Source organism: Acidobacterium sp. FHG110202_01, from assembly GCF_059115305.1.
This window is the reverse complement of the sequence record NZ_JBZYWJ010000005.1, coordinates 403,700-461,370: the sequence shown is the minus strand read 5'-3', so window position 1 is coordinate 461,370 and position 57,671 is coordinate 403,700. Positions and strand designations below refer to the sequence as shown.

Here is a 57,671-nt window from a genome sequence, read left to right as displayed (position 1 = left end):
CCAGCTTGTTTCCGGAGAAAAATCCTCCAATGTCTACCTGGGCTGTGGAAGCGTTCTCCAGCTTGTAATAGCGGTAGCTGCTCATCCAGTGCCATTTCTGCCCGAAGTCATGATCGATGCGTGCGACAAAGAAATTACTGTTTTGAGGCAATGAAACGTTCGCCTTGTATCCAACCTCATTCACGCCATCGCAGCGGGCTCCCGATATGCCGGTGCAACCAGGATCATTTCCCACCGGCTCATAGGTATTCCATAATTGCTGCACCAGCGGGTTGATGCCGATGCCGCGTGGATCCAGAGACTTGAGGTCATAGGTTGTGCCGTTGAACGCAACGATACCGTTACGCATGTTTGCTGACGGGACAGAGCGCTCATAGGTTGCAGAGTTTGGATAGCGGTATCCCTCGTAATTTGCGAATAAGTAGGTCTTCCCTCCCCATATCTCCTTGGGAAGGATAGGCCCGCCGCCTGCAGCCCCGAAGCGGTTGTAGTGAAAGCTGGGACGCGGAGTGTCGGTCAGGTTGTTGCTCCAGGTATTACCGCTGAAGCTGTTAGTAAGGTAGTACTCGTAAACCGTGCCGCGCCATTGATTGGTGCCGCGTCTGGTCACGACTTCGACCTGCATGCCCGAAGAGTTATTGAAGTCCGCTGTCTGGTTCGTCGTGTTGACCTTGAATTCTTCCACGCTGTCTGCTGGCGTAGGCATCACGCCGGAAGAAGAAGCGCCAGAAACGCCGCCCGTGGGGTCGCCGGCATAGGAATTCGTGTATACGTTCCCGCTGCCGTCCATATCGTTGCTGTTGTTGCCGCCGTCCAGCTGGAAGGTGGCCTGATCGACGACTGTTCCGGCGACGCTGCCGTCAGGGCTGACGCCCGGCTGCAGTGTGGCAAAGGTATCGACGTCGCGCCCAAGGCTCGGCAGCGAATTGATAGCAGCCGGCGGGACCGTGCTGCCCACCGTCGAGTTCAGGGTCTGCAGCTCTGCGCCTGTCGTCTGCACAATGACCGTTTGTGCTGCTGCGCCTACTGCCAGCTTGAAGTTTGCCGTAGTTTGCGTGCCTACACTCACCGTCTGCGTGGTCTTGGCAGTCGAGAAGCCGTCTTTCTCGACCGAGATCTGATAGCTTCCGGGAGGAGTGTTCACGAATACATAGTGCCCATCAGCATTCGTTGCCGTCGTTCGCGCTGCGCCTGTCGACGTGTCAGTTAAGGTAATGTTGGCTTCGGGAATAACTGCGCCATTCTGGTCAGTAATTACTCCCACTACGGTACCGGTGTTCGTGGCCTGGCCCAGCGCAGAGGTTGCTCCTGTACATAGAAATGCCAGAAGCAGCATTGCGAGCGTCGGCCACCATAATTTCATCCTTGTCATGACATCCACCCCCTTTGAAACTTGACTTCTTTTTTGTGTTCTTCCCCGGGCCGAAGCCTGGGTGTGTCTGGGAAAATAGAAATCCCGATGCCCGTTTCCAGGAGCGGAGCATAGGGACAGGAAGTCGAAAACCTGCAAAAGACAACCTTCTAAAGCCGGCTTGGGAAACAAGCGAAAAACAACGAAACTGCACTACCGCAATCCAACTCTTGCGGGATATTCACGAGAACAGGCCGTATGCCATTTTGAATACAAATCATGCGCCTGCACTGGAGAAACAGACTCGCCGGAATTGCACGTGAATACACTTCGATCGCCCGTGCCCCTTCCGGCAACTGATTCGGTGCGGAGACAGAACAACCTTGTTAAATTTGTTTCAAAGTAATATGAAGAGGAATGCAAAACTAGTCAAGAAAAAATCCGGGAGATACTACCCGAAATTAATTCTCTTTATAGGATAGTTACTAGATCAGTAACTTCTATTTAAGAAGGATTTACTCTCACGCCATCAAAGAATTATCCCGAGGAATGTAGTCATCGCTGAATGCACGCTTAATTGATCTGCAACCGCTTCCTACAAGGAAATAACTATCTGGTTATGAGAGCTGTAGTTTGTCGGATTACTATCATCCATCCGCGTCATAAAAACTGGTTATCGCCTGTCAGAGCACCTTCCATCCTGTCATTCTCGACCAGAAACCCGGCGTCATTGAAATCATCCAGCACGGCGAGCGCATCGCCACCTGGCCCTTTCTCTGGCACGAGAACGAATATGTAGTCGATGCGGGCACAAGTTTCTACCCTCGCCGAACAGGCTATGCAGAAGCATTGAGAATGCTGATGCCTGCAATTGCCTGCCCCAGCGCCAGTCCTCCATCGTTGGGCGGAACAATGTGATGGGTCAGCACCTCGAAGCCTGCGTCCATTAGGGCCTTCATCGCAAGCCTTGTTAGAAGGACGTTCTGAAAAACTCCGCCGGTCAGCCCAGCAGTATTCAATCCGGATTGCGCCTGAGCAACCTGACAGCAGCGCAAAATCAGACCAGTCACTCCATGATGAAACCTGGCGGCAATGATCGAAGCAGAAGTTCCCTGTTTCAAGTCGTCGATCATGCTCCTCCATACTGGACCGGGATCGAAGATCATTTCATCATCAAGAGCAAATTCATAGGCGTCAGCTGTATCACAGCAGGCAGCAATCGCTTCGAACTCCATCGCGCCCTGCGCCTCATAGCTCACTTCATGCCTGAGTCCGATAAGGGATGCAGCCGCATCGAAGAGCCGCCCGATGCTCGAAGTAGGAGGGCTGTTCAACCCTTGCGATACCTGGCGCAGGAGGATGCGGCGCTCGCTCACAGGGCAGGCGCGAACACAGGGCAGGTCCTCATCCCATGCAAGCCCTGCAGCGTAAAGATGCGCCAGGGCCATGCGATATGGCTTCTTGATCGAGCTGTCGCCGCCGGGCAGAGGCGCATACTTTAAATGTCCAAGGCGCGTGAACGAACTATATCCAGCCTGAAGAATCTCCCCACCCCAGATAGCGTCATCGGTTCCAAGCCCTGTACCGTCGAAGGCAACAGCAATGATCTGTCTGCCTTCAGGAATGCCGTGCTCAGCCATCAGCGCGGCAGCATGAGCATGATGGTGCTGCACCTTTACGAGCGGCAGATGATTCGTTTCCGCAAACTCGCTGGCCCATCGGCTGGAGAGATAACCGGGATGCAGATCACAGGCCACCGCCTCAGGCCCAATGCGGAAGAGGCGGCGCATCTGTGCAAGCGCGCGTTCATAAGCCTGCTGCGTTTCGAGATTTTCCATGTCGCCGATGTGCTGGCTCATGTAAGCACGCTGACCACGCGTAAGACAGAATGTCGCTTTCAATTCTGCCCCGGCGGCAAGGACCGCAGGCCCCGAAACTGATAGAGGGACAGGCAGAGGAGCGTAACCGCGCGAACGTCGAACAGGCAGCTCCTGTTGATAAAACACACGAACAACGGAGTCATCGCAAACCACATGAATATCGCGGTTGTGCAGAAGAAATGCGTCGGCAAGAGTTGCCAGCCGCTCCAGTGCTTCGTCGTTTTCGCGCACAATCGGCTCGTCTGAGCGATTGCCGGAAGTCATCACCAGCGGAGTCTCATCCAGCAACAGTGCATGCAGCGGAGAATACGGCAGAAAGAACCCAAGCTGCGTCTGCCCCGGCGCGATAAACTCAGAAAGTTTGCCGCCACCATCTTTCCGGCGATTCAGCAAAACAATCGGGCGCTCACGCCCGGTGAGAATCTGCGCTTCGCCTGGCGCAACCTCGGCATAGAGACGTACCTTCTCAAGCGTAGGAACCATCACCGCGAACGGCTTGCCCACGCGGCCTTTCCTGCGTCGCAGCTCCAGCACTGCCGCATCATTCGTAGCATCGCAGGCAAGATGAAATCCGCCGATCCCCTTGATAGCTACAATGGCCCCTTCATACAACAGGCGCTTCGCTTCGAGCAGCGCCGCTTCCCTTTCAAGATTTCCCGGATGCAGAAAAAGCCTGGGCCCGCACTCCGGACAGGCAATGGGCTGCGCGTGAAAGCGGCGGTTCAGCGGGTCATGGTATTCATGCGCGCACGCTTCGCACATGGCAAAACCAGCCATGGTGGTCAACGGCCGGTCATAAGGCAGGCCCTGAATAATGGTGAAGCGCGGGCCGCAATTGGTGCAGTTGATGAAGGGATAGCGATAGCGGCGGTCTCGAGGATCGAAAAGTTCCTCCAGGCAATCTGGACACGTGGCAATATCAGGCGGCACCGGCGTGTTTTCTCCGGCGATAGGATGGCTGTGCTGAATCGTGAAGCCCTCGTCACCCGATGCCTCAATTTCAGTCGTCTGCACTGACTCAATACGCGAAAGCGGCGGAGGATTTTCCCCAAGAGCGCGAAGAAAATCAGCAACCGTCGACACGCTACCCTCGATTTCGACCAGCACGCCGGCAGAATCATTCGCTACGAAACCCGCAAGCCCATGGCGCACCGCCGTCGCATACACATAAGGCCGAAAGCCCACACCCTGAACAACTCCGGTAATGCGAATGCGTCGGCGAACGATACCATCCATGCATACCGAGCATAGCTGCCGGCAATGGAACCCCGCCATCACAGCCAAGGAATAGCAACTTCATGCCATAGCCTCACGCCATCTCCAAGGTTCATACTTGACCCGCAGAAGAGGTGTGTCATCGTTATGGGAACCGTCTCTCTTTCTCCTCAGGAAGAATTGCAGGCGCGGCTCGCTGATCCGCGTACGGTAGATTCGCTTAACCGCCTGCTCGATCGCCTGGATATCATCTCAAGCAGCATCGACATGCTGACCGGCTTTCTGAATCGCGGCCCCGAGCTCGCCGACAATATTTCCGAAGGCGTAGAAGAGCTTCGCAGCCAGGACAGCATCCACGCCACCGACCTGATCGGCAAGCTGCCGGCACTGGCGAATGCAGGTACGAAGATGGCCGATGTCGCCAACTCGCCGTCCTTTGACCAGCTGATCAGGTCGGGCTTGCTCGATCGCCTTGCCGACCCGCGCATCATCGAAAACCTCGCGCTGCTCCTCGACAAACTGGACCTTGTCGCCTTCACTGTAAAAGCGCTCGATGAATTCCTGCGCAGAGGCGACGCAGTTGCCGATTCGATCTCGGACAGCATAGGAGATCTCCGGAATGCGGCTTCGAGCATCGATCCTGAACAGCTGAAGCTCGTCGCGTCTGAGCTGCCTCAGCTGGTACAGGCTGGCCATGAACTGGTTGCCAGCGGATTGCTCGACAAAGTATCTGAGCTTACCGAAGCCGGCATGCTGCTCTCACAATCCGGCTTCTTCGACCCCAAAACCGTCAAGCCGCTCGCCGAAATGGGCCAGCTTGCAGTCGAGAGCTACACCGCGGCCAAAGCTGCGCCGCAGCAGAAACAGTACGGCGTCTTTGACCTGATGAAGATGCTCAAAGATCCCGGCGTGCAGAAGAGCCTGCACATCCTGGTTGAAATGAGCCGCTACTTCGGGCGTAAGATGGCTTAAATGCACGAGCTGTCGATTGTGCAAAGCGTCGTAACCACTGTGACGGAAGCATTCGCCGGAAAACAGCCTGGACACATCCAGAGTGTCCGGCTGCGCGTAGGCGCATTGAGCGGAGTCGTGGAAGAGTCGCTCCAGTTTGGTTACGAAATCGTGACCCAGGGCACAATTCTTGCCGGCTCCCGCCTCGATATTCAAAAGCTGCCCGTCATAATTTACTGCGCGCCATGCGATCAGCTGGTGGAACTCGAAGGCGTGCAGCGTTTTCGCTGTCCCCAATGCGGAACACCCAGCGGCGACATCCGGCAGGGCCGCGAGCTGGAAATAGAATCGCTTGAAATCGAGGAGACCGACGCATGACCACACGCATCGTCGAATTGCGGAAGGGTATTCTCAAGAAGAATGACGAGCTGGCCACTGGACTGCGCGCGCGATTCGAGGACGCAGGCGTGCTGGTGCTGAATCTGGTTTCAAGCCCGGGAACAGGCAAGACGGCCTTCCTCGAACGCACACTGCGCGAGTTGCGCCTTACCGGAGAGCATCCCGCCGCGCTGGTCGGCGATCTCGCGACCGACAACGATGCGCGCAGGCTCGCGGCAAGTGGCGCACCTGTACGCCAGATCAACACGCACAGCTGCTGCCATCTTGAAGCAGAAATGATTGGCAATCATTTAGAAGGATGGCGGCTCTCGGACTTCGACTATCTCTTCATTGAAAACGTCGGCAACCTTGTATGCCCGTCGTCCTACGATCTGGGCGAGAAGATTCGCGTTGCCCTGCTCTCGGTAACCGAAGGCGAAGACAAGCCCCTGAAGTACCCGACCATCTTCAACTCCGCCGATGTTGCCGTCATCACCAAGATCGATCTGGCCCAGGCGTGCGATTTCAACCTTGAGCTGGCGCAAAACAACCTGCGCGAAATCCGCCCTGAAATTGCTATCCTTGAGACCTCGGCAAAGACTGGCGCAGGATTCGATGCCTGGATGAAATTCCTCACCCAGGCGCGATTCGCACAGCAACAGGCCGGCGTTGGTTCTTCATGAAGCTGGAAACCATCGACCTCGCAGAGAGCGACAGTCTTTCGTCCGCTGCCATGGCGGAGGAGATCGAGCGCCTGCGGCGCGAAGTCGCGCGGCTCACTCATGAAAACCGCGCTCAGGCCCGCACGATGGATGTCTTCCGCGCCGCAGCCCGAACCGCCGTCGAAGAGCTGGACACCGAAGCGCTGGCGCAATCGCTTGCGAGCCTTGCTATGCAGGCCACCTCGGCCGAGCGCGCAACCGTAGGCGTGCTGGAATACGGATCGATCGTCGCTCAGGCGAATGCCGCAAGCACTGATTCCGGCTCCGGCGAAAATCTGGACATCGCATACATCTATCCCGTCGAGCTGAAAACCGGCCCCGGCTGCGGACTCGCGCCGCGTGTGGTGGCAACACAGCAGTCCATGGTCTGCCACAACTCCCGGCTCGATCCCAATCTTGGAGTGGATTTTTCCACCCGGCACAAAGTACGCAATGTTGCCTGCGTTCCCGTGCTGAATCACCAATCGAATGTCCTTGCATTTATCGAAGTCACCAACCGCAAAGGCGGAGCATTCTTCACGCAGGAAGATGTGCGCGCGCTGGAGACGCTGGCGCTCGCTGCTTCATTAGGCGTGCAGCGCGCCCGGCTGCTCGACCGGCTGAGCGAGTGGTCGCGCTCGCTTGAGATGCTTCTGGGCTTCAGCGCCGCCATCAACCAGCATCTTGATCCCGTGCACCTGGTACGCAAGCTGGTCGAAAATGCCGGACTCTTTTTGAAAGCCGATGGCGGCATGGCCGGGCTCGCCGTGCAGTCCGTCGGAGGCGTCGCCGAAATGGTGTGTGACGCGCTTTGGAGCCGGAACCACTGGCACAACTGGGAAAGACGCTGGCGGCTCAACGAAGGCCTGGCCGGATTCGTCATGGAGAACGAGTTCCCCTACCTCTCGAACAACTATGCCGGTGATCCACTCGCCGACCCCGAACTGGTTCGTGATTTCTCCGTCTGCCAGGCACTGTGCGTCCCCATCAAAGACCAGGCCGATGCCGTCATCGGTTTCTTTGAGCTGCACCGTTCCATCCCGCAGTCACCGTTCACATGGCAGGAAGCTGCGTTTCTCGAGTCGCTGGCGAACGTCACCGCGGTTTCCATTCGCAACGCGCAGCTGCTCAAGGCGCTTGAAGTCAAGAACCAGGAAGTGCGCGCTCTATCGGCAAACCACGTCAACCGCCTTGAAGAAGAGCGCCAGCACATTTCGCGCGAGCTGCACGACGAAGCCGGCCAGATTCTTATCGGCATCAAGCTCGCCCTGCAGGTAGCGGCACGGCAAATTCCCGCCGCGCATACCACGCTGCGTCACGATCTCGACGACCTGCGCGATCAGGTGAACCAGGCAACCATACGACTCAAAGACCTCGCGCGCTGGCTCCGGCCTCCTACATTGGACCAGCTCGGCCTCGAAGTAGCGCTGCGTCAGCTGGTATCGGATATCAAAAACAGGGCAGGCTTCGACGTAGAGGCCACGCTCGACAGCCTCGACCCGCGTCTGCCTCAGTCCTGTGAAATCGCGCTCTATCGCATCGCGCAGGAGGCGCTCACCAATGTTCTAAGCCATGCGAACGCCCGGAATGCATCTCTCGACCTGCGTTGCGATGCAGAGAGGGTTTGCCTGAGCGTGCGCGACAACGGCTGCGGCTTCAATCCTTCTGCAACCGGACGCGGTCTCGGCCTCCTCGGCATGAAAGAGCGCGCCGGAATGCTCGGCGGCGTGCTGATGGTCGATTCCACTCCCGGCGAGGGCACGCACATCCGGGTCGAGGTTCCGCGTCAATGAAGCCCTTGCGCATCATCCTCATCGACGATCACGCCATCGTACGGCGTGGCCTGGCCGCGCTGCTCGGAGCAGATGACCGCTACCATATCGTTGCCGAGGCAAACAATGGCGAAGAGGGATTGGCCCGCCTCGAAAGCATTGAGGTAGACATTGCCATCCTCGACTTATCCATGCCGCGATTGAATGGCCTCGAAACATTACGCCGCATCGCCCGCCAGCACCCGAAAATCAAGACAATCGTGCTTTCCATGTACGACGATGACCAGTTCGTGGCCCAGTCGCTGCATGATGGAGCGCTTGGCTACGTCCTGAAGCAGGCCATGGACGACGAGCTCTTCGGCGCATTAGAGCGCGTGGCAAAAGGCGGAAAGTATGTCAGCCCCTCAATCGACCTGCAGCGCGTCGAGCACCGCCAGATGGAGCGGATCGACCTCACCGTGCGCGAGCGCGAAGTGCTGCAGCTCATTGTGGATGGCCACACCACCCAGGCCGTCGCCGATATCCTCTCCATCAGCCCGCATACCGCCACGCGGCACCGCGCCAACCTGATGCAGAAGCTCGATGTGCACACGCAGATGGAACTGGTGCGCGCCGCCTCCCAGCGCGGCCTCGTGGTCCTTCCCAAGCCCCCCATCGAAGCCTGATCTGTGTGCCCGCATCCAATTTCCGGGCTGACGTACGTTCTCAGCGGCTGTGCATCGACTGAAGTGGTCGAAGGTCTACAAGCGGCGGTCCGGGGAGCTCGTCTCCATAACGGAGGTCTTCTCGTCAGTGATGAACCTGGATCGATGCTAAATCGCCGAGGCACTCATGGAAACTGCATTAATGAGTGCATTGCCCTGAAGTCAACAGTTGAGCCAAGGGTCGCTTGTCCGGAAAGGCGACTATTCGGATGAGCGGCGAAAAGCCTGTTCTAACCAAGCCTTCGCCGCCAGCCTCAGCTGTATCTCGCGCATGACGATCGTCAAAACGTCAACTTCCTATTTCGCCTGCACCAGCTCCGCAATAACCGCGGCAACTTTATCGAGTATCTGGTTCCAGCCCTCGAGTTGGCCGCTATTTTTCGCGCTCTCCATGGGTTCATTTCCAATGAAGGTGAGTTTCGTCTGGCCGTTCCCGAGATCCTCAAAGATGGTCACGTCGTACGCACCATCTATAGCCTCATGTTCTATTCCTAATTGTGCAGGGTCGACCTTGTTTCCCTTCGAGTCCGAAAAGTACATCAGGGAAACGATCCTCTCGTACGGAACAATCTCGTGGTATTCAACCGCATTCCAGAACTCCTGCCCATCCGGCGCCTTCATGCAGCAGAGAAGTTTCCCTCCAACGCGAAAATCCATCTCACAAACCGGCGCAGTAAAGCCCTTCGGTCCCCACCACTGCATCACGTACTTCGGGTCTGTCCACGCCTTCCAAACCAACTCGCGTGGGGCATCAAAAACTCTTGTGACAACCATCCGCTCAATTTCGCTAACCGTGTTTTCTGTCATCTCTGACCTCCTCTTTCTTCATTTGATTTACGACTACATCCAGTTTGTCGAAACTCTCTTCCCAGAATCGGCGATAGCTGATCGCCCAGTCGCTGACCGTCTTAATCGCCTCCGGCCTGAGCGTGCATACACTCTCTCGTCCACGCTTCGTCTTGATCACAATCCGCGCCCGCACCAGGTAGGCAATATGTTTTGAAATCATCTGCTGCGACAGTCGAAACGGCTCCGTCAATCCATGCACCGAGGCAGGCCCATGGGAGAGTCGTTCGATCATTGCCCGGCGGGTTGGATCAGACAAAGCCGCAAATGTTGTACCCAGATTATCCACAACCCTATGGTTGTGTATTGTCTGGTCAATGTCAAGTGTGAATTTTGCGATTCTTGATTTCTGTTCCCTGATCTCTGAACCTTGACACCTGCGCTGATTGATATTCTGCGCAGGAGGGGCGAGCCGGCAAGGGCTATGGCGCTGGCATCAGGGGCAGGAGGAATGCGGATTGTCTCCGGAACCTTCTCGGTGTCTCACCGCTCTGTTGGGCAAGTGATCTTTGCCAGACGACTCGCTAGGGCCTACGCGGCGAGTGGTAAATCGCCAATTCACTCATGAGCAGACAGTCCAGGCGAACACGACGGGCAGCAAGAGAGGCAGCCGCCCATCTCAAGACGGAACCTTATTTTTTCGGAACGGAAATGGTGATGTTGCGGTAAGCGATGACGCCGTGGTGATCCCCCTGCAGATAGAACGGTCCTGGCTCGGCCTCATTGCTGTCAAGAGCACCTCCGGTCGGGCCAGGGAGCTCGACGTTGTCGTGGTATATCTTGCCATCGCGCAACACTGTCACATGTCTGCCGACCAGGGTGACGTCGAAGCTCGTCCATTTTCCGAGACCATTTTCCGAGCCCTCTGGCGGGGGATAGTAACTGTAGATCGCGCCCATCTCATGTGACGGGAGCTTGCCTCCTTCAGTACCCACCTGCAGCTCATAGCGGCCGCGCAGATAGATGCCGCTATTGCCACCTTCCGGGCAGTTCACTTCAATATGCAGCTTGAAGTCCTGGAACTCTTCTGTGGTCTTGATATTGGCAGCCCCGTGGATTTTTTGCCCTGGGATTTCGGGATTGTCATTCACCAGTTCGCCATTGCGCGCCACCCATTTGTTGTTCTCGACATTCCCAATCGGCTCCCAGCCCTTAAGATCTTTGCCGTCGAAAAGAGGCCTGGGCTTGGTCCACTTCTTCGGCATTGGCCGGTCAAGCGAAGGCGCCTTCACGCCAGCGAGCATCGGACCGCCGGCGTCGCCGCGCTTCTCTATGCCGGTCAGCTTATCTGCACTGGAGGAAGTAAGCTCCCAGCTGATTTCCGAACCAGGGCGCGCTTCACCCACATCCACGATCAATTTGCCCGACTCCATGTGGGCGCCGACGATCGGACGCCACGCGCCGCCCCTTGGCTGAACGCGGCCTTCGATTTTGCCTCCGTTATCCGTAAGCTCCATCCATTGCGGATAGGGTTGGCCGGAGGTGGGAGTAACCGTCATGTCCCAACGGCCGAGAAACTCTTTGATGTCTTGCGCGGCGACGGTCGAGGCTAGTGCGGTCGCCAGGATAAATACAATCAGAATCTTCTTTTTCATTCGTTTTGAGTGTAACTCTCATGCTCACTGCCGGGGTTTTAGATGTTCTTAGTACCGTATTTGCAATTTTGCAATGAATCCCTTCACTGAAATCCCCGAAAATACATAGATTTTGCTATTGAGCATGTTTGTGCCCGGGCAGAATAATCGGCACTTGGGCTTGAAAGGTAAGCCCGGCGTCCAAGGAGAATCACTATGGCGAGCCTGCTCTGGTTGCAAGGCGGAGCGTGTAGCGGCAATACGATGTCGTTCCTGAATGCGGAAGAACCAAGCGCATGCGATCTGGTTACTGACTTCGGAATCGACGTCCTCTGGCACCCGTCGCTCGGAATGGAAATGGGCGACAACGCAAAGAAGGTATTCAATGATTTGTCCAGCGGCAGAAAGCCACTGGACATTTTCGTTTTTGAGGGCACAGTCATCATGGGCCCGAACGGCTCCGGCCGTTTCAACATGTTCGCCGAGCGCCCCATGAAGGACTGGGTCAAGGAGCTGGCATCCCAAGCCGGCGCCGTCGTCGCCATCGGCGATTGCGCCTGCTGGGGAGGAATCCCCGCCACCGAGCCGAATCCTGTAGACAACCTCGGTCTGCAGTATCTCAAGCGCAAGCAGGGCGGCTTCCTCGGCGCCGATTTCCGCTCGAAGTGGGGACTGCCGGTCATCAACATCCCCGGCTGCCCGTCGCATCCTGACTGGGTGACGCAGATCCTGGTTGCGATTGCTTCAGGCCGCGCGAAAGACATTGCTCTCGACGACCTGCAGCGCCCGCAGACCTTCTTCAAAACATTTACGCAGACCGGCTGTACCCGCGTTCAGTTCTTTGAATACAAGCAGTCGACCATCGAGTTCGGCCAGGGCACGCGTACCGGCTGCCTCTTCTATGAGCTGGGCTGCCGCGGTCCTCTCACCCACTCGCCCTGCAACCGCATCCTGTGGAACCGCCAGTCTTCCAAAACGCGCGCCGGAATGCCCTGCACCGGCTGCACTGAGCCTGAGTTTCCGTTCTACGACCTGAAGCCCGGAACCGTATTCAAGACACAGAAGATCAGCGGAACCATCCCCAAAGAAGTGCCCAACGGCACCGACCACGTCACCTACATGGCGCATGCAGCAGCAGCACGTATTGCTGCGCCGAAATGGGCGAAAGAAGACATGTTCGTCGTTTAGGAGCGGACAGAAATACAGAGGAGCATTTATGGCAGCTACCGTTACCCCGGCATCGGAAATACACATCAGCCCTCTGGGCCGCGTCGAAGGCGATCTCGATCTGAAAATCTCGGTGCGCGACAACGTTGTGACCGATGCATGGACCGAAGCCAGCATGTTTCGCGGCTTTGAAATCATCCTCAAAGGAAAAGATCCGCAGGCCGGCCTGATCGTGACGCCGCGTATCTGCGGTATTTGCGGCGGAAGCCATCTCTACAAGGCAGTCTATGCGCTCGACACAGCGTGGAGCACGCACGTTCCCCAGAATGCGACCCTGGTGCGTAACATAGCCCAGGCGTGCGAAACTCTGCAGTCGATCCCACGCTGGTTCTACGCCCTCTTCGCCATCGACCTGACCAATAAAAACTATGCGAAGGCAGAGGAATATGACGAAGTGGTCCGCCGCTTCACTCCGTTTGTAGGAACCAGCTATGAGCCCGGAGTAACGCTGTCCGGCAAGCCGGTTGAAGTCTATGCGATTTTCGGCGGGCAGTGGCCGCATTCGAGCTTCATGATTCCCGGCGGCGTCATGTGCGCACCCACGCTCTCTGATGTCACGCGCGCAATCTCGATCCTCGATTACTGGAAGCGCGAGTGGCTCGAAGGCAAGTGGCTGGGCTGCTCCATTGACCGATGGCTCGAAAACAAGACATGGGACGATGTGTGGAAGTGGGCCGACGAGAACGACAGCCAGCGCAATTCCGACTGCGGGCTCTTTCTGCGCTTCGGCAAGCGCGTCGGTCTCGACAAGTTCGGCGGCGGATGCGGCGCGTATCTCGCCACCGGCACATATTTCCAGCCTGAGCTTTACGAGAATCCCACAGTCGATGGACGTAACGCTGCTCTGATCAACCGTTCCGGCGTCTATGATGGAAGCGAATTCCACGACTTCAATCATCTGGATGTGCGTGAAGACACGGCGCACTCGTTCTATCGCGGCAGCACCTACCTGCATCCATGGGAAGGCGTGACCGAGCCGATCGATCCCGAAGAAGGCCGCAAGCAGGGCAAATACAGCTGGGCAAAGTCACCCCGTTACGAAGTCCATGGCAAGGGCTTTCTTCCGCTCGAAGCCGGCCCATTGTCACGGCAGGTCGTTGCCGGACGCCCCGACGCAGCCGCTCACCAGGACTTTGACCCGCTCTTCCTCAATGCAGTGCAGACCGCAGGCCCAAGCGTGCTAGTTCGCGTAATGGCGCGCATGCATGAAGCCTGCAAGTATTACAAGCTCGCGCGGAAATGGCTCGACCAGCTTGATCTGCACGACAAGTTCTACACCAAGCCCATCGAGCATGCGGAAGGCAAGGGCTTCGGATCGACCGAGGCCGCGCGCGGCTCGCTCTCTGACTGGATTGTCATTAAGAACGGCCGCATCGAGAACTATCAGGTGGTCACGCCGACCGCCTGGAACATCGGCCCGCAGGACAGCCAGAACACTCACGGTCCGATGGAGCAGGCTTTTATCGGCGCTCACATTACGGACCCGACTGACCCTGTAGAGATGGGCCATGTCGCCCGCTCCTTTGATTCCTGCCTCGTCTGCACCGTGCATACCTATGACGAGAAGACAGGCAAGGAACTCGCGCGCTTCCGCATGGGCGAAGGTATGTAAACGGATGTTGTCAGCTCTCCCCACTACGGGCCCGGTACAGACACTGGTGATCGGCTGCGGCAATCTACTTCGCGGGGATGACGCAGCCGGCCCGGTGTTTGTACGGCGCCTGTGGGAACGGGGACTCCCGGAAAGGGTGCTTTGCGCTGATGGCGGCACAGGAGGCATGGACGTTGCCTTCAAGATGCGCGGCGTCCCGGAGGTAGTGCTGGTCGATGCATGTTCCAGCGGCTCCGAACCAGGCGCAATCTTTCAGGTTCCTGGAGTGGAGCTGGAGCAGCTGCCTCCGCTTACCGGCATCAATCTCCATTCATTCCGCTGGGACCACGCGCTCGCTTTTGCGCGCTGGCTCTTGAAAGAGGAGTATCCTCAAAACGTTACGGTGTTCCTCATCGAGGCCGCGCAGCTCGAATTCGGCGCTCCATTATCACCTGCTGTGGATCGCGCTCTCGGAAAGCTGGAACAACTGCTGTTTGCTCAATGGAGCCACGCTCATGCAGGTGCCAATTGAGATCGACTACAACGCTCAAGGCTATCTGCTTCTCCCTGCGCACGTGGCCCGACAATATTTCCCGAACGATCTGCTGGTGTTGATGGTCAAAGGCGATGAACTCTGGATGCTTCCAACACGCGGCGCCGCCGCCGGCGGCCTGCTGCTGAAGCAGCGCAATCCTGCCGGAGACAGAAGCCTCCTCGCTGCCCCTTACCTTCCAGAAAACACCCAGGCAGGCGTCTGGCCCGCATTCTGGGATGAACGCGCCGGAGCGCTGCGCGCCGCCTTCCGCATGCCAACGGTTTCCGAATCACCGACGGTTTCTGGATCAAAGGACGAGCTGCAGCCCGCCATCGCCGCCAGAGCTACAGTCGAGCTGGAGCAGGGACGCTGGGTTGTGTATCTCGATCTCGGCTTTTTCACGGAGAGCTCAGACGCATTTCATGTAGAGCGGCGTCGCATCGCCGACTACTCTTCGGCAGAGCGCGCACGCATCGCCGCGGCGTGGATCGAGCGCACGGCCGACCGCGACCTGAAAAGCCAGAGATTCGGTGGTTCCACTTCATGACAACAATTCTCGCCATCCCGTCCATCCAGGTCCGTCCACAGCCCGTCGGCATCTTCTCTTTCCCGGTCTCGTTTCTGCTGCTGCCGGAAACAGGCAATCAGACAGCACTCGCAGCGCTGATGTCAGGAGACGCAGCAGCTTCTGTCGGAGATGACTGGCGGTTCTACAAGCTTGCAATCAATGGCCATCTCGAAGAAGCAAGGCAAAGCATTCAGGGAAACACCGCCATCGACCAGTGGAACCGTTTCGTGCTGGAGCCCAGCGCAGCGGAATATCAATCGCTGATCGAAAAGCTGCCCGAGCCCATGCTTCCCCTGTTGCATGCCGCGGCATACGCGCTCGGGCTTTCAAGCTCCGTGCCCGATGCCGAATCTCTGGACGCAGAGCTGCGCGCCATGGCATTGCTGACCGCAGCTACCTGGTATCTCGAAAGAGACGAACAACGCGAAGCCGCTTCTCTGCTTGAAGAGGCCATCACATATTCCCGCGAAACTTCACCACTGCTGGCCGCGCAAATCCTGCATCAGCTCGCAACCATCGAGCGCGAGACATCACCCGCAAAAGCAATTGCACGCTACAAAGAAGCGCTTCAGCTCGCCGGCGATACGCCGCTCATCTCATTGCGCGCGGAGCTATGGCTGAACCTTGGAATTACCTGGCAGTCTTCGGCAGAAGGCCGTCGCGGGCCACTGCTCGAAGCGGCCAAAACCTATCAGGAGGCAATCCGCTGCGGCCTCAGCCTTGAGTATCTGCCCGAGCTCTACGCCTTCGCCCAGTGCAATCTCGCTCTCACTTTTCTCACTCTGCCCGCACAGGACGCCAGCGACCACCTGCGCATGGGAATCGCCATCCAGGGCCTGCGCGAAGCGCTGAAAGTCTATCGCCGCGACACACATCCTGAGATGTGGTCTTCGGCACAACTCAACCTCGCCAACGCATTGCAATACCTGCCCACTTCGCATCCTGAAGAAAACCTGCAGCAGGCAGTCGAGCTTTACGAAGAGCTATTGGAAGTCCGCAACAAGGCGCTCGATCCGCTCGCCTATGCGCGGCTGCTCGCCAATCAGGCAAACGCACTCGCGCATCTGGGCATTTTTCAGCCGTCACTTGAAAAACTGAACGAGGCGCATAAACTGTTTCACTGGCATGGAGAACCCGACATGGCCGCCTCTGCATTGGAGCTGACTGCCGAGATCAATCGCAGAATCGAGGAGGCTCGCGACTGACCATGGAACTCTACGAGCGGCAACAATTCGATGTCCTGCTACAGACAGCCGTGGAGCGCTACGTCGAACGCCTCGAGCAGCGCAATGAAGGCGCAGCGCAGGCGCTCAATCGTCTGCGCAAAAACCGCATGGGCGAGGGCATCTGGCTCGATCGGTTCGTCGACGCCGTCTTTGAAGACTTCCTGCTCCATGACAGTGCCGGAGCAAGCTTCATTCTTCGCGCGCTGGGATCAAGGCCGGCTCCCAGCCTGCAGCCGAACCCGAATCAGACAACAGAGCAATTTCTGATCGCCTCAGCCAAGGCCGTCTTCATGGAGCTGCTCTATCAAAAAACCGTCGAGTGCCTGGAGCAGCACGCAAGCTTTCAGCCGCTGCCCGCCAGCGCAGATTGAGGACCCATCGTGACCTCCGTTGTAACACCCGCCAATTCGAGCCTCGAACAGCTGGCCAAACAGGCAGACCAGGCGCTCGCCGACGTACACGCATTGCCCGAGGACGCGCAGGCGCGCGCGCTGGCGCTGAAGAAGGCAATCGAGGAGCTGCATAAACTCGGACTGACGCGCATCGTGCAGCACCTGAAAGAAGACGTTCACGGCAAGGAGCTGCTTTTCGAGCTGGTTGACGATCCGGCCGTCTACACCCTGTTCACCATGCACGGACTGGTGCGCGAAGACCTCCGCACCCGCGTCTCGCGCGTGCTTGAAATCGTGCGCCCCTACATGCAGTCGCATGGCGGCGATGTCGAGTTGATGGACGTGACTCCGAATACAGTTTTCGTGCGCCTCTCCGGCTCCTGCAACGGATGCTCCATGTCCGCCGTCACGCTGCGCAACACTGTAGAAGAGGCCTTGCGCGAACACCTGCCGCAGATTCAAACCGTTGAGGTCGTTCCCAACGAGCCCGAACCTTCCGGCTTTGTTCCTCTCGACGCGCTGTCATCGCCTCCGCACGTGGAGCCGGGCTGGGCCATCGGTCCCACCGCTTCCTCTGTCATCGAAGCCGAGCCCTTCCGCTGGAATGTGGAAGGTATCAGCATCCTCATCGTACGCTTCGGCAACAAGCTGCAGGCCTTCCGCAACGAGTGCGCGCATCTCGGCATGCCGCTCGATGGCGGCAGAATCGATCCCGAAACCGGCGTTCTTACCTGCCCGTGGCATGGCTTTCGCTACGACTGCACCAATGGCGAATGCCTCACCGTGCCCGAAGCGCAGCTTGAAGCCCTGCCCCTGCGCATGGAAAAAGGCCGCGTCATCGTGAGGATCGCTTCATGAAGCAGCCCATCTGGTTAGGAGCCTACTCGCCCGGCGGACTGGCGTTGCCCGCAGCACATCCCACGCCGTCGCAGTTCTACGCGCCTCGCGGAGTCTTCTTCAACGACGAATGGCTCGTCGTAGCCGACAGCGGCAATCATCGCATCCTGTTGTGGCGCGGCATTCCCGCAGATGATGGAAGCCCGGCGTATTTCGTGCTCGGCCAGCCTGATTTTTCAAGCGAAGGCCCAAAGCTGCTGCATCTGCCCACCGGCGTTCTAATCCACGAAGGCCGACTGATTGTCGCCGATGCATGGCATCATCGCGTGCTGGTGTGGAATCAGGTGCCAACAAACAGCAGCGTCGATCCCGATTATGCTATCGGCCAGCCAGACTTAGTTGCAGTCGAACCAAATCGCGGGCAGCCGTTACCTTCGCCCACGTCTCTCTACTGGCCATACGGTATCGGCCTCACAAGCGACTGGTTTTGGATCACCGACACCGGCAATCGCCGCGTGCTTGGCTGGCATGGCCTTCCACAACCAAACCAACCCGCGGAAGTAATTCTCGGCCAGGAATCCGGAACCACCGGAGAAGAAAATCGAGGAGGAAATGTCGGCGCGCGTTCCTTCCGCTGGCCGCACGCCATCGCAGGCGATGCAAACCGCCTTCTGGTTGCCGATGCCGGCAATCACCGTATTCTCGGCTGGTCCCTGCTCCCCAAACAGGACAGCGATGCCTCGCTCGTACTCGGCCAACCGGACTTCTCGAGCGCTGCCGAGCTGCCATATATAGCTCAGGGACCAGCGAAGCTTCGCTTCCCCTACAGCCTCGCGCTCGAAGGCTCCCGCCTCGCAGTCGCAGACACCGCCAACAACCGCATCCTGATCTGGGATCAGCTCCCCACATCCGGCTGCGGACACGCCGCCGATCATGTCCTCGGACAGAACCACTTCGGCGCAAATGGCGAGAATCGATGGAAAGCAGTTGCGCACGACTCGCTTTGCTGGCCCTATGGAATCTGGCTGCATAACGGACGCCTTGCCGTCGCCGACTCGGGAAACAACCGCGTCACGCTGTGGGACGTAACAGAATTTAAACAGTCGAACGATCAACGCACCGCAGCTTAAGGAGAAAGCCACTATGTGTCTTGCAGTGCCCGGCCGCGTGGAAGCAATCATGGAGAAGGACGGCATCCACATGGGCCGCGTGAACTTCGGCGGCATCGTCAAAGACGTATGCCTCGCCTATGTCCCCGACATCGCCGTCGGCGATTACACCATCGTGCACGTAGGCTTCGCTCTGGCAAAGATCGACGAAGAATCCGCGCAGAAGACACTGGCCACGTTCCGCGAGATGGGCCTGCTCGAAGAAGAGCTCGGCCCTTCAGAAGAAGCGACAAAGGAGGCGCCTCCACAATGAAATACCTCACTGAGTTTCGTGATGGAGAGCTGGCAACGAAAATGGCGCGAGAGATCAAACAGATTGTGACGCGGCCATGGACCATCATGGAAGTCTGCGGCGGCCAGACCCATTCCATTATCCGCAATGGCATCGATCAGCTTCTTCCGCAAAACGTAGAAATGGTGCACGGCCCCGGCTGCCCCGTCTGCGTCACGCCGCTTGAAGTCATCGACCGTGCACTGGCCATCGCATCGCGTCCTGATGTGATCTTCTGCTCCTTCGGCGACATGCTCCGCGTTCCCGGAACAGAGAAAGATCTCTTCCGCATCAAGAGCGAAGGCGGCGACGTGCGCATCGTCTATTCACCGCTCGATGCCGTCACGCTGGCAATGAAGAATCCTGGCAAGGAAGTCGTCTTCTTTGGCGTCGGCTTCGAAACCACCGCACCAGCAAATGCCATGGCCGTCCACATGGCGCGCCGCCAGTCCATCCGCAATTTCTCCATGCTTGTCTCTCACGTCCTCGTGCCCCCCGCGATTGAAGCCATCCTGCAATCGGAAGGCAACCGCGTGCAGGCATTCCTCGCCGCAGGACACGTATGCAGCGTGATGGGCTACTGGCAGTACCCACCCATCGCCGAAAAATATCATGTGCCTATCGTGGTCACCGGCTTTGAGCCGCTCGACATCATGGAAGGTCTGCGCCGCGTGCTCCTTCAATTGGAGAGAGGTGAAAGCACAGTCGACAACGCCTATGAGCGCATCGTGACTCTTGAGGGTAACAAAGAAGCGCAGAAGCTCCTCTCTGAAGTCTTCGAAGTCTGCGACCGCGCATGGCGCGGCATCGGAGTGATCCCGCAAAGCGGCTGGCGCCTCAGTCCCGCCTATCGCGAATTCGACGCCGAGCATCGCTTCTCCGTCACGGAAATTCACGCCGTCGAATCGCCTCTCTGCCATAGCGGAGATGTGCTGCGCGGCGCGCTCAAGCCCAATGAATGCCCCGCGTTCGGCAAGCAATGCACGCCGCGCCATCCGCTCGGTGCAACCATGGTCTCCAGCGAAGGAGCCTGCGCCGCCTACTACAACTACGGGCGCTTCATCACTCCGGAAGAGCTGGTGCATGCCTGAAACAAAGAAGCCGGATTTTTCTCAATGGTCGTGCCCTTTGCCATTGCAGGACTATCCCGCAATCGTCATGGGACACGGCGGCGGCGGAAAACTGTCCTCCGAGCTTGTCGAGCATCTCTTCCTGCCCGCATTCCAGAATGATGTGCTCGCCAACCTGGGCGATGCGGCTGTGGTTGCACCCGTCTCCGGACGCCTCGCTGTCTCGACCGATACATTCGTCGTCCAGCCCTTATTTTTCCCCGGCGGATCGATCGGCGACCTCGCCGTCAACGGGACCGTCAACGATCTCTCCATGAGCGGCGCGCGCCCTTTGTACCTCACCGCGGGCTTCGTGCTTGAAGAAGGCTTCCCTATCGCCGACCTCGCGCGCATCGTCGACCGCATGGGCAAGAGCGCAAAGGCTGCCGGTGTTCAGATCATTACCGGCGACACTAAGGTAGTCGAGCGAGGACACGGCGACGGCTGCTACATCAACACCGCCGGCATCGGCGTCATTCCCGATGGTGTCCACATCGGCCCATCGCGCGTTCAGCCCGGCGATGCCGTCATCGTCAGCGGAACCATCGCCGATCACGGCATGGCCATCATGAGCGTGCGCGAAGGCCTGGAATTCGAATCGCAGATTATCAGCGATTGCGCCGCGCTCAACACCCTCGCAGCCGCAGTGCTTGATGCTGGCGGAGATTCAGTCCACACCATGCGCGATCCCACGCGCGGAGGTCTCGGCGCAACGCTGCACGAAATTGCACAAGCCTCAAATGTCGGCATCGTGATCGATGAAGCCAGCCTGCCCGTCCGGCCCGAAGTACAGTCAGCCTGCGAACTGCTGGGACTCGACCCGCTCTTCGTCGCGAACGAGGGAAAGATGGCGGCATTTATCGATCCCGCAGCTGTAGATCGCGTGCTGTCCGCAATGCGCGCGCATCCTTTAGGAAAAGACACAGTGATCATAGGACGCGCCACCGAAGAACATCCGCGCATGCTGGTAGCGCGCACACGCATCGGCTCTCACCGCGTCATTCCCGCACAGATCGGCGAACAGCTGCCGCGCATCTGCTGAATCTCAAATCCCTGCTCTCATCAAAGGAATATTGAAAGCCATCAGGAATAAAATAGGGAACGGAGCCGGCAATGCTTCTCGAACTCGGCAAAGCGCTCTCTTTCTTCCTGAGCATCCTGTCTCTCTATCCGGTCGCGCTCGATGCATTCTTCGTGCCGGGAAGCCGATGGGAAGAGCGCCTCACCATGGCCCTGCTCAGGATTGCCCTTGCTGCCTGTGTCTGCTTTGCCAGCGGACTTCTGTTTTCCCTGCATGCACAGGCTGAACCCGAATCCGCTCAAGCACTGATGTCCACTCCGCCGGTGCGTCTCTTCTTATGGGCGCTGGCCGGCATAGCAATTCTCTTCTTTGCTTCGTGGTATCTGGAGGAATACTACGTGCCGCTGCTCTGGAAGAACCAGCCCTGGTAGAGCACTTACATGGCTCTGGTCCACTTCTCCGCATGTCGCCGTACCCACCAGCAGGGATCGTCACCCGACCGCGGAAACAAACTCCGTGCGCACTCCACCTGCTGCAGCCCGAGATAGTCAAATTCGTCCTTCTGGCCTTTCAATTTGATATCGAGAAACTGCTTGACCTGGACCGAATCAGTCGCCGTACCGTGCGCCGAGCGATAAAGGTAGACAGACCAGTCTCCGGCATAGACCGCAACCAGCGCCAGAAACAGAGTAAGGGCGACGCGTTTCAGCATCATTCGCATGAAATTACTGACATCATATTTGTTTCTTCTGTTTCATATCCCCGGAATTTGTAACTGATAGCCATCGCTTTATTTACGTATTCCATTCGGAAATCAGCTCGATGAAATCACTTCATGGTCGTTGCAACTATTTATGCAGTTGAACCGTCGCATAAGTGAGCGTCCTGCAGAAGCGGGGCCCCTTGGTTTTTGCTTCATGCTGCTCCGCCTGCCCGACGTATCTTCTGACCCCAGGTCCGATACCTTAGGCTTTACTAAAATCTATTGTGACGGTGATAAACTCCGGAATGGTTTCGCTTTCGGGATTATCCCTCAGCATACGAACAGGTTTTCTAAATCCATCACTGACTGACAAATTTACAAAATGACTCAGCCACCGTCTGCTTCTGTTGTCACACCGGACCCGCAACCGCCGTCACAAACGCCTGCTTCCACGCGGAAACCGCGCCGTTTATGGGTCTGGGCGATCATACTCCTGCTTTTCGGGCTCCTGTTCTATTGGGTTATCAACCAGCACAATCAGCCTCAGCAGGGTGGCGGTGGTGGAGCTCATGGTGGTGGCGGCGGCCGCCGCGGCATGATGCAGGGGCCCGCCTCGGTGGTTCCCGCGACCGCGAAACAGGGCAGTATCGGCGTCTATCTCGATGCCATTGGCACTGTCACTCCGGTCTATACCGCATCCATCACGGCTCAGGCTACCGGTGTCATCACCGCTGTGCACTATCGTGAAGGACAGCTCGTGCGTAAGGGCGATCCGCTGATCGACCTTGACGCGCGCCAATATGAAGCACAGCTTGCCCAGGCCGAAGGCGCGCTCGAACGCGACCGGGCTCTTCTCGCGCAGGCGCAGATGGACCTCGATCGCTACAGGCAGGCCTGGTCGAACAATGCCATCCCGCGCCAGCAGCTTGAGGACCAGGAAAAAATCGTCCTGCAGGATCAAGGCACGGTAAAAAATGATGAAGGCCAGGTGAAATACGACCAGGTGCAGGTGGCCTATTGCCACATCACTTCGCCAATTACCGGACGTGTGGGCCTTCGCCTCGTCGACCCGGGAAACCTGGTAACGTCAAGCGGCACGACACCGCTCGTGGTCATCACCCAGTCTCAGCCCATCACCGTTATCTTTACCGTGGCTGAAGACAGCCTCTCCCAAGTCATCGATGAAATGCGTCACGGCAACAGGCTGTCCGTGGAAGCATGGGACCGCGATCAGCAGAAGCTTCTTGGAACCGGCAAGCTGGCCACTATAGACAATCAGATCGACACCACCACCGGCACCGTGAAGCTGCGTTCGGACTTCGACAACCGGAACAATGTCCTCTTCCCCAATCAGTTCGTCAATACGCGCCTTCTGGTAAGAACACTCGATAACCAGGTCCTCATTCCTTCATCGGCCATCCAGCACAATGGCGACACGGCATTCGTTTATCTCATCCAGGACAAGAAAGCCGTAATGCGCACCGTAAAGCCCGGAGTATCCGACAAGGGCAACACGGCAGTTGAAGGCATTCAGGCAGGCGATGTGGTAGCCAACAGCAGCTTTGAAAAGCTGCAGAACGGCTCGTCGATCGTGATCTCTAAAGTTGCCATACAGACAACCTCCTCGACCGACGAAGGCCCCGAGGCGCCATGAATCCGTCCCGCCCATTTATTCTGCGGCCAGTCGCTACCTCGCTGCTGATGGCGGCCATCCTGCTGGCGGGCATTGTCGCCTTCACTCAACTGCCGATTTCCGCCTTGCCGGAGGTCGACTATCCCACCATCCAGGTGCTCACCTTCTATCCGGGCGCAAGTCCGGATGTGATGGCGACCACCGTGACTGCCCCGCTCGAACGCCAGTTTGGCGAAATGCAGGGCCTCAGCCAGATGACCTCGACCAGCGCCGGCGGCGTGTCGGTCATCGTTCTCCAGTTCAACCTCACTCTCGCGCTTGATGTCGCTGAAGAAGAGGTGCAGTCGTCCATCAACGCGTCGCAGAGCTTCCTGCCCTCCAACCTGCCGACGCCGCCGATTTACAGCAAGACCAATCCGGCCGACGCGCCGGTTCTGACCCTGGCCATCACTTCGGATACGATCCCGCTCTCGCAGGTCGAAGACATGGTCGATACCCGCCTCGCTCCCAAGCTCTCCCAGATGAGCGGTGTGGGGTTGGTCAGCATCAGCGGCGGCCAGAAACCCGCAGTCCGTATTCAGGCTAATCCCGTCCAGCTCTCCTCCTACGGCCTCAACATGGAGGACCTGCGCACTGCTCTGACTCAGGCCAGCGTCAATGCCGCCAAGGGCAACTTTGACGGACCGCGCCAGGACTACCAGATCGACGCCAACGATCAGATCACCGAGGCAGAGGGCTACAAGAATGTCGTCGTTGCCTACCGCAACGGCGCGCCTGTCTTCGTCAAAGATGTCGCCAACGTCGTCAACGGCGTCGAAAACTCGAAGCAGGCTGCGTGGATCAACCAGAAGCCTGCCGTCATTCTGAACATTCAGCGTCAGCCGGGCGCCAACACCATTAATGTCGTCAATGGCATCCGGAAAATTCTGCCGCAGCTTGAGACCAATCTTCCGGCGTCAGTACAAGTCCAGACGGTCACTGACCTGACCACCAGCATTCAGGCATCGATCAAGGATGTCGAATTCGAGCTGATGCTCACCATCGGGCTGGTGGTGCTGGTCATCTTCCTCTTCCTGCGCAATCTGTACGCCACCATCATTCCCAGTGTCGCCGTGCCGCTCTCTCTGGTCGGCACCTTCGCTGTCATGTACGCCCTGGGCTACAGCCTCGACAACCTCTCTCTCATGGCGCTCACCATCTCCACCGGATTCGTCGTGGATGACGCCATCGTCATGATCGAGAATATTTCGCGCTATCTCGAAGAGGGCATGCCTCCCATGAAGGCCGCCCTCACCGGCGCCGGGCAGATCGGTTTCACCATCGTTTCGCTGACCGTCTCGCTCATCGCCGTGCTCATCCCCCTTCTGTTCATGGGTGATGTCGTAGGCCGCCTCTTCCGCGAATTCGCCGTCACGCTCGCAGTCACCATCGTGATCTCGGCGGTCGTTTCACTGACGCTGACTCCGATGATGTGTTCGCGCATTCTGAGGCATAATCCGGAGTCGCAGCAGACGAAATTTTACCGCGTCTCTGAGCGTGTCTTCGAGCGCATGATCGCCTTCTATGGACGCACGCTGAAGGTCGTCCTCCGTTATCAGACCATCACGCTGCTGGTTGCGCTGGGGACGCTCGCCCTGACCATCTTCCTTTACATCATCATTCCCAAAGGCTTCTTCCCGGTGCAGGATACCGGCGTCATCCAGGGCATCTCGCAGGCAAATCAGTCGATTTCCTTCAGCGCCATGACGGAGAAGCAGAAGCAGCTCGCCGATGTGATCCTCAAGGACCCGGCAGTTCAGTCTCTGTCTTCCTTCATCGGAGCCGACGGAATCAACACCACCCTCAACAGCGGCCGCATCTCCATCAACCTCAAACCGCTCGAGGACCGCGATCGGAGCGCCGCCGACGTGATCCGCAGGCTGCAGAAGAACCTCGATCAGGTGCAGGGGATCCACCTCTACATGCAGCCGGTCCAGAACATCACAGTCGATGACCGCGTCACCCGCACACAATATCAATTCACGCTGGAAGACCCCGACTCCAACGAGCTCAATGCATGGACCGACAAGTTTGTCGCCGAGCTCAAGAAGCTTCCTGAGCTTGAAGACGTGGCCACCGATCAGCAGACCGGCGCAAGCGCCGTATCGCTCATCATCGACCGCGCCACTGCGTCGCGCATGGGTATTACGCCTACCACTATCAACAACACTCTCTATGACGCATATGGGCAGCGCCAGATCAACACGCTCTACACGCAGCTGAACCAGTACCACGTCATTCTCGAAGCTGCTCCGCAGTGGGCGCAGCATCCGGACAACCTGGGCAACCTCTTCGTGCAGTCCGGCGCCTCCTCAGGTGTAAGCGGCGCCTCCGCGGCTGCATCGTTCTCCTCATCGGCGTCGCCTGCAGCAGGTTCGAATGCGCTTACCACATCAGTACGCTATACCCCGTCTTCAGGCGTAAAGACTTCTCCAAACACCGTGCTTTCCGGAGCCACAAGCGCCCAGTCGAACACAACATCTTCGTCCAGCGCAGCGTCTGCCGTGCCGCTCAACGCATTCACGCGTGCGTCTATGATTACCGAACCGCTCGCCATCAACCATCAGGGCCAGTTCCCTTCGGTAACAGTCTCGTTTAACCTCGCGCCTAGCGCGTCTCTCGGAACCGCAATCGACAAGATTGATAAGGCCGCTGCGGACATGCACTTCCCTGCCAGCCTTCAAGCCGACTTCCAGGGAACAGCCGCGTCCTTCAGAAACTCGCTTTCCAATGAAGCCCTCCTGATTCTCGCCGCGTTGGTTACCGTCTACATCGTGCTCGGTGTTCTTTACGAGAGCTTCATTCATCCCGTCACGATTCTCTCCACGCTGCCCTCTGCCGGGGTCGGTGCGCTGCTCGCGCTCATGCTCTTCGGCCAGGACCTGAGCGTTGTCGCCATCATCGGCATCATCCTGCTCATCGGCATCGTCAAGAAGAACGGCATCATGATCGTGGACTTCGCGCTCGAAGCTGAGCGCGACCATGGCAAGAATTCCACTGACGCCATCTACGAAGCCAGCCTGCTGCGCTTCCGCCCCATCATGATGACAACGATGGCCGCGCTCCTCGGCGGGATTCCTCTCGCCTTTGGCAGCGGCCTCGGATCGGAACTGCGCCGTCCGCTCGGCATCGCCATGGTGGGCGGTCTGCTGCTCAGTCAGATACTTACTCTCTACACCACGCCGGTCATCTACATCTTCTTTGACCGGATAGCTCAGAAACTCACCGGCAAACGCCCATCGGAACGTTCGGACACTCCGGTGTCCACGGATGGTTCATCGCCCGCGCTGGAGCAGTCATGAGCCTCTCATGGACATTCATCCAGCGGCCTGTAGGCACCACGCTGCTCACCATCGCCGTGGCCATGGTTGGCATCGTCGCATTTCTTGTGCTACCCGTGTCCCCGCTGCCCCAGGTGGATTTCCCCACCGTCAGCGTCTCCGCCAGCCTCCCCGGAGCGAGCGCGCAGATCATGGCAGCCTCTGTCGCCACTCCGCTCGAGCGGCAGCTCGGCCACATCGCCGGCATCTCGGAGATGACTTCTTCGAGCTCGCTCAGCAGCACGAACGTCACGCTTCAGTTCGACCTCAGCCGTAACATCGACGGCGCCGCGCGCGACGTGCAGGCCGCAATCAATGCGGCGCGCACCTATCTGCCCGCGAATCTTCCATCGAATCCGTCGTATCGCAAAGTCAATCCTGCTGACTCGCCCATCATGATCCTCGGTCTTACGTCAGAGAAATACGACGTCACCAAGCTTTATGATCTGTGTTCCACCATCCTGCAGCAGAAGCTCTCGCAGATTCAGGGTGTCGGCCAGGTAGGCGTCGGCGGCGGCGCAACGCCTTCCGTGCGCGTTGAAGTCAATCCTAATAAGCTCCAGAGCTTCGGCCTGACGCTGGGTAATGTCCAGACCGTGCTCAGCGCTCAGAACACCCACGAGCCGCGCGGCCAGCTTTCCGATGGCGCTGTTACCGCCGACATCATCACCAACGACCAGATTTCGCAGGCCGATGAATACAAGCCGTTGATCGTCGGCTATCACAATGGCGTAGCTGTTCACCTCTCTGATGTCGCCGACGTTGTCAACTCCACCCAGAACCTTCGCACCGCCGGATACATGGATGGAACACGCGCCGTCTTCGTCATCGTATTCCGCCAGCCGGGCGCAAACATCATCCAGACCGTCGACCGCATCCGCGCCCAGTTACCGTTCCTCGAGGCGGTCATGCCCAAAGGCATCCACACCACCATCGTGCTCGACCGCACCACCACCATCCGCGCCTCTGTCAACGATGTCGAGCGGACTCTGGTCGGCTCCATCGTGCTCGTCGTTCTGGTGGTCTTCGTTTTTCTGCGCAGCCCGCGCGCCACGCTCATCCCCAGCGTTGCCGTTCCCGTGTCGCTCATCGGCACCTTCGCTGTGATGTACCTGCTGGACTACAGCCTCGATAATCTTTCGCTGATGGCGCTCACCGTCGCCACCGGCTTCGTTGTCGACGACGCCATCGTCGTCATGGAAAACATCACCCGCCATCTCGAAAGCGGCATGTCTCCGCTGAACGCCGCGCTGGTCGGGGCGCAGGAGATCGGCTTCACCGTCTTTTCCATCAGCATGTCGCTGATCGCCGTCTTCATTCCCATCCTGATGATGGGCGGCATCGTCGGACGCCTCTTCCGTGAGTTTGCCGTCACGCTTTCCACCGCCATCATCGTCTCGATGGTCATATCGCTGACCACCACTCCAGCCATGTGCGCGCATCTGTTGAAAGCGCACAATCCGGAAAAAGAGCAGAAACACAACTGGTTCTACCGCACGAGTGAGAGCTTCTTTAACTGGATGCTCTCGATCTACCGCCACTCGCTCGAATGGGTGCTCGACAATCCTGCTCTCACCTTGATCGTGCTCGGGCTCACCATCGCTCTCAACGTGGTTGTGATCGTCCGCATTCCCAAGGGCTTCTTCCCGCAGCAGGACACGGGCGCCGTAGTAGGTGGCGTGCAGGGACCGCAGGATGCATCTTTCCCCTTTATGAACTTCTCCATCCTGCAACTCATGAAGATCATCAAGGCCGACCCCGCCGTGGCCCATGCCAACGCCTACACCGGCGGCCAGGGCTCAAGCAATGGCGGATTTATCTACGTTGCCCTCAAGCCGCTGGAAGAGCGCAAGGTCAGCGCCATGGATGTCATCAATCGCCTGCGTCCCAAAATGAACCGCCTGCCCGTAGCCTCGGCCTTTCTCCAGCCCTCGCAGGACCTCCGCATCGGCGGCCGCGGCGGCAACGCTCTCTATCAGTACACCATTCAGTCCGACAACATTCCGGATCTCTTCCACTGGGGACCGATCCTGCTCGAGAACATGCGGAAGCTGCCTGGACTGCAGGACGTGAATACCGACCAGCAGAATGGCGGTCTCCAGGCGATGCTCAATTTTGATCGTGTCACCGGAGCCCGCCTCGGCCAGACCGCGCAGTCCTTCGACCAGTCGCTTTACCAGGCCTTCGGCCAGCAGGAAGTCTCCGTCATCTACACGCAGCTCAATCAGTACTACGTAGTGATGGAAGTCGCCCCGCAGTACTGGCAGGACCCCTCCGCGCTCAACAATATTTACTTCACGCCGACCGGCGGCACTTCGACAACAAGCTCAGGCACAACTCCAAACGCGGGCCTCAACACCATCTCGCCGCTGCGCACCATCATGAAGCCGCAGATCGGCACGACCCCGCTGCAGGTGAACCACACCGGCCTCTTCCCGTCCGTCACCGTGTCCTTTAACATGGCGAACGGCATGTCGCTGAGCCAGGCCACACAGGAAATTACAGAGATGGAGACTCGCCTGGGCATGCCCGCCACTGTGCGCGGATTCTTTGCCGGAACAGCGCAGGCCTACCAGCAGTCTCTCGCCTCGGAACCGGTGCTGGTCACCACAGCTCTGCTGGCCGTCTACATCGTGCTCGGCATTCTCTATGAGAGCCTCGTGCACCCGCTCACCATCATCTCCACTCTGCCTTCCGCCAGCGTCGGAGCCATGCTCGCGCTCATGCTCTTCCACATGGACCTGAACGTCATCTCGATCATCGGCATCATCCTGCTGATCGGCATCGTGAAGAAGAACGCCATCATGATGATCGACTTCGCTCTCATGGCCGAGCGCGAGGAAGGCAAGAACACCCGCGACGCCATCTTTGAAGCCTGCATGCTGCGCTTCCGTCCTATTCTCATGACCACCATGGCCGCCATCTGTGGCGCGCTGCCTCTGGCCTTCGGTACCGGAACAGGCTCCGAACTGCGCCGCCCTCTGGGCATTACCATCGTCGGCGGCCTGCTGATGAGCCAGTTGCTTACGCTCTACACCACGCCGGTTATCTATCTGGCGATGGACCGCTGGCGTCTCCGCGTCATGGGCAAGCACCACGATACCTTCCGCTCCGAAGCAGGAGAAGCCGCCTCATAAGGATTTGTATGATTACGCTCGAACATCCAACCCGAATCAAAACGTCCTTCGCCGCAGGTGCGCTGTCTCTCGTCGCCCTCCTCGCCGGCTGCCGCGTTGGCCCGGCCTACCATGCGCCCGCGCCGCCAGCCATTGCCGCGCCCAATTACAAGGAATCGACCGTCAACTTCCAGGACGCCGAAGGCTGGAAAGTCGCGAGTCCCCAGGACGCGATGATCCGCGGCAAGTGGTGGGAAATTTTCAACGAGCCCGAGCTCAACGCGCTCGAAGAGCAGCTCAACGTCAATAACGAGAACATCAAGATCGCCTTCCAGAACTTCATGGAAGCGCGCACCCTCATCGCTCAGGCGCGTGCGCAGTACTGGCCTACTATCACCGCGAATCCTTCGTGGAGCCGCTCGAGGAGCTCCTCCAACCTGCGTAATTCCAGCACCGCTAACACCGGCCAGACCAGCACCCTGTGGTCCGCGCCTCTCGACGTCTCCTGGGTTCCGGACTTCTGGGGCAAGATTCGCAACCAGGTACACGAGGCCCAGTATGCCGCTCAGGTCAGCGCTGCCGATCTTGAGAACGAGAAGCTCACCGAGCAGGCCTCGCTTGCCCAGTTCTACTTCGAGATTCGCGGACAGGACCAGCTTCAGGTCATCCTGAACGATACCGTCACCTACGATCAGAAGACCCTCGACATCGCGCAAGGGGCCTACAATTCCGGCACGGGCGATTACATCTCCGTAGTCGAGGCGCGCACCGCACTGCAGTCCGCCCAGTCTTCCGCCATCAATGTAGGTCTGGCGCGCGCGCAATATGAGCATGCGATCGCCGTGCTGCTCGGCAAAATAGCAACCGACTTCTCCATCCCGGTAAAGCCGATGATCTACACCGCGCCGCCGATTCCCACCGGCGTGCCTTCTCAGCTCGTCGAGCGCCGTCCGGACATCGCCGCTGCTGAGCGTACCCTTGCCCAGTCAAACGCCGAGATCGGCATTGGCTATGGAGCATTCTTCCCGCAGGTCACTCTTTCTGCTACCGGAGGATTTGAAAGCTCGCTCTTCAAGCATCTCTTCGACTGGCCCAGCCGCTTCTGGTCCATCGGCCCCTCGGCATCGCAGATCGTCTTCGACGGCGGTCTCTATCGCGCGGCTCTGCATCAATATGAGGCGGTCTACAATGCCAACCTCGCCACCTATCGCCAGACCACTCTGACTGCCTTCCAGCAGGTCGAGGACGCTCTGTCCGGCACCCGCATCAACTCGCAGCAGATTCTGCGCCAGCAGGAAGCCGTGAAATCGTCGCGGGAATTTCTCACTCTGGAAACGCACCGCTACGACACCGGCATCGATCCTTATGTCGACGTGCTCACCGCTCAGACAACGCTCTTGAGCAACCAGGTCACGCTGAATACCCTGCAGGTACAGGAAATGATTTCCGCCGTGCAGCTCGTGCAGGCCCTCGGCGGAGGATGGGACAAATCACAACTCCCGACACCGCAACAAGTCAGCGCCAAGACCCCGGCCTCCGACTACAAAATCCAGCAGTAACTGTCCTGGCCTGAGTGGGATCGGATTTGAAGAGGTAGAAGCCCCGGGCTTCAGCCCGGGGAAATAAATGCCTGCAGGAAAAGGGCCTTTAGGCCCGGACTTCTCCCTGCCATCAGGCAAAAGATCCCGGAAAAAAATAAAATGCCATAAGAGCCACCGCATCTGACTCTACAGGAGAACGTCTTGCACTTTTCGCTTCTTCGCAGTATGGCTGCACTGGGAACATGCGCCGCGTTTTTCATGACTTCCGCCACCGCGCAAAACAGCCGTCGTAGCACTACTCCACCCTCGAATACCCAGCTTGCCGCCCCTGCTATCGAACGCCGCGTCGACGAGCTCCTGAAAAAGATGACGCTCGACGAGAAGCTCGGCCAGCTCGTCCAGTACAACGATGCCGGATACGCCTCCGCAACCGCCGCGCAGCTCGCCGCAAACCCTGAAGCGCGCACCAAGGTCGACGCCATGCAGCTGGCTACGGAAGGAAAACTCGGCTCCATGCTCAACACCGTTGGGGCCGAGCACACCAACTCCTTCCAGCGCGCCGCTGTCGAAAAAAGCCGCCTGCACATTCCTCTGCTCTTCGGCGCGGATATCATCCACGGCTACCGCACCATCTATCCGCAGCCGCTGGGACTCGGCGCTTCCTTCGATCCCGGGCTGGTAACCGAGCTCTGCCACATGTCCGCCGAAGAAGCGACCACCGCGGGCATTCGCTGGTTCTATTCGCCCATGGTCGACATCTCGCGTGACGCGCGCTGGGGCCGCACTACGGAAGGCGCCGGTGAAGACCCCTATCTCGGCGCAGCCATGGCAGCCGCCTACATCCACGGCTACCAGCAGGACGACCTTTCGAAGCCCGACAGCGTCGCCGCCAGCGTCAAGCACTTCGCCGCCTACGGAGCCGCAGAAGCCGGCCGCGAATACAACACCACCGACATGTCGGAGATCCGTCTGCGGCAGATCTATCTGCCTCCGTATGAAGCAGCCGTGAAGGCAGGCGCGGCCACCATCATGTCCGCCTTCAACGCGCTCAACGGCACGCCCTCCTCCGCCAATTCATTCCTGATGCAGAAAATTCTCCGCGATGAATGGGGCTTCAACGGCTTCGTCGTCAGCGACTACACCGCCGTCATGGAGCTCGAAAATCACGGCATCGCGCTCGGCCCCAAAGATGCAACGCGCAAAGCATTTCTCGCCGGCGTCGACGTCGATATGATGTCGCACTACTACGACACAGAATTGCCTGAGCTGATCCGCACCGGCCAGGTCCCCATGTCTGCTGTCGATGAAGCTGTCCGCCGCGTGCTGCGCGTCAAGTTCGCGCTCGGCCTCTTCGAGCATCCCTACGCGCGCGGAACAGAAGTCGCCGCCGCTGTCCCGGAGCACCGCCCGCTGGTGCGCCGCGCAGCGGAAGAGTCTTTAGTCCTTCTGAAGAACGGTGATCACGAATCCCCCGTGCTGCCGCTTACGCAGCAGGCGCACAAGATCGCGCTCATCGGCCCGCTCGCTGATAACCCCGGCGAGATGATGGGCTCATGGAGCGGTGGGCCGGAGCTCAAAGATGTAATCACCATCCGGCACGCACTCGAAGACCGCGCCAAACAGTATGGCGGAACAATTCTCTACGCCAAGGGCACAGACATTCTGGGAACCTCCGACTCAGGCTTTGCCGAAGCCGTGCAGGCCGCGAAGCAATCAGACGTCGCAGTGCTCGCATTAGGGGAAAGCGGCGCGATGAGCGGTGAAGCCGGTTCGCGTGCGCACCTCGATCTTCCCGGCAACCAGCAGCAGTTGCTCGAAGCCGTCGTCGCAACCGGACGCCCCGTCGTGCTGCTCGTCTTCTCCGGACGCCCGCTCGTCCTCACCTGGTCCGCGCAGCACGTCGCTGCCATCGTAGAGGCATGGTTCCCGGGAACCGAAGCCGGCTCCGCCATCGCCAACGTTCTCTATGGAGACGTCTCGCCCAGCGGCAAGCTGCCCATCAGCTTCCCCTTCGCCGTAGGCCAGGAACCGATTTACTATAACCAGTTCCCCACCGGACGCCCGCCGACGGGCATCGACCTCACGCAGCCTCCTGGCGGCAACTCGCGCTTCTTTTCCCGCTATATCGACGTGCCCAATGCCCCACTCTACCCCTTCGGCTTCGGATTGAGCTACACCAGCTTCGCTTACGGCAAGGTGACGCTGTCGCGTCCATCGCTGCCTCTGCATGAAGCCAATCGCCAGGATGCCCGCAAGCTGATAACTGCAACCACAACAGTTACAAATACCGGCAAGCGCGAAGCAACCGAGGTCGTGCAATGCTACGTTCGCATTCTTGGAGCAAGTGTCGAACAGCCTGTGCGCAATCTGAAAGGATTCTCCAGAGTCGCCCTGAAGCCGGGCGAATCAAAGACCATCACCTTCGACCTGGGCTTCCCGGAACTGTCTTTCTATAACGAAGCAGCAAAGCCAGTCATCGAGCCTACAAACTATACCATCTGGATCGGCGGCAGCTCACAGGCCACCGAAAGCGCCGACTTCAAGGTGGTTCAGTAACCAACCCGAAATTGTCATCCTGAGCGAAGCGTGCGCAGCACGCGAGTCGAAGGACCCGCAGGAACAAGAAGAGGCCTGTTCAACCTGAGTCGAAACGTTCCTGCGAATCGTTGCGGAGCAACGACCGCAGTTCGCCTCGGTAGCTATAACGATAAGGATTGCCCCACGTCCCTCTAAGTGAAGTAAAGGATGACGTGGTAGGTTCACAGGATCATGCAATAGCGCAGGTAGAAACGAAGAAGCTCAATCCACCGCGGCACTCAACTGGTGCCGCACATCCGCTCCGCGCACCCAGAAAATCACATCCATCGCAATATTCGTCGCATGGTCGGCAATACGCTCAAGGTTGCGAGAAACAATAATGGCCTGCAGAGCCTGCGGGCTCAGCTCCGGATGTGCCTCGATAAACTTCATCAGCTCTTCATGAGCGATACGGTTCATGCGGTCGATCTCGTCATCCATCGCCAGCACTGATTCAGCGATCTGCGCATCCGCATCGAGCAGTGACTGCAGCGCAGTCCGGATCATGCGTGCCGCGCAGCTCCGCATCACTTCAATGTCAATCGGCAGGTCAACCGGATCAGTTTCAATCGATTCCGCAGCGCGGACGGCGATGCTCATCGCCTGGTCGCCAATGCGTTCCAGGTCGCCATTGATCTTGATGACCGCCAGGATAAAGCGCAGGTCGATGGCCATCGGCTGCTCTTTGGCGAGCAGATCGTAGGCCATTTCATCCAGTTCCCGCTCCGCCGAGTTGATCGCCTTCTCGTTATCGCGCACAAACTGGCACAGGCCAAGGTCGCGCTGCAGGTAGGCATCGACCGACGCTTCCAGGGCCTGCTGCGAAAGCGCCGCCATCGCCAGAATCTTGTCTTTCAATTCAGCCAGCTGCTGCTGGAAGTGGATGCGGGGCAAGGACTTCCCTCCAAAATTCCAGTATGCAACAGATATGTGACAATCCTGCGAAAAGTTATCGCAGCATCAGACTTCTTCCCGCGTTGGAACGCTCGCGGGTTTCTTCCTGCGCACCTTCTCGAGCAGCCAGTCGCGCAGCCTCGCCGCCCATGGGCTGTCCACTGCCAGCAGCCCCAGTCCGGCAAACAGGAACGGAATCCCCGGCAGAATCGGCAGAATGCAGCCAAGAACACCGGCCACCAGGCATGCATACCCGGTAACCTGCCGCAGAATCACCCAGCCCGGACCTTTGCCGTTCATCCGCATGTCTTTTAGATTCCCTCAGGCAGGTTTTGGATAGCTATGCCATCAGCCGCCGCTCCGCCTCCTGCGCCGCCTCATAGATCTGATCAAACGACTCAACGGCATACAGCACCTTCTGCATCTCCGACACCAGAAACTCCTGGCTCATTACCTGGTCGAGATTGAAGTCGCGAATCTCCGGCCCGCCGCCCGATACATGGTTGATCACATGCGTCGATTCCCCATGTGATGAGACCAGCCCGCTGCCATACAGCTTGATCTCACCCTTCTGCCGGATCACGCCAAACTCCACCGTAAACCAGAAGAGCCGCCCCATGCGTTCGAGCTTGTCCTTGTCATGCATCAGCCCCGCGCAGACGCGTCCATACTGCTGCAGGAAATCTGCAAACACCGGATGCGCATGCATCGGCACATGCCCGAAGACGTCATGAAAGATATCGGGCTCCGGCGTGTACTCGATCGACTCGCGCGTGCGCAGATATGTCGTCGTAGGAAACTGCCGCGCCGCCAGCATCTCAAAGAAAGCATCCGGCGGCAGAAAACCGCTCACCGGAGTCGCATTCCATCCCGTGCGCGCCCCCAGCCGCTTGTTCACTTCCGCCAGATTCGGAATCGTATCCTCGCGCAGCCCGATCTGCTCGAAGCCATCCAGATACTCCTCGCACGCATGCTTTCTCAGCTGAGGCATGCGCCGCCGCACCAGCTCCGCCCACACCGAGTGCTGCTCCGGCGTATAGGCATTCCAGTCCTGCTGGATCAGATAAGGTTCGGCAACCTGCAGACGCATTGTAGAAGGGCTCATGACGCAATACTCCAAAACTCTTGAGCATCGCACCAGACAACAGGCATGTCAATGGTCATAGATTTGTAAGTTATCCAGGGTAAAAACCCATTGGTAACCATCTCAATCATTTAATCTCTTCGCTTTGCAAGCCTTTCTGATTAGAGTGCTTTCATGAAGCTTGATAGCCTGCAAGCAATTCTCTGGACATTTACATTTCTCCTGCCTGGGTTCGTTTGGTCCGCTGTATATGCCACCTTAATTCCTCGGAGAGCAGACACAGAAAATATTCGATTCCTGGAATTCTTTACATTGAGCAGCATCAACAATGCATTTTGGTCTTGGTTAATTTATCTCTGCTATCGCAAGAAGTTTTACGAGACTCATGAAGCCATCGCTGCTTCCATTATTTTCTTAATTGTTTTTCTTTCTCCTGCGATTGCGGCTTTTCTAACAGCACAATTTCGCCAGCGTGGCTGGAGTGCTCGATTTATTGACTGGCTTGGTTTTCATGCAGCCCGCCATACAACTACCGCCTGGGACTACAAGCTCTCTGAAACAGGCCCCGTATGGGTAAATGTCACGATGAAGGACGGAGGCCGCGTCTATGGTTTATTTGGTATTAACTCGTTCGCTGGGGATGCAGGAGAGACCGGTGACTTGTATCTTGAGAAAACCATAAACCCGTCGGGTGAAAATCCTTCGGAAGACGGTCCAAAACGAGGCATATGGATCGCGGCTGATCAAATAGCTATAATCGAGTTTGTGGAGGGTTGATATGCCTGCTGAAAAACTTTTTAAAGTCCAGGACGGTCACCAGCCTTCCTCGGTGCGCGAAGAGCGTGGCCATCAGCCTACACCCGTTGAGAAAGGCCATCAACCCAAGCAAGCTGTAAACGAAAATCCGCCTGCACCTCCTTTGGCCAGCTTTCAAACCGTTGTAATCAGCCCCGAAAAGAACAACTAGTTTCTGGATACAGGGAGAACTGCAGAACAACTCCACCCTCATATCAGAATGAATCGATTGCGCCTCCTATTGTTCCTCTGACAATTTCCAGCGCAAGCCGAACGAAACTGTCGGCCGGTAATACTCCCTCTGCACCGGATAGATCCCGCTCCCGTTATAGAAGCCGAAGACCTCGTTGCTCAGGTTCAGTCCCGAAGCCACCACCTGCAATCCCTTGTACAGGCGATAGCTTCCCTGCACATCGAACTGAGTGTGCGCGTAGAAGTAATTGTCGCCCGTCGGCCCTTTCAAGCCAAGAATCGGATCGCTGGCCGTGCCGCTTCCAGCCGTCCATTGGTAGGCTGCAATGTTCGGATCATTGTGGCTGATGGCGAAGCGCCCGGAGAAGCGCGCCTTGTCATACGTCAGGTTGAAGTTGTAGTCGTTCGGCGACGTCCGGTCGAGCTGCGGATGATCCGTCCTGCCGCCGTCAAAGCCCGCAGGAAAAGTGACCTGCGAAGCCGTATAGCTGTAATTCGCGTTCACGCCAAATCCGCTCAGCAGTCCAGGAAGGAACGAGAAACGCTGTTCCCACTGCATCTCGAATCCCTGGATATGCGCGTTCGGCCCATTGATGGACTGGCTCAGCTGGTATGTCCTGCCCGTATTGTTGTAATTGTTCAGCAGCGTTGCCACCGGATAGATCGGGTCATGCAGCTCCTTGAAGAAATACCCGGCCTGCACAATGCCCAGCGGCTGGAAGTAATGCTCCGCCAGCACATCAAAGTTGTCCGACAAGGTAGGCACAAGATTGGGATTGCCAGTCGAAACCGTGGGATAAGGAGTCTGGTTGGGATCGACCACCGTTGCCGGCACCAGGTCTCCGATGTTGGGCCGCGCCAGTCCCCGGGCGTAGACCACACGCAGGTTCGAGTCCTTCTGGAACTGCCACTGCAGGGCAATGCTGGGCAGCGCGTTGAAATAGCTTGCATCCTGCCGGTTCGGTGTTGCTCCGGGGCAGGTCACGTTGGCGGGGTCTTTGAAGCATGGCCCTGTAGTGGAGTTGTCAATGGTGTTGGCGAAGAAGTGCGTGCTGCCCGCGTCGAAACGCACGCCGCCCTGCAGACGCACATCCCCGAAATAAACCACATCTTCCAAATAACCGGCGGTGATTCGCTCATCGGCATTGAAGAATGCCGAATCATATGTCGTCGAATCGCCCACAATATCTTCTGTGAAAGCGCCCAAATTAGCCACTACAGCGCTCTGTATCTTGCCGTACGACGAAGTAGGGCCATACGCCTGCCCTTGAATCGCAAAGGATTTGTTGTAGTACGTCGGATTCGTATAGTTACTCAACACGCTCGACAGCGTAAAGGGACTCGGAACAGTGTTACCGTTACTATCCGTTGCGAGGCCCAGGCTCGTATCGTTCTCGCGCTGCGTCGAGTAGGAGTTGCGAATCTTCAGTCCCAGAGAAAACGTGCTGGGATGCCCGCCCAGCGTGTAGTTATGCGCAAGCGACGCCGAGCCCTGAATATTAACCTGCGTGGCATGATAGATTCCCGTATTCGACGAGCTCACCGTGTACTGCGTGGGATCAAAGCCGTTCGTGCCGTCTGTCGCAATAAACTTTGGCCGGTAAGGATTGCTCAGATCCTGAGTGAACGTCACCGCCCCTGGTCCGCTGAAGTTAGTCGTTGGAAAGTCCTGCCCGCCGATGTTGTGCCCGCGTGATACGGCAAAGTCGTAAGTGATCAGATCCTTGGACAGTTCATGCCGCGCGCCCGTTAAAAAGCTGAACACCTGCTGATCAGGCCGGCGAATATAGTGGCGATATTGCCACGAACCTGTGTTGTCAAATGTGATCTGGGAGCCGCTGGCTCCCGTAATGGCGCCTGCATTCGGCGTATACACCCGCACCTCGCCGAAGTCATGGAAATCCGCATACATGCCTTTCAGATAAGCCGTCATCGTAGGCGTGAACTTGTAATCGATCCCGGTAACAAAGCCATAGCGCGTGCGGTAATACTCGTAGGAGCGCATGTCTTCGCTATTCACATAAGCGATATTGTTTCCATTGGGCAGCGTTCCCACTGCCTGGCTGGGTTCAAGATCGTCGATGCCGCGATTGGTGCGGTCCCACGTTCCACCCAGCAGGAAGCCGAATTTCTTGCCCGGACCAAAACGCTGGCCGAAGGTTCCATCAAAGCCTCCGCGCCAGAAGCCGTTCTGCAGCGGATTGTAGCCGGCCGTACCATTCAGCGCGTAAGTCGGCTTGTCCTGTGCCGTCGGAGTCACCAGGTTCACCGTGCCGCCCACACCATCTGCATCCTGGTCAGATGCCAGCGTCTTATACACTTCGATGCGCTCGATTCCATTCGATGGGATCGCGTCCATCTTCACATTACGTACCGTCACTTCCACTGAGGGCACATTCACGCCGTTGATCGTCAGGTTTGAAAGACGCGGCTCCGTGCCGCGAATCTGCACATACTTGCCCTCGCCTTCATCTCGCTCGAGAGATACGCTGGGCAACCGCCCGATAGCATCGGCAATGTTCGTATTGGGTAGGCTCGTGATCACGCCCGCCGGTTCCACCTGGACAATCTCCGCCGACATGCGCTCTACATTGAGGGCCTCCGCTTCTCCCTGCAGGCGCGGCGCCGTGACCATGACCGTATCGGCCGCCGACCCCACCTGAAGCATCGCAGCAACGTTCGCTGTCTGCCCCGCAGTAACATTCACTGTCGTCGTATACGAACCGAAGCCCACATACGAAGCCGTCAGCGTATATGTACCGGCAGGTACATTTGAAATGCGGAACTGGCCCTGGTCGTCTGTAGCAACTTGTCTCCCTGCAGGCTCGATCGTGATTTTTGCGCTCACGAAAATCGCCCCGGCTGTATCCTGAACGGTCCCGGCAATCGCGCCATTGCCTGTTTGTGCCGTCAGTCGCGATAGCAACAAAGTAGTAGAGAACAAAAGAAACGCAAGAAACTTGCGCACGCCATACTGCATGTATCTTTACCTCCTCGAAAAATGCCTGGAACTATCCCTTCCAAGGCCAGCTGTTTTTATTCCGACTCATGTGGGTGTCCCATCCTGTCGCGCTCTTCACGACATGGCAGGAACAACAGCGCGTGAGCAAACACTGGCTCGCCTGCTCCGCGAAGTAAGAAATCTTTTTTGACTGGATTGAAGGTAGGGCTAGGTTTCTCAAGCAGAGCTTAAGAAGAAAGGTGTGTCACAGTCATTTAACGAAGCGCCCGTGAAATTTATCCGTCATTCACGGAACTACCTGAAATAGGCCTTGAAATGAATACCTCTTTATGAATTCCTTATACGAGAGTATCGATCTCTTCGACGCCGCTATTTTTGAAATCCATCCGCGTTTCCTCGATCGATGTTCCCAGTCCGATTGCGCGGCAGGCATCTTTCACAACAACAGCATCAAATCCATTCGCGCGCGCATCCACCGCCGAGTAGCGCACACAGTAGTCATAAGCCAGTCCGGCAACAAAGACGCGCTCTATTTCCCGCTCGCGCAGATACCCCGCAAGACCCGTCTTCGTCGCGCGATCGTTTTCCTGAAAGGCTGAGTACGAATCGATCTCCCGCCGGAAACCCTTGCGCAGAATCATCTCCGCTCGCTCGACATCCAGTCCGCTGTGGAGCTCCGCGCCGTTGCCTCTCTGTACGCAATGGTCGGGCCACAGCGTCTGGTCGCCATAGGAAACCTGGATCACCTCAAAAGGCTTTTTGCCCGGATGCACGGATGCAAAAGAAAGATGCCCATCCGGATGCCAGTCCTGCGTGATCACAACATGATCGAAGCGCTGCATCATGCGATTCACCACAGTCACCACTTCATCTCCGCGCGGCACAGCCAGCGCTCCGCCCGGGCAAAAATCGTTTTGCACGTCGATCACCAGCAGCACGTCGCGATCTGTGATTTTCAACGACATTTATCGTTCCTCCGGGCACTGGCCAATCATGCTCCTCAGGGTATATGTTAATGGGTCGCCATAGCGCTCGGCCGGTAAACGGAGCGCGCGGCAGACGCGTCTAATTCAGTGAAACTGGGAGTATCCTCGATGTCCACTCTTGCGCACCCTGAAGTGCAAACGCAGAAAGATTTCCTTCCTCTCAATGGAACAGATCACGTTGAATTCTACGTAGGCAATGCTCGGCAGTCCGCCTACTATTACCGCCTTGCTTTTGGAATGAAGCTCGTCGCTTACTCCGGCCCGGAAACAGGCGTGCGTAACCGTGCTTCCTATGTTTTGCAGCAGGGCAAAATCCGCTTTGTGCTCACCACGCCGCTCCGTCCCGACGGCGAAATTGCCGAACACATCCACCGCCACGGCGACGGCATACACGACGTCGCCCTCTGGGTTGACGATGCAAAGCTTGCCTGGAAGGAAACCACCAAGCGCGGCGCCCGCAGCATACGTGAGCCCTTCGAGCTGCGCGACGAGCACGGCGTCGTCAAGCTCTCCAGCATCGCCACCTATGGCGATACCGTCCACACCTTCGTCGAGCGCGGCAGCTACAACGGAGCTTTCATGCCCGGCTACCGCGCCGTCGAAGAAGACTCGCGCGCGCGCCCCGTCGGCCTGCTCTACATCGACCACATGGTCGGCAACGTGGGCTGGAATGAGATGAACCGCTGGGTCGATTTCTACGCCGACGTCATGGGCTTCTCGCTTTACCAGCACTTCGACGACAAGGACATATCGACCGAGTATTCCGCGCTCATGTCCAAGGTCATGGCTAACGGCAACGGACGCGTCAAGTTCCCCATCAACGAGCCCGCAGAAGGCCGCAGAAAATCGCAGATCGAAGAGTATCTCGAGTTCTACCACGGCCCCGGCGTGCAGCACATCGCCATGGCTACCGATGACATCCTGCACGCCGTCTCGCAGCTGCAGTCACAGGGCGTCGAGTTCCTGAAAGTCCCGCACTCCTACTACACCGAGCTAGAAGGCCGCGTCGGCAAAATCGATGAGCCAATTCAGGAGCTCGAAAAACTTGGCATCCTCGTCGACCGCGACGATGAAGGTTACATGCTGCAGATCTTCACGCGCCCCGTGGAAGACCGCCCCACGCTCTTCTATGAAATCATCCAGCGCAAAGGGAGCCGCAGCTTCGGCAAAGGCAACTTCAAGGCGCTGTTTGAAGCCATCGAACGCGAGCAGGCCGCGCGCGGCAATTTATAAACTTTATTCTTTTGGGCGGAAGCGCTACCTATAATTTGTCATCCCGACCGGAGTAGTCCAGAACGCATTCTTTTTGCGTTCTGGACTGCGAAGCGGAGGGACCTGCAGTTTCCTTTCTCCTGCACTGAATTCCTGACAGCGGCGCTATAGTCACCGCCGCCGATGCCTGCCTCGCTGCTCTCCGTCCCAACAAAAGATCACCCACAAAAGAAAACAAATCCCTGCAATCACAACCACAAGCAATCCATACAAAGCTATGCGATTCGGATCCACAACTCCATGCAATGCCCCAGCCTGCAAAGACAGTGCAAAGGATATATAAGAACTTCATAAGCATGACAACATTACGTGACGACGATCTGACCCTGGTTCTCGCGGAAATCGCTCCGCACCAGTTCCATCAGGTGCCTGCTTATTTCTTCAGAATAGTCCACGCGCACACCGGCGAAGACATGGGAAGAATCAACCTGCGCACGGAAACAACCAGAAACATCGAGCTCTATGCAGGACACATCGGCTACGCCGTGCATGAGCCGTTCCGCGGACGACACTACGCATCCAGATCCGTCAGGCTGCTTCTCCCGTTAGCGCACGAGCTCAAGCTCGATCCCCTGTGGATCACCTGCGACCCCGACAACCTCGCATCACGCCGCAGCTGCGTGCTCGCCGGAGCCGAATACATCGAAACCGTCGACATCTCTCCCGAATACCCTGGCTTCGCCCTTGGTCAGCGCAGGAAATGCCGCTACCGCCTTTGCCTGTAAAAAGTCACTCCGCCGACAGCTCCGCGCCTTTCGCTTCCCTGCCAAACGTGGTCACGCACGCCAGATAAATGGCGACAATCAGCACAGTCGCCGCCAGCACTCCACCATAACTTCCGTAGTGCTCCGCAGCCTTCGTCTGCACCACCACGTTGCGCGAAGCCAGCAGGTTCCCCAGCTGATAAGCAAGCCCGGGAAACGTAGCGCGTACCGGCCCCGGCGAAAGCTCGGTAAGATAAGCCGGCACTACGCCCCACGCGCCCTGCACCATGAACTGCATCAGAAACGCGCCCGCCGCCAGTAGATAAAGCGATCCGCCGAACGCGAACAATGGAATCACAGGCAATGACAGCAGCACCGCTCCAATGATCGCGCGCTTGCGTCCGAAGCGCTCCGAGATCCCGCCAAACAATATCCCGCCCAGCAGCGCGCCAATGTTGTAGACAATCGCAACCGCCCCCGTCAGCGCAGCCGAATACCCATGATCTTTCTGCAGAAATGTCGGATATAAATCCTGCGTGCCATGCGAGAACGAATTGAAGCCCGTCATCAGCAGCACCAGAAAAAGAAATGTCAAAGCATACTGTCGAAGACCGCCAAGACCCGCACTCGATGCGCCGTCCCTGCTCCTCTGCTCGCGTCCCTCGCGCCACACCGGCGATTCCTCCACCTTGCCGCCGATATAGAAAACGAGCAGCGCCGGCAGCGCTCCCAGAACAAATAACCCGCGCCAGCCCACCGCCTGCCCATGCCACATCAGGTGCGTAAACATCTTGTAGAAAATTGCATAGGCAGCCGCAGCCACCAGGTATCCAACCACGTAGCCCTCCTGCAGCAGCCCGGAAAAGAAGCCGCGTCCTTCCGTCGGCAATGTCTCAAATGCCAGCGCTGCGCCCACACCCCATTCGCCGCCCATGGCAATTCCAAACAGCGCGCGCAATATCAGAAACACATGCAGAGAGGGCGCAAAGGCGCACGCTAGTTCCAGAATCGAATACGCAGCGATATTCACCATCAGCGTAGGCCGCCGCCCAAACCTGTCCGCCAGCGCGCCGAAAAGAAACGCCCCTACCGGCCGGAACGCCAGCGTTAAAAACAGCGCTTCAGCCACTGCCGAGGCGCGCGTGTGAAAGTCATCCGCAATCGCCGAAATGCAGAAGACCAGCAGAAAATAGTCGAACGCATCCAGCGACCAGCCCAGAAATGAAGCGATAAACGCATGCCGCTGGGCAGAAGTCAGATTTTTAAAGTGAGAGAAAAAGCGTATCTGCATATGAAATCAGGAGACTACCAGACCAGGCTGTAGAGTGGGTTCCAAAAATATTTGTTGCAACGAATAATTTCCTGCTGTATCTAAGAAAATGCCTCCTTACACCATCAGGAGGGCCAGGAGAAAGATCACATGCAAGCACTCAGCAGGACCGCCGCCTTTGCCGCGCTGTTGACTCTGGCCGCTGCCGCCCACGGACAGGTATCCAAATGGCAGATCGACCCCGCCCACAGCGAAGCCGACTTTACCGTCAAGCACATGGGCATTTCCAACGTTCACGGACGCTTCGGCAACATCAATGGAACGCTGACCTTCGATGAGAAGGACATCGCCAAGTCGAGCGCCAATGCGACCATCGACATCACCACCGTCGACACCGGCGTCGCCCAGCGCGACCAGCATCTCAAGAGCCCCGACTTTTTCGATGTTTCAAAGTTCCCGCAGATGACCTTCGTCAGCAGGAGCGTGTCGGGCCAGAACGGACAGCTCCAGCTCACCGGCGACCTCACCCTCCACGGAGTCACTAAGTCCGTCACCCTCGCTCTTGAAGGACCGAGCAAGGAACAGCTCGATCCATACGGCAAGACCCGCCGCGCCTTTTCCGCCACCACAACCATCCACCGCCAGGATTTCGGCCTCACCTGGAACGGCAATCTCAAATCCGGCGATTCGGTAGTTGGCGATGATGTGAAAGTAGAGCTCGACATCGAGCTCATCAAGCAGTAGCCGAGATAAAGCGTAGGCAAAGACATCAGGCAGGCGAGGGCTTTTAGCCCTCGCAAACGTAGACGTGTCTGTGCCAGACAATAGCGTCATCCGCTTCACAGCGGATGGCGCCTTCATTCACGCCTCCTCAGGCCTCTCAGGCAGCCGCTGCCAGTAACGCCGTTGCAGATGCTCCCACTCCAGGACGATCCGTGTTCCCTGCGCTTTGTGGTCTTCCACCCAGCGCTCCAGCAGCTCAAGGCATGCATGATCCACATGATGCAGCCCTGAAGCATCCACATGCACAACAGATCCGGCAGGCACCTGATCCAAAGCCGCCGAGATTTTAGGAATGCGCACAAAGGTTGCCGCGCCTTCCAGAACCAGCCGCTTGTGTCCTTCGTATTCGCCGTCTTCAATGTGGATGTTCACATGCGTCGCTCTCCACAACAGGTTGAGAACGGAAAGCCCGACGCCGACCATCACGCCAGTCAACAGATCTCTACCCACGATGGTCAGCAGCGTGGCCGCGTAAATCAGCAGCGGCACGCGCCCGAAGCGCCCCAGGTTTCTGATCTCTTCGATGTTCACCAGCTTGATCCCCGTATAGACAAGTACTCCGGCAAGACTTGATATGGGAACCATCGTCAAAACTCCGGGCAGCAGAGTGATGAAGAGCAGGATCCACAAGCCATGCAGAATCGCGGAGCGCCGCGTCTCCGCACCCGCCTGCACATTGGCCGAGCTGCGCACGATGACGCCGGTCATCGGCAGCGCTCCCACCAGGCCGCACAGCATGTTGCCGATTCCCTGTGCAGCCAGCTCGTGGTCGTAGTTCGTCTTCACGCGCGACTGCATATGATCGACCGCGGCGGCAGAGAGCAATGTCTCCGCGCTGGCAATGAAAGCCACAACGAAGGCGCTGGTCAGCAGCGCTCCCCAATGCGTATTCCCCAAAGAGCTTAGGCTGGGCAGATCGATCACCGTCATCAGGTTCGATGGCACATCGACGCGCTTCACCGGCATGTGAAAGATCTGCGCCAGCGTAGTCGCAGCAACAATGCCCAGCAGCGCACCCGGCAACAGCTTCAGCTTCACCGGACGGAATTTATGCCACAGCACCATCACGGCAATCGTCACCAGCCCAAGCAGCAGGGCAAGTTCTTCGCCTTTGCCGTCAAGCGGAAAAATATCGTGCGATGCAGCCGTAAACATGCCAATGAAATTCGCCGGACCGCTGCTGCTAGGCTTATGATCGAGCATCACGTGAAACTGCTGCAGCACGATCAGCAGACCAATCCCGGCAAGCATGCCGTGAATCACCGCCGGCGAGATAGCGCGGAACCACTGCCCCAGCTTCAACAATCCGGCAACAAGCTGGAGCAGGCCGGCAAGCATCAGAATCGGCCCCAGCGCAGAGACGCCGTAATTCTGCGTCAGCTCAAAAACGACGACTGCAAGACCCGCAGCCGGACCGCTCACCTGCAGCGGCGATCCGGCCAGAGCACCAACGACCAGGCCTCCAATCACGCCGGTGATCAAACCCTTTGCCGGCGGCAATCCTGATGCAATGGCAATGCCCATGCACAGCGGCAGCGCCACCAGAAACACTACGAGCGAAGCAGATAGATCTTTTCCCCAGTTTTTCAGCATAGTTCTCCTCGTCTCCTCTTTCGCTACAGTTCCAGCCGCGGCCATTCCAGGGCTTTAGGAATGCGCTGCCGCTCAAGCACCACGAAGCGACCCTGCTCTGCGTCAAATGCTTCAAGCGAACCGTGGGCAATGTCGTAAGTCCATCCATGCAGCACGATCTGCCCACTCTGCAGGCGCGCAGCGACCGATGGATGCGTGCGCAGATGTCCCAGCTGCTGCACCACATTCGCGCGGATCATGGCCCTCAGGCGCTCAAACGAACTTGCATGCGAAGGCAGCGCATGCTGCACCAGCTGTTTTGCTGATTCCGAATAGCGCAGCCAAGCTGCGACATTCGGCATGTCATGCAGATGACCGCCGCCCGCCACAGCCTTCATCGCTCCACAGTCCGAGTGCCCGCAGACAATGATGTGCGGCACATTGAGCACGCATACCGCATACTCAATCGTTGCCGACACGCCGCCCAGCATCTCTCCATGCGGAGGCACAATGTTGCCTGCATTGCGGCAGATAAACAGATCTCCGGGCCGCGTCTGCAGGATCATGTCAGGCACCACACGCGAATCCGAGCAGGTAAGAAACAGCGCTTCCGGCTGCTGTCCGGAAGCCAGCTTTTCAAACAACAGTCTCTGTTGCGGAAACACTTCCGCACGGAAGTACTCGTAGCCTTGTACTAAGGACTCCATCTCAATCTCCAATGTTTTTGCAAAGGCGACGGCGCACACGTATGCGCTCGCATGCGCGTACACGACGTCGGGAGGGCGGCTTATGCAAACACCGCAATGTCAGAAAATGGAATTAGAGAGACGAGACAGCGGGAGGACCGCGAAGGCGGGAAGAATCAAACGCAGACTGCCTTATATCAGGATCAATGCCGCCTCGCGGCAACAATACAGAGCCTGCAGCAGCAAACAGTCGCGGAGCAGGTGCAGGCAGTACGGCCGCCGGCGTAGAGCTTTGCTGCGGATGCTCTCCATGACTATGAAGAGAAATCGGCCCTGCAGTATGCTGGTCTGCAATGCAGGCTTCTCCGTTACGGGAGCCCGTGCGAACGACGCGATGCGATACGCGCGCGTGAAAAGCTCGTGCGCGATGCGGCAGCGCATTGACCGCGAAACTCAGCAGCAGCACGGGCAGAATACTGAAACAGATCAGGTTGTGTGTGCGCTTCAACGATAGCTGCATAAAAATCAGGCGTTTCCGTCTAACTTAACCTGGTAAGGATACAGTATTGCTTGTACTCTTTCGACGATAGATGCACCAGAAAGGTTGGAAAAAAATTGAACAACAAGGCGCATAAACGATTAAGCAGGGCTGGAATACATCTACTATCCGGCTTATGATTCCCGATACAGGCTGCCCACCCGGCGCCATTCACTACACTATAGATAATTATGGTCAGCAAGCTCCAGGAAGAAATCAAGCAGACGCGCCCCTTCGTAAGCATCGAAGAGGAAGCGCTCCTCAATATTCGCCGCACTGCAGACCGTCTCCAGCATCAGACGCAGCAGTTCTTCAAGCTCGCAGGCGTCACTCCGACGCAATACAACGTGCTCCGCATTCTCAGGGGCGCGGGCGAACCCGGCCTGCGATGTTCTGAGATAGGAGAGCGCCTCATCAGCAGTGACCCCGACATCACCCGCCTCCTCGGCCGCCTGCAGAAACAGAGATTCATCCGCCGCCGTCGCGACAACAAAGACCGCCGCGTCATCTACGCCAGAATCACTCCCGAAGGTCTCGACCTCCTCAAGCAGCTCGACCCCCTCGTCAATGACCACGTAAAGCAGCTGCTCAAAGAAGTCGATCACGAGAAACTCGCAACCCTCATCTCCCTGCTCGAAGAAATCCGCGAACCCTGGAACGCGCCCCCTCCAGCCGAATAACTCTGTTTGCCCATTACTTAGAAGGCGTCATTATGATTTTTCATTAGCAGATGACAGCAGGCTGATTTTTTCGCTATTGTTGAATTAATGCCGGAGCGAAGCTATCTCGGAGAGTTTGAGCTCATGCTGCTTCTTGCCGTGATTCATCTCGGTGACGAGGCGTATGGAGTTCCCATCTCGCGTGAACTCGAAGCGAATCGGGGGCGAACCGTCTCGGTAGGCAGCGTGTATGCGGCTCTCGAACGCCTTGAAGCGAAGGATCTCGTCACATCCAGTCTCGGCAATCCAACCCCTGAACGCGGTGGAAAAGCAAAGCGTTATTTTCGGATCACCAGAGAGGGCCTGCATCAGGTCCAGGAGACGCGACGCGTGCTGACGAAGTTGTGGCAGACACTCCCCGCCTTGAAATAGGAGGGCACATGACGCGCTACGAACCTCCACGGCTCGCTACATGGATGCTGGAGCACTTGGCGCCTGGCAATCAGAATGAAGCGCTCGCCGGCGATCTCCTCGAAGACTTTCGCGCCGGCCGCTCCAACGGGTGGTATTGGCGGCAGGTCTTTGCCGCCTGCGCGACTGCATGGCTCAGGTATCTCAGCGATCGTAAGCTGGTCGTAGCGTTCTCCGCTGTCTGGTCCATGTTTGCTCCTGCCTGGATAACTCTGCAGGAACGAATCATGCACAATCCCGGCCATGTATTGGTGTCGATCGCAGTTTTTCTGGCTCTGAACGTGATCTTTCTGTGGGCTGGGGTCCTCTTCTACTTCGTTTCCCATCCACATTTCACGAAGCGTTTTACCAGATCGCAGCTTACACGCGCGTTTGTGCTGCCGGCGTTCGTCTTTCTTCCCGCGTACGTAGCCACCTTCGTCGTGATGAACCTCTATTTCTTTCCTGGCCTGGGAGTCAATCGCGGCACGATGACTCCGCTGGGAGAGCTCCTGGACGTAAGGCTGTGGGCGAATGCAATACGTGTACCGTTTCTCGTGACTCTGCTTTGTGCCCTATGGCAGGCGATCCCGCGTCCTCAAAAAACATCATCAATTCCTGCCATATCAGGTAGAGCGGCTTCCCTGTCTCGTATCAGCGCGATGACGCTTGACGACAGTCTGGATGCATGGAGCATGAAGCAGTTCTTCATCCTCGTCGTAGCCGCCGGCTTGTTGAATTCTTTGATAACCGCATACCTGCTTTGCCGCTTGCCCGAGTCCCATTCGCTCTCGCTCCCTTCGCTTTTCGTGCGAGCGCTCATCTATGTGCTGTTTGGCCTGCTGGGCGGCGCAGCCGGAGCCTGGATTTACTGGAATCGATCGTCCAGCCCGTTCCGGGTCGATGCTCCTCTATCGTTTGGCCTCTTCGCTCTCATCTGCTCGGCAGCCTGGGTGTGGACACCCTCGGCCATGCTCCTGTCTCTCCAAGGCTCACCAGTTGCGCCATTCACCGCGATTGTGGGCGCAGTACTGCTGGCTGTAGGTTTACGCGGCATAGCATCATTCATCCTCGCACCTGCTCATGCTGGTTTGTCTTCTTTGGGACCAGGAAAAAACGACCTCTTCGCTACGGTGATCTATCAACCTCCGGTCGAAGCACACGGCCTTGTGATTGCGTTATGTATCTACGCATCCGCCTATGCTCTCTTTCACGGTTCCACATTGGCCTCCAGCGCCCTGGGAGCCGCAGGTACTTTTCTCTTCGCTTGGAAATGGGGCTTCACACCGGGTGCGACATTCGACAGCAAGGTAGAACGTGAGCGTGCTGTATGGAGACTTGCCTTGACAGCGTTGCCGGCGGTCATTGTGACCCTCTGGGCCATGCTCGACAGCGTCGATCATCACAACCAGTTTGCTTCCATCGGCGCATTGACCACTGCGATCTCGAAAAAGAACGTAAAAATTAAATCACCCGCTTTGGCCCCAGGCTATGGATATGAAAGTGTGATTCTGTTGCCGCCGCCTGCAAGGAAAAAGCTGATTTTTCCCTTCTCGGATGCCGGATCGCTGCTCCCTCCGAAAAAATCACGCCCACTTCTGATTCATTTCGATGGTCCTTACTGGTATCTGCAACCGCCCGACATTCGACCCGGCCCAATGGCCCATAAGGCCCATGGCACGCCACTCTCCGTCAACATTAAGTCAAACAATTCGATTCCCCTCATCATGCAAGCGCACCAGGATCTTGGCGCAAGCATCCCTCTGGCGCGCTGCCGCGAAATTCAGATTGAGATAGAAAACCGTGACGACGAGCCTGGAGCTATCATCATGGCGCTCTTCTTAACGGATTCAACTTTGCCGGGCAAACCCATCCTCAGCCTCGGCCAGAAATCTATCGCCGGTCCTGCTTCAACCAGATCCTTGCCACAGCACGAAACGCTCCAGTTTTCCGTTCCTGCTCACACATCGCTTCACAGGTTTGACCGGATTACGATATCCCTGCTCCCAGAGAGGCGGCATACGCTGGTAGCCCCTAAGGTCGCGATTGAGCAATTTGAGCTATTCCCGCGATGAGCGCACGCCAGCTCCAACAGAAGCCATCTGTTACTGCTTCAGCAGGTTCTTCGCAAGAAACAGCGCATTTGCCGGACGCTCCGCCAGCCTGCGCATGAAGTAGGGATACCACTCCGCTCCGAAAGGAACATAGACGCGCATCCTGAAGCCTTCCCGGACCAGCGCCTTCTGCAGATCGCGCCGCACTCCATACAGCATCTGAAACTCAAACGACGCCGGATCAATCCCGCGCTCGCGCACAAACTGCTTCGTCGCCTCGATCATCTTTTCGTCATGCGTCGCAATGCCGTGATAAATGCCGCTGGTCAGGCACTCCTGCATCAGCTTCACAAAGTTCGCATCCACATCCTTCTTTTCCGGAAACGCCAGGTTCGCCGGCTCCTGATACGCGCCCTTGCACAAGCGGATGCGGATGCCCTCGTCCGTCAATGTCCGGATATCCCCGGCGCTGCGGAACAGATACGCCTGGATCACAATCCCCACATGCCCCCGGTTGCCGGGCGCGGCATGGATACGGCGCACCATGTCGATCGTAGCCTGCGTGTACTCGCTGCCTTCCATATCCACTCGGACAAAAGTGCCGGCGGCCACCGCATGCTGCACCAGCTCCGCCACAATTCCCTCTGCCAGCCCCGGATCGAGGTCCATCCCCATCTGCGTCAGCTTCAGGCTCACATTGGCATTCAGTTTCCGGCTTTCGATGGCGTCAATCAGCCGGTGATAGACCTCTGCGGAGCGGTGCGCCTCTTCCGGAGTCGAGACGTTCTCCCCCAGGCTGTCCAGCGTCGAGGCAATCCCCTGTTTCTCCAGCGACTCAGCCGCGCGCAGCACCTCTTCAATGTCCATTCCCGCAACAAAGCGCGAGGACATCTTCCGGCCCATGGCCGATTGTTCCGAAAATTTTCTCAAGGATGAATTACGGGAGAGACCTATAAAAAAAGAGCGAAAAAATGGCATATCTTTCTGGATTTTCTTGATTTGAACGAGATTCTATTGTCTCACAGCCATTTTACGGAGCGCCGGGAAACAGTACGGGGCTGATAAGTTTGAGTTTCCATATTGGGCGAAAGAAACTCTCCTCGGCGCACCTCCGCGTAGACTCCACGCCGGGTGCCCCAGGTTCGCATAGCTAACCTGGGTTGTTCCCAAACTTACCCGCAGGCCCGCAAATTTTGCCCATAAAAAACCGAAATTTCTGCATTTTTTACCATTTGAGACACCTTCCTTTCATCACGTAGCATCACAATTTATGTAAGCGAAACAACACAGTTGGAGAATCCCCACTCCAGCCAATCCCAACAGCCCACTCGCACCTGTAACGGCATCGTCCGTTTCAGGCGCAGTTTCAGGAGATGTTCTATGGTCAATAACTGCGCAAATCCTGAGTGTGCAAAGCCTCTCCACTATCTGCGCGACGGCCGGATTTTCGTCTTCGATGTGACTGGGGAATGCCCGGACGCATCCCGCCGGCTGGAGCACTATTGGTTGTGCGGGCATTGTTCCTCCCAGTTCCAGATTGAGCGCGAACCTGGAACGGGAGTTCGACTCGTCCCCCGGCGCTTTGTTCCGACGCGGCAGAAACTGGAGCCTGTAGCCTTGGCCTCGGCCTCATAGAGAAACTGCTAAGCAGAAAGTAAAAGCGCCCCCACGGGCGCTTTTTACTTTCAGTAAATGCATTAACGTGACCGCAATTTTTTGGTATTTGGGTTAGCCCCCACATGGGTGCCCCAGGTTCGCGAAGCTAACCTGGGGGGTCGCAGGACGCATATCTTGTCGTTCGACAAAAGAGTTGGACCACAAATCCAACCAGGCGAAACTACCCCTTGGCCACCGGAATCTGCGAAGTAAGCTCCTTGACCGGCCGGCTATACACGCCCGTAAGCGCATTCCACCGGATGAACACCAGCTCCTCGAGCATCTTCAGCCCATCTTTCAGATAGCTGATGCGCGAGCGCTCATCATGCCCCCACGTCACCGGAACCTCGCGCACCGTATAGCCGCGCTTGAGCGCAATAAACAGGATCTCCGGATCGAAGCCCCACCGCTCAATCCTCTGCAGCTGAAAGACAGTCTGCGCCGCCTGCCGCTTGAAGGCCTTGAAGCCGCACTGCGTATCCGCAAACGGAAGCCCCATCACCAGCCGCGTCACCGCATTGAAGCACCGCCCGAAGAACTGCCGGTAAAGCGGCTGATGGATCGTCTGCCGCTTGCGCTCGAGCCAGCGCGAGCCGATGGCAATATCCGCCCCATCCCGGATCGCCGCAAACAGCCGCTCCGCTTCATCCATGGGAGCAGAAAGATCGGCGTCGGTAAACATCACCACATCGCCCGCGGCACGCAGAATCCCGTTGCGCACGCTGTATCCCTTGCCCCGGTTGCCGTCATTCTCAATCAGCTTCACAATCGGGTCCTGCGCAGAAAAGGATTGAATGATCGCCGCAGTGTTGTCGCGCGAGCCGTCATTCACGACCAGCACTTCGGCATTCCAATTGTTCCTGTGGACAGTCTCCAGAACCTGGCTAAGAGTATTTCCGATGCGCGCGCTTTCGTTGTAAGCCGGAATGACGATGCTGTATTGGGGGTTCACCTGGGGTCTCTGCGCAGCCTTCCTCCGTAATCATATTCGGATTCACACGCTTTTCATAGGCGCGCACCCTCGCTTTGATGCTGTCATCCTGAGTGGAAAATTTTCAGGTTGTCATTCTGACACTGAACGCAGTGAAGTGGAAGAATCTGCTTCTTGCACCGGTGGCCATCGCACGGGTGCCCCAGGTTCGCGTAGCCGGGGTCCCCAGTACGCGCGGTGTTCGTGTGCTGGGGTGGGGAAGCTAACCTGGGAGGTTTCGCAGGACATTCCTCCGTCGTTTCTATTAGCCCTGGCCGCGAAAACCTACTTCACCCCATTCTCCGGATTCCACGCCCCCTGCTCCTTGCGAACAAGAACCATCTCCCCGATGTGATACGCATTGTGCAGGCTGATCTTCCCAATCGTCGAAGCCCATTCCTCCAGCTTCTTATCGTCCGCTGTCTCGACCGCCTTCTCCCATTCCGTCATGACAGCATCCAGTTGCTCGACCGTCTCATTCCACTTCTTGCTGTCGAAGTTGTCGAAAGTCTCATCGTTATTTCCGCTGAACTTTGCCTGCGGCTCGCCCTTGAATTTCTCCAGGCTCCGCGTATTCCAATAGACTAGGTGATACGCAAGCTGTCCCACAGAATGATTCCCCTTGCCGTCCTTCCAGTTCGCCTGCTCTGCCGTCAGCCCGGCAACAGCAACATTGGCTGGCACAAACCAGTCCTTCTGGTTGTGCGTCTGTTTGAGCTCCTCCAGCAGAATGCTCCTCAGCGTCGGCGGCTTCTGGTCCGGCTTGCTTTGCGCATACGCAGAACAGCTCAACACTAGAGCCAGCAATAGAACAGTCTTTTTCATGGCAACAGATTCCTCCTATCAGCACGTTTGGTTTCAGTTTGCATCGGTAGTCACAATATGGGTGCCCCATCCTTTCGCGCTTTTTGCGAAAGGGTGGGAGGTTCGCAGGACGTACGACCACACGATCTCGCCGAGATATGAAAGCCGATGCGCGAGAAGCCTACTTCCCCGGCAACCGCTCTGTCTGCGATCTTCAGATAAAGCGTTTGCTCTACGAGGCGACACGCTGCAGACGCATCGACGAAACGTTTGCTGCCCGCCGCACCGGAAGCCTAAAATAAATCACACATGACCACTTCCGGCGCCGCGAACAAACGCTACTTCTTTCAAAAATTCAGTCTTTCCGAACGCGTACTCGAGCGCTGCCTGGGCGAGGCCCTTTCCGCCGGCGGCGACTACGCCGACCTCTACTTCGAGTCCGTCTCCGCCACCTCCATCGGCATCGACGAGTCGCTGGTCAAATCCGCCAGCCAGGGTGTAAGCGCCGGCTGCGGCATCCGCGTCGTCTCCGGAGAGCGCACCGGGTACGCCTACACCGACAATCTCTCCGCCGAGCGTTTGCTGCATGCCGCGCGCACGGCCGCCCTTATCGCCAGCGGTCCGGCAAAGCAGCCCGTCGCCGGATTCAAAGAGACGCCCGCGCCCGATCTCTACCCCATTCCCGCAGCCGAGCTCGATACCGAACTCACCACCAAGCTCGACCTCGTCATGCGCGCTGACCGCGCAGCCCGCGCCTATGATTCGCGTATCAAGCAGGTGCGCGCCGGCTACTCCGACGAGCTCAAGCACATCCTCATCGCCGCCTCCGACGGAACCTACGCCAGCGACACCCAGCCCCTCGCGCGCTTCAGCATCTTCGTCCTTGCCAATGACGGCCAGCACACCACCCGCGGCACCTCCGGTGGCGGAGGACGCGTCGACATCAGCTATTTCCTCACCGAGAAAACTCCCGAGCACTTTGCCCGCGAAGCCGCGCGCCAGGCCATCCTGCAGCTCGGAGCTGTCGCTGCGCCCGCAGGCGAAATGGAAGTCGTCCTCGGACCCGGCTGGCCCGGCGTGCTTCTGCACGAAGCCGTCGGCCATGGCCTTGAAGCCGACTTCAACCGCAAAAAGACCTCAGCCTTCGCCGGACTGATCGGCCGCCAGGTCGCAGGCCCCAAAGTCACCGTCGTCGACAACGGAACCATGCCCTCGCGTCGCGGCTCGCTCAACGTCGATGACGAAGGATCGCCCACGCAGGAAACCGTGCTCATTGAAAACGGAATCCTCAAAGGCTACCTCAGCGACAAGCTCTCCGCGCGCCTCATGAACATGCCGTACACCGGCAATGGACGCCGCGAAAGCTACCAGGAAATCCCCATGCCGCGCATGACCAACACCTACATGCTCGCCGGTGAAGATTCACCCGAAGACATCCTGCGCAGCGTCAAGCGCGGCCTCTACGCCGTCAACTTCGGTGGAGGATCGGTCGACATCACCAGCGGCAAATTCGTCTTCAGCGCATCCGAGGCCTATCTCATCGAAGACGGAAAGATCACCGCCCCGGTGCGCGACGCGACGCTGATAGGCAACGGTCCCGAAGCACTGAAGTATGTCTCCATGGTCGGCCACGACCTCGAGCTCGACGAAGGCGTAGGCACCTGCGGCAAAGACGGCCAGAGCGTCCCCGTAGGCGTAGGCATGCCAACCATAAAACTCGACCGCATGACCGTAGGCGGTACCGGCAATTAAGCCTTACTCCAACGCGCTGTCATCCTGAGCGAAGCGCAGCGAAGTCGAAGGACCCGCACCGCAGGTGCGCTTTTCGCCTTGCACAGCAAGGCCCGGGTAGAAGCACCGGGCTTCAGCCCGGTGAATGAAGGATGAGAAATAAGGGGGGCTTCAGCCCCGGCTCAAAACCCCTGTCAAGTCCCCAAAGTAACCATCATTCACATAACCCAAACAATCCAAAGCAGATAAGTCTCAAGCCAAAGCGCAGGCAATTACCCCCGAATTTGCTATCCTGAATATAAGAGCAGAAATGAAAAAGGCATGGCCCAAAAAGCCATGCCTTTTCTAATTGCTCGATAAATTTGTCATCCCGACCGGAGCGAAGCGAAGCGGAGGGACCTGCAGTTCTCTTCGACTCTCTGTGTCCTCTGCTCGGAGCCTGTCCTGAGCGAAAGTGAAGGATGGTGAAAATTCTCTGCGAACCTCAGCGGAACTCTGCGTCCGGGAGCCTGCCCTGAGCGCAGCCGAAGGGCGGTAAAGCTTTTCGCTGTAACTGACACAAACCAAAGCTCAATCAGGGTATTGCACGCTGCACCCTGAGCTATTTGCCGTAACCAACTGAAAACAAAGATTCTCCGTACAGAAATTTCACCGTAAACCACTGAAAACAAACAATCCCCGTACAAAACAGGGGGGAGGGGTCTACACATGATCCGATACTGCCGTCACATTCGCCTGAGCGGCGGACGCTGCCGCGCCAACGCCATCGAAGGCTACGACTTCTGCTTCTACCACTACTCTCAGCGTAAGCAGTCGGAAAGCATCGAGCTCCCGCCTCTTGAAGACCGCTTCGCCATCCCTCTTGCCGTCAGTCGTGTATTGAATGCCCTCATCTCCGGCGCTATCGACAAACGCATCGCCGGTCTCTGCCTCTACGGCATCCAGATCGCCGCCGGGAGCCTGCCCAAAGACACCCACACCCTCGATCCAGGGCAGATAGAAGACACCATCGACCGCGTCGTCCTCACCCAGGAAGGACAGGAAGTGGCCATCCCTCACACTCTCTATGAACCACACGACACCGAGGGACACGCCTTCGGCTGCGAGTGCCGGTACTGCGTAGAGCGTCAGTCCGACTCACCGCATCACCCCGACTGCCGCTGCGGCATCTGTCACTACTTCACAGTGAAGAAGGAAGACCCGCCAGCACAGCTAATACCAGAAGCAGAGATAGAAAAAATTGTCATCCCGACCGGAACAATCTCAGATTGTCATTCTGAGCGGAGCGTGCAAAGCACGCGCAGTCGAAGAACCTGCAGTTCCCTATCATCCCTCACCCGCATCGAAGGCTACGAAATAGCC

The 57,671-nt window shown here is 57.7% G+C and carries 50 protein-coding genes (2 of these 50 running past the window's edge); 32 read left to right on the top strand and 18 right to left on the bottom strand.

What is annotated here, in order from left to right:
• Both AC5S16_RS13470 and hypF read right to left on the bottom strand, forming a co-directional pair.
• Positions 1–1,363 carry the beginning of an outer membrane beta-barrel protein gene (locus AC5S16_RS13470; protein WP_493930590.1) on the bottom strand. Its footprint begins 2,633 nt before the window's first position, so only the first 1,363 of its 3,996 coding nucleotides appear in the window; the start codon lies at positions 1,361–1,363; its stop codon lies off the left edge, out of view.
• Between the two features lie 824 nt (positions 1,364–2,187).
• Positions 2,188–4,467, bottom strand: a complete 2,280-nt coding sequence (gene hypF / locus AC5S16_RS13465) for a carbamoyltransferase HypF (RefSeq protein ID WP_493930589.1) — start codon at positions 4,465–4,467, stop codon at positions 2,188–2,190.
• Positions 4,468–4,593: 126 nt separating this feature from the next.
• Here hypF and AC5S16_RS13460 point away from each other — a divergent pair, with 126 nt between their 5' ends.
• Genes AC5S16_RS13460 through AC5S16_RS13440 form a run of 5 tightly spaced genes read left to right on the top strand, consistent with a single transcriptional unit; the run spans position 4,594 to position 8,913 of the window.
• Positions 4,594–5,418, top strand: coding sequence for a DUF1641 domain-containing protein (locus AC5S16_RS13460; protein ID WP_493930588.1), 825 nt, complete (start codon positions 4,594–4,596; stop codon positions 5,416–5,418).
• Positions 5,419–5,775, top strand: coding sequence for a hydrogenase maturation nickel metallochaperone HypA (hypA, locus tag AC5S16_RS13455; protein WP_493930587.1), 357 nt, complete (start codon positions 5,419–5,421; stop codon positions 5,773–5,775).
• The gene (hypB, locus tag AC5S16_RS13450; protein ID WP_493930586.1) at positions 5,772–6,458 is read left to right on the top strand and encodes a hydrogenase nickel incorporation protein HypB; all 687 of its coding nucleotides are present in this window, start codon (positions 5,772–5,774) and stop codon (positions 6,456–6,458) included. The genes hypA and hypB overlap by 4 nt, the downstream gene beginning before the upstream one ends.
• Positions 6,455–8,269 (top strand): GAF domain-containing sensor histidine kinase, encoded by a 1,815-nt coding sequence (locus AC5S16_RS13445; protein WP_493930585.1) that lies wholly within the window; start codon positions 6,455–6,457, stop codon positions 8,267–8,269. The genes hypB and AC5S16_RS13445 overlap by 4 nt, the downstream gene beginning before the upstream one ends.
• Complete coding sequence (locus AC5S16_RS13440; RefSeq protein ID WP_493930584.1) at positions 8,266–8,913, top strand: response regulator; 648 nt, start codon at positions 8,266–8,268, stop codon at positions 8,911–8,913. Before AC5S16_RS13445 ends, AC5S16_RS13440 begins: the two co-directional genes overlap by 4 nt.
• 336 nt (positions 8,914–9,249) lie before the next feature.
• On the opposite strand, the gene AC5S16_RS13435 is transcribed toward AC5S16_RS13440, so the two are convergent.
• The 3 genes from AC5S16_RS13435 to AC5S16_RS13425 all read right to left on the bottom strand — a co-directional run bounded on the left by AC5S16_RS13435 (position 9,250) and on the right by AC5S16_RS13425 (position 11,393).
• Positions 9,250–9,759 (bottom strand): SRPBCC family protein, encoded by a 510-nt coding sequence (locus tag AC5S16_RS13435; protein ID WP_493930583.1) that lies wholly within the window; start codon positions 9,757–9,759, stop codon positions 9,250–9,252.
• Positions 9,740–10,087 (bottom strand): ArsR/SmtB family transcription factor, encoded by a 348-nt coding sequence (locus tag AC5S16_RS13430; RefSeq protein WP_493930582.1) that lies wholly within the window; start codon positions 10,085–10,087, stop codon positions 9,740–9,742. Before AC5S16_RS13430 ends, AC5S16_RS13435 begins: the two co-directional genes overlap by 20 nt.
• 343 nt (positions 10,088–10,430) lie before the next feature.
• Positions 10,431–11,393, bottom strand: coding sequence for a 3-keto-disaccharide hydrolase (locus AC5S16_RS13425; protein WP_493930581.1), 963 nt, complete (start codon positions 11,391–11,393; stop codon positions 10,431–10,433).
• Positions 11,394–11,588: 195 nt separating this feature from the next.
• On the opposite strand from AC5S16_RS13425, the gene AC5S16_RS13420 reads away from it, so the two are divergent.
• From AC5S16_RS13420 to AC5S16_RS13365, 12 genes are all read left to right on the top strand, one after another.
• Positions 11,589–12,560, top strand: a complete 972-nt coding sequence (locus AC5S16_RS13420; RefSeq protein WP_493930580.1) for an NADH-quinone oxidoreductase subunit B family protein — start codon at positions 11,589–11,591, stop codon at positions 12,558–12,560.
• A 28-nt stretch (positions 12,561–12,588) separates the two neighbouring features.
• Positions 12,589–14,211 (top strand): nickel-dependent hydrogenase large subunit, encoded by a 1,623-nt coding sequence (locus tag AC5S16_RS13415; RefSeq protein WP_493930579.1) that lies wholly within the window; start codon positions 12,589–12,591, stop codon positions 14,209–14,211.
• Between the two features lie 4 nt (positions 14,212–14,215).
• On the top strand, positions 14,216–14,722 hold the full coding sequence (locus tag AC5S16_RS13410; protein WP_493930578.1) for a hydrogenase maturation protease: 507 nt from the start codon (positions 14,216–14,218) through the stop codon (positions 14,720–14,722).
• A complete protein-coding gene (locus AC5S16_RS13405) occupies positions 14,706–15,272 on the top strand; it encodes a hypothetical protein (protein WP_493930577.1) in 567 nt (188 codons plus the stop codon). Before AC5S16_RS13410 ends, AC5S16_RS13405 begins: the two co-directional genes overlap by 17 nt.
• Positions 15,269–16,498: a tetratricopeptide repeat protein gene (locus AC5S16_RS13400; protein ID WP_493930576.1), complete on the top strand. Its 1,230-nt coding sequence runs from the start codon at positions 15,269–15,271 to the stop codon at positions 16,496–16,498. The genes AC5S16_RS13405 and AC5S16_RS13400 overlap by 4 nt, the downstream gene beginning before the upstream one ends.
• A 2-nt stretch (positions 16,499–16,500) precedes the next feature.
• Positions 16,501–16,890 (top strand): hypothetical protein, encoded by a 390-nt coding sequence (locus tag AC5S16_RS13395; protein ID WP_493930575.1) that lies wholly within the window; start codon positions 16,501–16,503, stop codon positions 16,888–16,890.
• A 9-nt stretch (positions 16,891–16,899) separates the two neighbouring features.
• Entirely contained in the window at positions 16,900–17,769 is an 870-nt protein-coding gene (locus tag AC5S16_RS13390) for a NifU family protein (protein WP_493930574.1), read from the top strand.
• The gene (locus AC5S16_RS13385; RefSeq protein WP_493930573.1) at positions 17,766–18,878 is read left to right on the top strand and encodes an NHL repeat-containing protein; all 1,113 of its coding nucleotides are present in this window, start codon (positions 17,766–17,768) and stop codon (positions 18,876–18,878) included. The genes AC5S16_RS13390 and AC5S16_RS13385 overlap by 4 nt, the downstream gene beginning before the upstream one ends.
• Positions 18,879–18,891: 13 nt before the next feature.
• Entirely contained in the window at positions 18,892–19,170 is a 279-nt protein-coding gene (locus AC5S16_RS13380) for a HypC/HybG/HupF family hydrogenase formation chaperone (RefSeq protein WP_493930572.1), read from the top strand.
• A complete protein-coding gene (hypD, locus tag AC5S16_RS13375) occupies positions 19,167–20,279 on the top strand; it encodes a hydrogenase formation protein HypD (RefSeq protein ID WP_493930571.1) in 1,113 nt (370 codons plus the stop codon). The genes AC5S16_RS13380 and hypD overlap by 4 nt, the downstream gene beginning before the upstream one ends.
• On the top strand, positions 20,272–21,339 hold the full coding sequence (gene hypE / locus AC5S16_RS13370; protein ID WP_493930570.1) for a hydrogenase expression/formation protein HypE: 1,068 nt from the start codon (positions 20,272–20,274) through the stop codon (positions 21,337–21,339). The genes hypD and hypE overlap by 8 nt, the downstream gene beginning before the upstream one ends.
• A 71-nt stretch (positions 21,340–21,410) precedes the next feature.
• Positions 21,411–21,749: a hypothetical protein gene (locus AC5S16_RS13365; protein WP_493930569.1), complete on the top strand. Its 339-nt coding sequence runs from the start codon at positions 21,411–21,413 to the stop codon at positions 21,747–21,749.
• Positions 21,750–21,754: 5 nt separating this feature from the next.
• Here AC5S16_RS13365 and AC5S16_RS13360 read toward each other — a convergent pair whose 3' ends face one another.
• Positions 21,755–22,033 (bottom strand): hypothetical protein, encoded by a 279-nt coding sequence (locus AC5S16_RS13360; RefSeq protein ID WP_493930568.1) that lies wholly within the window; start codon positions 22,031–22,033, stop codon positions 21,755–21,757.
• A 370-nt stretch (positions 22,034–22,403) separates the two neighbouring features.
• Here AC5S16_RS13360 and AC5S16_RS13355 point away from each other — a divergent pair, with 370 nt between their 5' ends.
• The 5 genes from AC5S16_RS13355 to bglX all read left to right on the top strand — a co-directional run bounded on the left by AC5S16_RS13355 (position 22,404) and on the right by bglX (position 34,226).
• Entirely contained in the window at positions 22,404–23,675 is a 1,272-nt protein-coding gene (locus AC5S16_RS13355; protein WP_493930567.1) for an efflux RND transporter periplasmic adaptor subunit, read from the top strand.
• Positions 23,672–26,995 (top strand): efflux RND transporter permease subunit, encoded by a 3,324-nt coding sequence (locus AC5S16_RS13350; RefSeq protein WP_493930566.1) that lies wholly within the window; start codon positions 23,672–23,674, stop codon positions 26,993–26,995. Before AC5S16_RS13355 ends, AC5S16_RS13350 begins: the two co-directional genes overlap by 4 nt.
• Positions 26,992–30,150 carry an efflux RND transporter permease subunit gene (locus tag AC5S16_RS13345; RefSeq protein WP_493930565.1) on the top strand — a complete coding sequence of 1,053 codons (3,159 nt, stop codon included), beginning with the start codon at positions 26,992–26,994 and terminating at the stop codon, positions 30,148–30,150. The genes AC5S16_RS13350 and AC5S16_RS13345 overlap by 4 nt, the downstream gene beginning before the upstream one ends.
• A gap of 8 nt (positions 30,151–30,158) precedes the next feature.
• A complete protein-coding gene (locus tag AC5S16_RS13340; protein WP_493930564.1) occupies positions 30,159–31,688 on the top strand; it encodes an efflux transporter outer membrane subunit in 1,530 nt (509 codons plus the stop codon).
• A 183-nt stretch (positions 31,689–31,871) separates the two neighbouring features.
• Entirely contained in the window at positions 31,872–34,226 is a 2,355-nt protein-coding gene (gene bglX / locus AC5S16_RS13335) for a beta-glucosidase BglX (RefSeq protein ID WP_493930563.1), read from the top strand.
• Between the two features lie 243 nt (positions 34,227–34,469).
• Here the strand turns inward: bglX and phoU are convergent, their stop codons facing one another.
• The 3 genes from phoU to AC5S16_RS13320 all read right to left on the bottom strand — a co-directional run bounded on the left by phoU (position 34,470) and on the right by AC5S16_RS13320 (position 36,246).
• Positions 34,470–35,141: a phosphate signaling complex protein PhoU gene (gene phoU, locus AC5S16_RS13330; RefSeq protein WP_493930562.1), complete on the bottom strand. Its 672-nt coding sequence runs from the start codon at positions 35,139–35,141 to the stop codon at positions 34,470–34,472.
• A 66-nt stretch (positions 35,142–35,207) separates the two neighbouring features.
• Positions 35,208–35,441 (bottom strand): PGPGW domain-containing protein, encoded by a 234-nt coding sequence (locus tag AC5S16_RS13325; protein WP_493930561.1) that lies wholly within the window; start codon positions 35,439–35,441, stop codon positions 35,208–35,210.
• Positions 35,442–35,481: 40 nt separating this feature from the next.
• Complete coding sequence (locus AC5S16_RS13320) at positions 35,482–36,246, bottom strand: phenylalanine 4-monooxygenase (RefSeq protein WP_493930560.1); 765 nt, start codon at positions 36,244–36,246, stop codon at positions 35,482–35,484.
• Positions 36,247–36,399: 153 nt separating this feature from the next.
• Between AC5S16_RS13320 and AC5S16_RS13315 the strand changes: the two genes are divergently transcribed.
• Together AC5S16_RS13315 and AC5S16_RS13310 are read left to right on the top strand one after the other, a co-directional pair.
• Positions 36,400–37,002, top strand: a complete 603-nt coding sequence (locus tag AC5S16_RS13315) for a DUF6338 family protein (protein WP_493930559.1) — start codon at positions 36,400–36,402, stop codon at positions 37,000–37,002.
• Position 37,003: 1 nt separating this feature from the next.
• A complete protein-coding gene (locus AC5S16_RS13310) occupies positions 37,004–37,192 on the top strand; it encodes a hypothetical protein (protein WP_493930558.1) in 189 nt (62 codons plus the stop codon).
• Positions 37,193–37,258: 66 nt separating this feature from the next.
• On the opposite strand, the gene AC5S16_RS13305 is transcribed toward AC5S16_RS13310, so the two are convergent.
• Both AC5S16_RS13305 and pncA read right to left on the bottom strand, forming a co-directional pair.
• Positions 37,259–40,192, bottom strand: coding sequence for a TonB-dependent receptor (locus tag AC5S16_RS13305; protein ID WP_493930557.1), 2,934 nt, complete (start codon positions 40,190–40,192; stop codon positions 37,259–37,261).
• 320 nt (positions 40,193–40,512) lie between these two features.
• The gene (gene pncA, locus AC5S16_RS13300; protein ID WP_493930556.1) at positions 40,513–41,139 is read right to left on the bottom strand and encodes a bifunctional nicotinamidase/pyrazinamidase; all 627 of its coding nucleotides are present in this window, start codon (positions 41,137–41,139) and stop codon (positions 40,513–40,515) included.
• Between the two features lie 129 nt (positions 41,140–41,268).
• Between pncA and hppD the strand changes: the two genes are divergently transcribed.
• Positions 41,269–42,393, top strand: coding sequence for a 4-hydroxyphenylpyruvate dioxygenase (gene hppD / locus AC5S16_RS13295; protein ID WP_493930555.1), 1,125 nt, complete (start codon positions 41,269–41,271; stop codon positions 42,391–42,393).
• A 128-nt stretch (positions 42,394–42,521) separates the two neighbouring features.
• Positions 42,522–43,157 carry a GNAT family N-acetyltransferase gene (locus tag AC5S16_RS13290; RefSeq protein ID WP_493930598.1) on the top strand — a complete coding sequence of 212 codons (636 nt, stop codon included), beginning with the start codon at positions 42,522–42,524 and terminating at the stop codon, positions 43,155–43,157.
• 4 nt (positions 43,158–43,161) lie between these two features.
• Here the strand turns inward: AC5S16_RS13290 and AC5S16_RS13285 are convergent, their stop codons facing one another.
• A complete protein-coding gene (locus AC5S16_RS13285) occupies positions 43,162–44,427 on the bottom strand; it encodes an MFS transporter (protein ID WP_493930554.1) in 1,266 nt (421 codons plus the stop codon).
• Between the two features lie 129 nt (positions 44,428–44,556).
• Here AC5S16_RS13285 and AC5S16_RS13280 point away from each other — a divergent pair, with 129 nt between their 5' ends.
• Entirely contained in the window at positions 44,557–45,150 is a 594-nt protein-coding gene (locus AC5S16_RS13280) for a YceI family protein (RefSeq protein WP_493930553.1), read from the top strand.
• Between the two features lie 117 nt (positions 45,151–45,267).
• Here the strand turns inward: AC5S16_RS13280 and AC5S16_RS13275 are convergent, their stop codons facing one another.
• The 3 genes from AC5S16_RS13275 to AC5S16_RS13265 all read right to left on the bottom strand — a co-directional run bounded on the left by AC5S16_RS13275 (position 45,268) and on the right by AC5S16_RS13265 (position 47,955).
• Positions 45,268–46,782, bottom strand: a complete 1,515-nt coding sequence (locus AC5S16_RS13275) for a SulP family inorganic anion transporter (RefSeq protein WP_493930552.1) — start codon at positions 46,780–46,782, stop codon at positions 45,268–45,270.
• Between the two features lie 23 nt (positions 46,783–46,805).
• On the bottom strand, positions 46,806–47,468 hold the full coding sequence (locus tag AC5S16_RS13270; protein ID WP_493930551.1) for a carbonic anhydrase: 663 nt from the start codon (positions 47,466–47,468) through the stop codon (positions 46,806–46,808).
• Between the two features lie 112 nt (positions 47,469–47,580).
• Positions 47,581–47,955 (bottom strand): hypothetical protein, encoded by a 375-nt coding sequence (locus AC5S16_RS13265; RefSeq protein WP_493930550.1) that lies wholly within the window; start codon positions 47,953–47,955, stop codon positions 47,581–47,583.
• 221 nt (positions 47,956–48,176) lie between these two features.
• Here AC5S16_RS13265 and AC5S16_RS13260 point away from each other — a divergent pair, with 221 nt between their 5' ends.
• From AC5S16_RS13260 to AC5S16_RS13250, 3 genes are all read left to right on the top strand, one after another.
• The gene (locus AC5S16_RS13260) at positions 48,177–48,665 is read left to right on the top strand and encodes a MarR family winged helix-turn-helix transcriptional regulator (RefSeq protein WP_493930549.1); all 489 of its coding nucleotides are present in this window, start codon (positions 48,177–48,179) and stop codon (positions 48,663–48,665) included.
• Between the two features lie 123 nt (positions 48,666–48,788).
• Positions 48,789–49,076 carry a PadR family transcriptional regulator gene (locus AC5S16_RS13255; RefSeq protein ID WP_493930548.1) on the top strand — a complete coding sequence of 96 codons (288 nt, stop codon included), beginning with the start codon at positions 48,789–48,791 and terminating at the stop codon, positions 49,074–49,076.
• Positions 49,077–49,084: 8 nt separating this feature from the next.
• The gene (locus AC5S16_RS13250; RefSeq protein WP_493930547.1) at positions 49,085–51,169 is read left to right on the top strand and encodes a hypothetical protein; all 2,085 of its coding nucleotides are present in this window, start codon (positions 49,085–49,087) and stop codon (positions 51,167–51,169) included.
• Between the two features lie 30 nt (positions 51,170–51,199).
• On the opposite strand, the gene AC5S16_RS13245 is transcribed toward AC5S16_RS13250, so the two are convergent.
• The 3 genes from AC5S16_RS13245 to AC5S16_RS13235 form a co-directional block, all read right to left on the bottom strand.
• Positions 51,200–52,051, bottom strand: coding sequence for a proline dehydrogenase family protein (locus tag AC5S16_RS13245; RefSeq protein ID WP_493930546.1), 852 nt, complete (start codon positions 52,049–52,051; stop codon positions 51,200–51,202).
• 934 nt (positions 52,052–52,985) lie between these two features.
• Complete coding sequence (locus AC5S16_RS13240) at positions 52,986–53,756, bottom strand: dolichyl-phosphate beta-glucosyltransferase (RefSeq protein WP_493930545.1); 771 nt, start codon at positions 53,754–53,756, stop codon at positions 52,986–52,988.
• 303 nt (positions 53,757–54,059) lie between these two features.
• Entirely contained in the window at positions 54,060–54,599 is a 540-nt protein-coding gene (locus AC5S16_RS13235) for a DinB family protein (RefSeq protein WP_493930544.1), read from the bottom strand.
• Positions 54,600–54,887: 288 nt separating this feature from the next.
• Between AC5S16_RS13235 and tldD the strand changes: the two genes are divergently transcribed.
• Positions 54,888–56,330: a metalloprotease TldD gene (gene tldD / locus AC5S16_RS13230; protein ID WP_493930543.1), complete on the top strand. Its 1,443-nt coding sequence runs from the start codon at positions 54,888–54,890 to the stop codon at positions 56,328–56,330.
• Positions 56,331–57,017: 687 nt separating this feature from the next.
• A protein-coding gene (locus tag AC5S16_RS13225; RefSeq protein WP_493930542.1) for a hypothetical protein crosses the window boundary here: on the top strand, positions 57,018–57,671 show its 5' portion. The gene runs 210 nt beyond the window's last position; only the first 654 of its 864 coding nucleotides appear in the window; the start codon lies at positions 57,018–57,020; the stop codon falls past the right edge of the window.

Coding starts and splice junctions, on each gene's coding strand:
- AC5S16_RS13285 (WP_493930554.1), bottom strand. CDS start 44,427: ATGCAGATACGCTTTTTCTCTCACTTTAAAAATCTGACTTCTGCCCAG.
- AC5S16_RS13310 (WP_493930558.1), top strand. CDS start 37,004: ATGCCTGCTGAAAAACTTTTTAAAGTCCAGGACGGTCACCAGCCTTCC.
- AC5S16_RS13250 (WP_493930547.1), top strand. CDS start 49,085: ATGACGCGCTACGAACCTCCACGGCTCGCTACATGGATGCTGGAGCAC.
- AC5S16_RS13245 (WP_493930546.1), bottom strand. CDS start 52,051: ATGGGCCGGAAGATGTCCTCGCGCTTTGTTGCGGGAATGGACATTGAA.
- hppD (WP_493930555.1), top strand. CDS start 41,269: ATGTCCACTCTTGCGCACCCTGAAGTGCAAACGCAGAAAGATTTCCTT.
- AC5S16_RS13400 (WP_493930576.1), top strand. CDS start 15,269: ATGACAACAATTCTCGCCATCCCGTCCATCCAGGTCCGTCCACAGCCC.
- AC5S16_RS13435 (WP_493930583.1), bottom strand. CDS start 9,759: ATGACAGAAAACACGGTTAGCGAAATTGAGCGGATGGTTGTCACAAGA.
- pncA (WP_493930556.1), bottom strand. CDS start 41,139: ATGTCGTTGAAAATCACAGATCGCGACGTGCTGCTGGTGATCGACGTG.
- AC5S16_RS13425 (WP_493930581.1), bottom strand. CDS start 11,393: ATGAAAAAGAAGATTCTGATTGTATTTATCCTGGCGACCGCACTAGCC.
- AC5S16_RS13385 (WP_493930573.1), top strand. CDS start 17,766: ATGAAGCAGCCCATCTGGTTAGGAGCCTACTCGCCCGGCGGACTGGCG.
- tldD (WP_493930543.1), top strand. CDS start 54,888: ATGACCACTTCCGGCGCCGCGAACAAACGCTACTTCTTTCAAAAATTC.
- AC5S16_RS13350 (WP_493930566.1), top strand. CDS start 23,672: ATGAATCCGTCCCGCCCATTTATTCTGCGGCCAGTCGCTACCTCGCTG.
- AC5S16_RS13360 (WP_493930568.1), bottom strand. CDS start 22,033: ATGATGCTGAAACGCGTCGCCCTTACTCTGTTTCTGGCGCTGGTTGCG.
- AC5S16_RS13315 (WP_493930559.1), top strand. CDS start 36,400: ATGAAGCTTGATAGCCTGCAAGCAATTCTCTGGACATTTACATTTCTC.
- AC5S16_RS13275 (WP_493930552.1), bottom strand. CDS start 46,782: ATGCTGAAAAACTGGGGAAAAGATCTATCTGCTTCGCTCGTAGTGTTT.
- hypE (WP_493930570.1), top strand. CDS start 20,272: ATGCCTGAAACAAAGAAGCCGGATTTTTCTCAATGGTCGTGCCCTTTG.
- AC5S16_RS13415 (WP_493930579.1), top strand. CDS start 12,589: ATGGCAGCTACCGTTACCCCGGCATCGGAAATACACATCAGCCCTCTG.
- hypF (WP_493930589.1), bottom strand. CDS start 4,467: ATGGATGGTATCGTTCGCCGACGCATTCGCATTACCGGAGTTGTTCAG.
- AC5S16_RS13460 (WP_493930588.1), top strand. CDS start 4,594: ATGGGAACCGTCTCTCTTTCTCCTCAGGAAGAATTGCAGGCGCGGCTC.
- AC5S16_RS13405 (WP_493930577.1), top strand. CDS start 14,706: ATGCAGGTGCCAATTGAGATCGACTACAACGCTCAAGGCTATCTGCTT.
- AC5S16_RS13440 (WP_493930584.1), top strand. CDS start 8,266: ATGAAGCCCTTGCGCATCATCCTCATCGACGATCACGCCATCGTACGG.
- AC5S16_RS13235 (WP_493930544.1), bottom strand. CDS start 54,599: ATGAAAAAGACTGTTCTATTGCTGGCTCTAGTGTTGAGCTGTTCTGCG.
- hypA (WP_493930587.1), top strand. CDS start 5,419: ATGCACGAGCTGTCGATTGTGCAAAGCGTCGTAACCACTGTGACGGAA.
- AC5S16_RS13280 (WP_493930553.1), top strand. CDS start 44,557: ATGCAAGCACTCAGCAGGACCGCCGCCTTTGCCGCGCTGTTGACTCTG.
- AC5S16_RS13340 (WP_493930564.1), top strand. CDS start 30,159: ATGATTACGCTCGAACATCCAACCCGAATCAAAACGTCCTTCGCCGCA.
- hypB (WP_493930586.1), top strand. CDS start 5,772: ATGACCACACGCATCGTCGAATTGCGGAAGGGTATTCTCAAGAAGAAT.
- AC5S16_RS13365 (WP_493930569.1), top strand. CDS start 21,411: ATGCTTCTCGAACTCGGCAAAGCGCTCTCTTTCTTCCTGAGCATCCTG.
- hypD (WP_493930571.1), top strand. CDS start 19,167: ATGAAATACCTCACTGAGTTTCGTGATGGAGAGCTGGCAACGAAAATG.
- AC5S16_RS13305 (WP_493930557.1), bottom strand. CDS start 40,192: ATGCAGTATGGCGTGCGCAAGTTTCTTGCGTTTCTTTTGTTCTCTACT.
- AC5S16_RS13380 (WP_493930572.1), top strand. CDS start 18,892: ATGTGTCTTGCAGTGCCCGGCCGCGTGGAAGCAATCATGGAGAAGGAC.
- AC5S16_RS13320 (WP_493930560.1), bottom strand. CDS start 36,246: ATGAGCCCTTCTACAATGCGTCTGCAGGTTGCCGAACCTTATCTGATC.
- AC5S16_RS13325 (WP_493930561.1), bottom strand. CDS start 35,441: ATGAACGGCAAAGGTCCGGGCTGGGTGATTCTGCGGCAGGTTACCGGG.
- AC5S16_RS13445 (WP_493930585.1), top strand. CDS start 6,455: ATGAAGCTGGAAACCATCGACCTCGCAGAGAGCGACAGTCTTTCGTCC.
- AC5S16_RS13395 (WP_493930575.1), top strand. CDS start 16,501: ATGGAACTCTACGAGCGGCAACAATTCGATGTCCTGCTACAGACAGCC.
- AC5S16_RS13260 (WP_493930549.1), top strand. CDS start 48,177: ATGGTCAGCAAGCTCCAGGAAGAAATCAAGCAGACGCGCCCCTTCGTA.
- AC5S16_RS13270 (WP_493930551.1), bottom strand. CDS start 47,468: ATGGAGTCCTTAGTACAAGGCTACGAGTACTTCCGTGCGGAAGTGTTT.
- AC5S16_RS13255 (WP_493930548.1), top strand. CDS start 48,789: ATGCTGCTTCTTGCCGTGATTCATCTCGGTGACGAGGCGTATGGAGTT.
- AC5S16_RS13345 (WP_493930565.1), top strand. CDS start 26,992: ATGAGCCTCTCATGGACATTCATCCAGCGGCCTGTAGGCACCACGCTG.
- AC5S16_RS13355 (WP_493930567.1), top strand. CDS start 22,404: ATGACTCAGCCACCGTCTGCTTCTGTTGTCACACCGGACCCGCAACCG.
- AC5S16_RS13420 (WP_493930580.1), top strand. CDS start 11,589: ATGGCGAGCCTGCTCTGGTTGCAAGGCGGAGCGTGTAGCGGCAATACG.
- AC5S16_RS13410 (WP_493930578.1), top strand. CDS start 14,216: ATGTTGTCAGCTCTCCCCACTACGGGCCCGGTACAGACACTGGTGATC.